Raw genomic sequence first — 55,743 nt, 5'->3', positions numbered from 1 at the left:
ACCCCGGGTAATAGCGCATCTTGCCGCTCGGGTTCATGTCCCTGACCAGCTTGACATAGTCGGCCACCGGCTCGGGCGTGTCATTGCGCTCCCAAAGACGGCTGATGCCGGTTTCATATTCGGTGCTCTTGGCTGCGTATCCCGTATCGAGCGCATAGGCGCCTGCGCCGGCATGCGTGTCGATGTACATGTAAGCGGTATCCTTCTGGCCGAAATAACGCAGCAGTTGGATGAGAACGATGTGCTTGAGCACATCGGCATGGTTGCCCGCATGAAAGGCGTGGCGATAGCTCAGCATGGTGTTTCCCGGAAGTCAGATTTGAAGGGTGCACATTTTAGCAGCAGGCACTCATGTCACCGCGCCCGCATGCGCGAACGATGGCACAAGGTTCAGCCCGCCTCGCCGTGCGCATGGTGGCAGATGCAGTCGCTTCCCGCAGCCGCGTTCTCGAGATTCTGCAGAATGCCGCATTGCCGGGCGCTCATGTGGGTGCGGCAGGTATTGCGCAGGGCTTGCAATTGCTTCTGCAGTCTCTGCAGGGACTGTATCTGCAGCTCGGTTTCCTGCACATGCCGGTCCAGCAGCGCATCGATTTCATCGCAGGCCAGGTCGGGGCGGCCCTGAAAATGCTGAAGCTTGCGGATATCGTCCAGCGACATGCCGAGGGAACGGCAATGCCGGATGAACAACAGGCGCTCGGCATCGCCGTCGCCATACTGCCGATAGTTGCCCTCGCTGCGCGGCGGCATGGGCAGCAGGCCCTCCTTTTCGTAATAACGAATGGTCTCGACTTCCGAGCCGGTCCGTTTCGCCAGTTCACCGATTTTCATGAGCCTCTCCAGTTCTCGCTTGACTCTATAGTAGCTACAGGGTCTGTAATAGGCAAACCGTACCGGATCGTATTATTGGAGGTTTACCATGTCTGCTCATTGCTGCGCCCATAATCCTGCTCCACCGCCCGGACGCGATCCGCGCTACCGCCGTGTGCTCTGGATCGCGTTGCTGGTCAATGCCGCCATGTTCGGCGTCGAATTCCTGGGCGGCATGCGGACCGGCTCGACTTCGTTGCTGGCGGACGCGCTCGATTTCTTCGGCGATGCCGCCAATTACGGCGTATCGCTGCTGGTGCTGTCCATGGCACTGGCCTGGCGCAGCCGTGCTGCGTTGCTGAAGGGTTTGTCCATGGGAGCGTTCGGCTGCTTCGTCCTGGCGCGAACCGCATGGAGCATCGCCGAAGGGACGCCGCCCGAACCGGCGACAATGGGCGCGATCGGCTTCCTCGCCCTGCTGGCGAACCTGGGGGTCGCCGCCCTGCTCTACGCATATCGAAGCGGCGACGCCAACATGCGGTCCGTCTGGCTATGCACGCGCAACGATGCCATCGGCAATGCGGCGGTGATGCTGGCAGCCGCCGGCGTCTTCGGCACGGGCAGCGGCTGGCCGGACTGGTCGGTGGCGATACTGATGAGCCTGCTGGCCCTGAGCGCGGCATTCACCGTCGGTCGCAGCGCCCTTGCGGAACTCGGGTTCCGCCATGACAATAAGCCCAAGCATGCCGACTCGGCATCCCATGAACATTCGGCACCGCATTCGCATGCCGGTCACCGCCATTGATGTTTCCTGTCCAATGACAAGGCTGCTCCGCCAAGATGAACCTCGAATTGTTCGACGACTTTGATACCGCTCCCGTCACGTCCGAGTTGCTGTGTGACGGGGCGATGGTGCTGCGCCGCTTTGCGCTTCAGGATGGCAAGGATCTGCTCGCGGCAGTGGACGCCATCGCGCAACACGCCGCCTTTCGGCGCATGGAGACGCCCGGCGGCTTGCGCATGTCGGTTGCGATGACCGGATGCGGTGCTTACGGCTGGATCAGCGACCGCAGCGGATACCGCTATGACAGCGTCGACCCCTTGACCGGCCTGGCCTGGCCGCGCATGCCGCACCTGTTTCTTGAACTCGCGCGCCGTGCCGCCGCGCAGGCGGGATTCGACGGATTCGAACCGGATGCCTGCCTGATCAATCGCTACGAAGCCGGCGCCAGGCTGTCGCTGCATCAGGACAAGGATGAGCGCAGCTTCGATCATCCCATCGTTTCGTTATCGCTCGGCATGCCTGCCGTTTTCCTGTTCGGCGGATTGCAGCGGGCTGACCGCGCCATGCGCATACCGCTGATGCATGGCGATGCGGTCGTCTGGGGCGGTCCTGCTCGATTGCGTTATCACGGCGTGCTGCCCGTGAAGGCAAGTCCGCATCCGCTGGCCGGTGACTGCCGCATCAATCTCACGTTCCGCAAAGTGACATAAACCGCATTCTTGCGTTGGAATGCAAAAACAATCGCCACAATAAAAAACTGGCCGCGCATGGAAACCATGCACAGCCAGCAAAAACAACAACGCTATTGGTCGATCCGGTGTTACCCGAAACTGCGGGACCGTTCAAGTCGAAGGCCCCGCGCATTCATCAATGGAACTGCTCTTCTTCGGTCGATCCGGTCAGTGCCTTGACGGAGGATGTGCCGCCCTGGATCACGGTAGTGACTTCGTCGAAGTAGCCCGCGCCCACTTCCTGCTGGTGAGACACGAAGGTGTAACCCTTGTCGCGTGCTGCGAATTCCGGCTCCTGCACCATGTTCACATAGTGCTTCATGCCTTCGCCGCGTGCATAGGCATGGGCGAACTGGAAGGTGTTGAACCAGTTGATGTGGATGCCGGCCAGCGTGATGAACTGATATTTGTAGCCCAGTTCGGACAGCTTTTCCTGGAAGTCGGCGATCGTCTTGTCGTCGAGGTTCTTCTTCCAGTTGAAGGACGGCGAGCAGTTGTAGGACAGCAGCTTGCCCGGGCACTTGGCATGGACAGCCTGCGCGAATTCGCGGGCAAAGCCGAGGTCGGGCGTACCGGTTTCGCACCAGACCAGGTCCGCCACCGGCGCATATGCCACGCCGCGGCTGATAGCCTGCTCCAGGCCGTTCTTGACGCGATAGAAGCCTTCGCTAGTGCGCTCGCCTGTCAGGAAAGGCTTGTCGTTGGCGTCGTGATCGGAAGTGATCAGGTTGGCCGCTTCGGCATCGGTACGTGCCAGCACGATGGTCGGCACGCCCATGACGTCAGCCGCGAAACGCGCTGCGGTCAGCTTCTCGACAGCTTCGGTTGTCGGCACCAGCACCTTGCCACCCATGTGGCCGCACTTCTTCACCGCTGCCAGCTGATCTTCGAAGTGCACGCCTGCCGCGCCGGCGGAGATCATGTTCTTCATCAGTTCGAAAGCGTTCAGCACGCCGCCGAAACCGGCTTCCGCATCCGCAACGATGGGCAGGAAGAAGTCGACATAGTTTTCATCGCCCGGGTTGATGCCGCGTGCCCACTGGATCTCGTCGGCGCGCTTGAATGTGTTGTTGATGCGACGGACCATGGTCGGAACCGAGTCATAGGCATACAGCGACTGGTCGGGGTACATGGTTTCGGAGGTATTGCCGTCGGCGGCGACCTGCCAGCCGGACAGATAGACGGCTTCCAGGCCTGCCTTGGCCTGCTGCATAGCCTGGCCGGCGGAGATGGCGCCGAAGGCATTCACGTAGCCTTTCTTCGCGCCGCCGTTGACCTTTGCCCACAGCTTTTCAGCACCTTCTTTTGCCAGCGTGTATTCGATCTGCTTGGAACCGCGCAGACGCACGACATCTTCCGCAGTATAGTTGCGTGTGACGCCTTTCCAGCGCGGGTTCTCTGCCCAATCTTTTTCCAGTGCCTGAATTTGCTGTTCGCGAGATGCCATGGTGATTCTCCTGTGGTGAAGCGGGTCAAAAGAAAAGTGAAGCTCGATGGACAAATAATAGGCCTTATTTTGCGAGGCAACAAGGTCTTATATAAGACATATAAGTAATTTTTTATCCTTTATTTTCAATTACTTAAATTTCGTATTTCGCGATGCGCAATCATTTTTCTTAAAATGAAACCTGGGATGGTGCTTCGCACAGACAGTATTTCATAATGCGGAATACGATTTTTGGTATATGAAAAAAGGCGATGAAAAGGACACTTTGGTCGGCTTCAACCATGACATTTGTTATCAATGGATGTCCGGCGGGCAGGACGGCCCCATTCGCTGGCATGACCAGCGACAACAAGAGAAAAAGAGAAAAAGCGTACCCCTCGCATGTAGCGGGAACGCTATTGATACTGAAGAATAAGCAAGGAAGGATAAATGGCAGGCGGGTTCGCTCCGCGCCTGCCGGAAAGCGGGCATCTTAGAGCGGTTTTACCCTGACCTGCCTGCCGATCCCGGACAGATTGCCCGTGGCACTGCGTTGCGACTCCTTGCCATGGCCTGGCCATGCATTGTTCCAGCGACAATCTGCCTCGGCCTCGACCAGCCGGTCAGGGCGAAAACGCACTAGTCGATCTTCACGGCCGATACCAGGACCCCGTCGGCGTCGGCATAGATCCAGTCACCAGGGTGGATGGCGACACCGCCGATGCTCACACGCAGATCGCGATCGCCTGCACCCTTGCGCACGCTGCGCTGGGGATGTGTCCCAAGGGCCCTGACCCCGATATTGCAGGTATTGATTTCTTCCGAATCGCGGATGCAGCCATTGACGATGATGCCCGCCCACCCGTTCTTTTCGGCCAGCACGCCGAGATTGCCGCCCACCAGTGCGCAGCGCAGGCTGCCGCCTCCGTCAACCACCAGCACATGGCCGTTGCCCGGCGTCTCCAGCGCTGCACGGACCAGCACGTTGTCCTCGAACACTTTCAAAGTTGTCGCCGGTCCGGAAAATACCAGCTGCGCACCGTACTTCTGAAAGATCGGCGGCAGCACGGCCAATGTGCCGGCAGCAATCTTGTCTTCGTTGGCATCGCAGATATCACATGTCGCAAATGTCATAGTCTCTCCTGTCTTGAACGATTCAATGCAGGATTGTATGCGACGACCGCATGCGGCATGCCTGGAAAGCCTTGCTCCTGATCAGACCTTGCGACGGCGTCAAGATCAATCAGGCAACGGCGCCGGCCTTGACCGTCTTGCTTGCGGTATTGGTGCCCACGCCGATCGCCGTCAGCAATGCCATGCACTGGAACACGCCGATACCGATGAACACCCACGCCGGATGCGATCCATCCATCAAGGCGCCAAACAGCAGGGGCGACACCGCCAGGCCGATATCGATGCCGGAATACACGACACCATAAACGCGGCCGGTGGCGTTCTTGGGCGCCGCGGCGCGGATCAGCAAGTCGCGCGATGGCCCCGCGATGCCGGAACCAAAACCCACCGCCGCCATCAGCACCACTGAAGCCAGCGGCGATACGATGCCGCTGGCAATCAGGAACGCGAACAACCCTGATGCCGCAAAACCCATGGCAATCGTCCTTTCATGCCGGGTGGTTTTCGTCGCAAGGAAGCCGCCCCATATCATGCCGGCCGCCGAAGCCAGCATGTAGGCGGTATAGGCAGCGGTCGCCATCGCCAGCGATACGCCATAGAGTTCACGCAGGCTGGAAGCGGAGAAGCTTTGCACGCCGCCGATCGCCAGGGCAGTGATCAGAAAGAAGGCAAAGCACATCCATATCGCGGGAATGCGCATGAAGGCCAAGGCATGAGAATGATTCGATGCCGACGCCCCGGCGCTTGCGGCACGCTTGCCGGAGCTGCGCGCATCCTGTTTGTTCAGCATGTTCTGCGTGTCCTGTTCAGTTGCAAGCGTTTCCCGGAAGATGAACAGCAGCGCGAGAACCGCAAAGGCAATGCCCGCGGCAGCAAGTAGCGCCATGCGCCAGCCGAACAGGCCGGCCAGCGGCACGAGAATAACCGGCGCCGCCGCCCAGCCGAGATTTCCCGTTACGCCATGGACGGAAAAGGCGTGTCCAAGCCGGGCCGGAGAAACACGCTGATTCAACAAGGTGAAGCAGGCGGGATGGAAGACGCTGTTGCCAAGCCCGGCGAGCATCGAACCGAGCATCAGCACGGCGTAATTCGGTGAACTGGCCAGCACCAGCGCCGAAACGCCGAGGCAGGCCACGCCGAAGAACAGCACCGAGCGGGCTCCGACGCGATCGACCACGAAACCCGATGCCGCCTGGCCGGCGCCGGAAACCACGAAGAAAGCGGTCATCAGCAAGCCGAGCTCAGCGTACGACAGTCCGAATGCATCCTTAATCCATGGAAACAGCGGCGCAAGGATCAGATGAAAGAAATGCGAGACTCCGTGGGCAAGGCCTTCGAGGCCAATGACCTGCGCATCTTGGCGCAAATCCGGATGTGTGCTTGCTTGCGGCATGGGTTTCTCTTCATGGGGAATGGGAATAGACCCAAGTGTAGGCAAAAGCGCCGCGTCTGCTTTAAGATAGCCAGACAAGTTTTATCGATTTCCTGCCAACCGCGTTTCGCGCCCTCCCGGAGAAGACAATGCCCGTCCAGCCCATCACCCATACGCGCGTCGATCTTCCCGGCAGGGCGCCAAGTCCGGAGCGCCCGGTGCGCATGATGGCACGCGACCTCGATGTCGCGGAAATCCTCGCGGTGCATTGCCATGTCTGGGGCCAGGTGACCTACGCGATCGAAGGAGTGCTTCGGGTGACTGCCGAGAACAATACCTGGATCGTCCCGCCGCAGCGCGCCATCTGGATTCCGCCCCTGCTGCGCCACGAGGTCACCACTCTCGAAAAGACCCGCCTGCGTGCGCTTTACGTACATGCGGACTCCGCGCCGTTCCGCGGCACGCAGTGCGAAGTGCTTGAAGTGTCGCCGCTGCTGCGCGAACTGGTCGTCGCGCTGGGCCAGGCGGAAGAAGCCAGCGTGCGCGAGCAACTGCTGTCGGCCTTGCTGCTCGATGAGCTTTCGGGACTCGCAACCTTGCCGATCCGTGTCGCCCTGCCGTCGGACAAGCGGCTCAAGGCGCTCTGCGAAAACGTGATTGCCGACCCCGCTTCTCCGCTGACGCTGGAGGAATGGGCGGAACAGGTCGGCGCTTCGGCACGCACGCTTGCGCGACTGTTCGAACGGGAACTGGATACCAGCTTCCGGGAATGGCGCCAGCAGGTGCGCCTGGCTCATGCGGCGCCGCTGATTGCGCGCGGCATGCCGCTGTCCCAGGTCGCGGCGGAGCTCGGCTATGCCAGCCAGTCGGCATTCACGGCGATGTTCAGGAAGACCTTCGGACAACCACCAAGCGTATTCTTTGCCCGCAAGGATTCCTGAGCGAAACCACGACTCCAGCAGCAATAAAAAACCCGGAAGCCGTCGCCGGCACCCGGGTTATTGTTCAGGCGCTGAACCGTGGATCAGACGACGCCGGCTTTCTCGAAAGCCAGTTCGCTGCCCTTGACGCCAACCGAGATCACGTCCTTCGGACCGAATCTGCCTTCGAGGATGAGCTTGGACAACGGGTTCTCGAGTTCCTGCTGGATAGCCCGCTTCAGTGGACGCGCGCCATACACCGGATCGAAACCGGCCTCGGCAATCTTTTGCAAGGCGGCCTCCGCCACCTGCAAGCCGATATCCAGCTTCGCCAGACGCTTCTCCAGCACTTGCAGCTGGATGCGCGCGATCGAACCGATGTTCTTCTCGTCGAGCGCATGGAACACCACCAGCTCGTCGATGCGGTTGACGAACTCGGGCCGGAAATGGGTTTTCACTTCGGCCATCACCGCCAGCTTCACCAGCGCCGGATCGCTGTCTTCCATCGACTGGATCTTGTGCGAGCCCAGGTTCGAGGTCATCACGATCACCGTATTCTTGAAGTCCACGGTACGGCCCTGGCCATCGGTCATGCGGCCGTCGTCGAGCACCTGCAGCAGCACGTTGAAGACGTCGGCATGGGCCTTCTCGATCTCGTCGAGCAGGATCACGCTGTACGGCTTGCGGCGCACCGCTTCGGTCAGGTAGCCGCCCTCTTCATAGCCGACATATCCCGGCGGCGCGCCGATCAGGCGTGCAACCGAATGCTTTTCCATGAACTCGCTCATGTCGATGCGGATCAGCGCTTCCTCGGTATCGAACAGGAAGGAAGCCAGCGCCTTGCACAGCTCGGTCTTGCCAACGCCCGTCGGACCAAGGAACATGAAGGAGCCGTAAGGCCGGTTCGGATCGGACAGGCCGGCGCGCGAACGGCGGATCGCATCGGATACCGCGACGATGGCTTCATGCTGGCCGACCACGCGCTTGTGCAGTTCCTCCTCCATCTGCAGCAGCTTGTCGCGTTCGCCCTGCATCATCTTGGAGACCGGAATACCGGTGGCACGCGAGACCACTTCGGCGATTTCCTCGGCGCCGACCTGGGTGCGCAGCAGCTTGCGTTCCGGTTTCTTCTCTTCGCCGTTGTCGGCCTGCTTGAGCTGGGCTTCCAGCTGCGGCAGGCGGCCGTACTGCAATTCGGACATCTTCTGCCAGTCGCCCTTGCGCTTGGCTTCTTCCATCTGCAGACGCACCTTCTCGATTTCTTCCTTGATCTGCTGGCTGCCGTGCACCGCCGACTTTTCCGCCTTCCAGACTTCTTCCAGGTCCGCATACTCGCGTTCGAGCTTGAGGATCTCTTCTTCGATCAGGCCGAGTCGCTTCTGCGAAGCCTCGTCGCTTTCCTTGCGCACCGCTTCGCGCTCGATCTTCAGCTGGATCAGGCGGCGGTCGAGCTTGTCCATCACCTCGGGCTTGGAATCGATCTCGATCTTGATCTTGGAAGCGGCTTCGTCGATCAGGTCGATTGCCTTGTCGGGCAGGAAGCGATCGGTGATGTAGCGATGCGACAGCTCCGCCGCGGCGACGATCGCCGGGTCGGTGATGTCGACGCCATGGTGCACCTCGTACTTTTCCTGCAGGCCGCGCAGGATAGCGATGGTCGCTTCCACGCTCGGCTCGTCGACCAGGATCTTCTGGAAGCGGCGCTCGAGCGCGGCATCCTTCTCGATGTACTTGCGGTATTCGTCGAGCGTGGTGGCGCCGACGCAATGCAGCTCGCCGCGCGCCAGCGCAGGCTTGAGCATGTTGCCCGCATCGATCGCGCCTTCGGCCTTGCCGGCGCCGACCATGGTGTGGAGTTCGTCGATGAAGACGATGGTCTGGCCTTCATCCTGCGCGATTTCCTTGAGCACGGCCTTCAGGCGCTCTTCGAATTCGCCACGGTATTTCGCGCCGGCGAGCAAGGCAGCCATGTCGAGCGACAACACCCGCTTGGACTTCAGGCTGTCGGGCACTTCGCCGTTGACGATGCGCTGGGCCAGTCCTTCGACGATGGCGGTCTTGCCGACGCCGGGCTCGCCGATCAGCACCGGATTGTTCTTCGAGCGGCGCTGCAGCACCTGGATCGCGCGACGGATTTCATCGTCGCGGCCGATCACCGGATCGAGCTTGCCGGCGCGGGCGCGCTCGGTCAGGTCAAGCGTATATTTTTTCAGGGCTTCGCGCTGCCCTTCGGCATCGGCCGAATTGACATTGCCGCCGCCGCGCACCGCGGTGATGGCGGCTTCCAGCGCCTTGCGGGTCAGACCGTTGTCGCGCGCAATGCGACCGGCATCGGACTTGTCTTCCGTCAGTGCCAGCAGCAGCATTTCGCTGGCGATGAACTGGTCGCCGCGTTTCTGCGCTTCCTTGTCGGCAAGGTTGAGCAATGCCACCGATTCGCGGCCGATCTGGACTTCGCCGCCATTGCCGGATACCTTGGGCAGGCGCTCCAGCGCGGTTTTCAGGCCGGAAGTCACGCCGTTGACATTGACGCCGGCGCGCTGCAGCAGCGAGCGGGCGCCGCCGTCGTCCTGGTTGATCAGGGCGTTCAGGATGTGCACTGGCTCAATGTATTGGTTATCATTGCCGACCGCCTGGCTTTGGGCGTCGGACAGCGCTTCTTGCAATTTTGTTGTCAGTTTGTCGAGACGCATGGGAGTGTTCTCCGTGAAAATTCAATCTGCCAACAAAGTAGGGACGACAAACCACATTTCAAGAAAGGATGTTTGAGCTCGCTTGCATCGAGCTCCCGGCATCATGGAACTGCATCAACTTCAAGTCAGTTATCAGGCCGAGGAAGACCGGCTGCTTTTCCGCGCCTCGTTCAAGGCAGAAGACGGCATGCTGCAGGAATTGCGCGCCTGGATCACTCGCCGCCTGCTCAAGGCCTTGTGGCCGGCCATCCGGCAGGTGCTGGAAACGCAGGTCAGGCTGGACAAGCCGCAGGCCGCGCATGCCAGCGCCGACATCGTCGGCATGGAGCATCATGCATCCGTCAAGCACATCCACGACACCGGCAATTTCGCTGCGCGCTACGAAAACGAGATCAGCCACTTTCCGCTGGGCGAAGCCCCCCTCCTGATTACCTCGGTCAATTTCACCCAGGATGCCGATCAGCCGGTCCGGATCAAGCTTGCACCGGATGGCGACGACGGCTTCGAACTGTCGTTCATTCCAGTGGCGCTGCATGGATTCTGCTCCCTGCTCATGGAAGCGGCGAAGACGGCGGAATGGGATATTGCACTGGAAATGCCCGGCACCCTCGGCGCAATGGACGCATCCGGAGGTTCGCGGCTGCTTAACTAGAGCGGTTTTACCCTGACCTGCCTGCCGATCCCGGACAGATAGCCGCCGGCACTGCGTTGTGACTCCTTGCCATGGCTTGGCTATGTCGCGTCGTCACGCCTTGTTCCAGCGGCAATCTGACTCGGCCTCGACTAGACCGGTCAGGGCGAAAACGCTCTAGCCGGCAAGGGCGCGATAAGTGCCGAAACCGGCGATGCAGCAGGCAACCGATCCGATCAAATGCAGCGCCGAATGCCCTAATGCCCAGGCATAGTCGCCGCGCTGCAGCAAGGCCATCGATTCGGCGGAAAACGTGGAAAACGTGGTCAGTCCGCCGAGAAAGCCGGTGACCGCGAACAAGCGCCATTCGGGTGAAAGAGCGGGATGGTTTGCAAAAAAGCCGACGGCGAGTCCGATCAGGTAGCCGCCGCCAAGGTTGGCGACCAGCGTTCCCAGGGGCAAGGCGGCCACCGCGCCGTTCAGCCGGAGCGCCAGCCCCCAGCGCAGCCACGCGCCGATCGCGGCACCCAAACCGACGGCGAGCCAGCTCATGCCGCGGGGCCTGCGTTATCGGAAGCAACGCCCCATTTTGCGAGAGCCTTGTCGTCGGTGACCCGGGCATCCACCCAGCGTGCGCCATTCGGCGTCTGTTCCTTTTTCCAGAACGGCGCCTGGGTCTTGAGGAAATCCATGATGAATTCACAGGCGGCGAATGATTCGCCGCGATGCCTGGAAGTCACCGCCACCAGTACGATCTGGTCCAGCGGCTTGAGCGGGCCGACACGGTGAATGACCAGCGCATCGATGATGTTCCAGCGGCTCCTGGCCTGGGCGACGATGTCTTCCAGCGCCTTTTCAGTCATGCCAGGATAATGCTCCAGTTCCATCTCGCTGACGCCGGCTCCGTCGTTGATGTCTCGTACGGTACCGATGAAAGTCGCCACCGCGCCGACCTGGGGCTGGCCGGCACGCAGCTTGGCGATTTCCGTGCTGAGGTCGAAATCCTCGGTCTGGACTCGGATCGGCATGATGCGCTAGCCGCCTGTGACAGGAGGAAAGAACGCCACTTCGCAGCCTTCGCTGATCGGCGTGGCGGCATCCGTCATCTGCTGGTCGCACGCCATGCGCAACGCCCTGCCTTCAGCGAGCGCTTCCGCCCAGGCGCCGCCGCGGCTGCGCAGGTAGGCGCGCACATCGCCGACAGTACGCACCTCGACCGGAAGCGATACCGATTCCTGGCCGGTTCCCACGGCTTCCCTGACGCTGGCGAAGAAACGAAGCTGGATCTGCATGGCTTGAGTTTAATGGAGCAATTCGTTGAAGGGAATGAAACGCACGGTATCGCCCGGCGCAATCGTCTGCCCGGGCGGATTGTCGATGATGCCGTCGCCCCAGACGGTCGACGTCAGCACCGCCGAACTCTGGTTCGGGAACAGGTCGAGGCCGCCGGTGGCATTGATGCGCGCGCGCAGGAACTCATTCCTGCGATCGGCCTTGGTCCAGGCGAAATCGGCGCGCATCGCATAGGACTTCGGGGTAACGGAAGCGACTCCCTGCAGCCGCAAGATGAACGGCCTGACGAACAGCATGAAGGTGATGAAGCTCGATACCGGATTGCCCGGCAGGCCGAGGAAATAGGCGGTGCCGCCGGGGCGGTTGACCTCTCCGAAGGCGAGCGGCTTGCCCGGCTTGATGGCGATCTGCCACATGTTCAGGCGCCCTTCCGCCTCGACCGCCGGCTTGATGTGATCTTCCTCGCCGACCGACACGCCGCCGGACGTGATGATCAGGTCATGCCCGCCCGCTGCCTGGCGCAGGGTATCGCGCGTGGCCTCGAGCGTATCGGGCACGATACCGAAGTCGGTGAATTCGCAGCCGAGGTTTTCCAGCAGGCCGCGCAGGGTGAAACGGTTGGAGTTGTAGATGGCGCCCGGTTTCAGCGGCTCGCCCGGCATCGCCAGTTCATCGCCGGTGAAGAAGACGGCGACGCGCGGCTTGCGCAACACCGGCAGCGTCGCCAGTCCGACCGAAGCGGCGAGGCCCAGCTCCTGCGCGCGCAGGCGGGTACCCGCTTCAAGGATGACACTGCCGGCACGGATATCTTCGCCGGTGCGGCGTATCCATTCCCCCGGCTGCGGCGCATGCCTGACGGTCACCCTGCCGGAAGCCGGATCGACTTCGCATTGCTCCTGCATGACGACCGCATCGGCACCTGCGGGAATCATCGCGCCGGTGAAGATGCGCGCGATCGTTCCCGCCTGCAGCGCCTCGCCGACCACGCCGGCCGGAATGCGCTGCGACACGCTAAAGCTTGCCGCCCCGCCTGCGCACTCGGCGGAACGCACCGCGTAGCCATCCATCTGGGTATTGTCCATCGGCGGCACGTTGATCGTCGAACTCTGCGCCGTCGCGAGTATGCGGCCGTTCGCTTCCAGCGTGGAAACGGTCTCCGACTCCGCGATAGTCCGCGCGGCGGAGAGCAGGAAATCGAGCGCCTCGGCGGCGCTCAACATGGCTTTCTTTTCAGTCATGTGCGGTCAAGGTTGACGTTACGCAGTTACGCAGTTGCACGGCAGGCATTGGCCGGGGATCACAGGCCGGTATGCCTGGCGATGAATGCCTTCATCTTCTCCACATCCGAACCCATTACCTCATAACGCTGGGGCAATGCCTCGATGTTTTCGAAACCGGCCGGACGCTCGGCATCCCGGCCCAGCGCTTCGCGGATTGTCTCATTGAACTTGGCCGGCAACGCTGTCTCCAGCACGATCATGGGTATGCCCGGCTTCAGATACTCGCGCGCCACCTTGATGCCGTCGGCGGTATGGGTATCGACAGTCACGCCGTACTTCGCCTGCACGTCGCGGATGGTCGCCACGCGATCGGCATGCACCGATTTGCCGGAAACGAAACCGTAGGCACCGGCCTTCGCGAACTCGTCGCCATCGCTGCCCGGCTTGCCCGACAAATCGAAGCCGCCATGGGAATCGACCCGCTTGAACAATGCACGCACCCGTTCGGCGTCGCGGCCCAGCAGGTCGAAGATGAAGCGCTCGAAGTTGGACGCCTTGCTGATGTCCATGCTTGGGCTGGTCGTATGATAGGTTTCGGACGCCTTGCGCACCCGGTAGACGCCGGTGCGGAAGAATTCGTCGAGCACGTCGTTCTCGTTGGTGGCCGCGACCAGGGTATCGATCGGCACGCCCATCATGCGCGCAATATGTCCGGCGCAGATATTGCCGAAATTGCCGGAAGGGACGGTAAACGAAACTTTCTGGTCGTTGCTGGTCGTCGCGCTCAGGTAGCCGCGGATGTAGTAGACCACCTGCGCCACGACGCGCGCCCAGTTGATGGAGTTGACCGTGCCGATCTTCTGGCGGGCCTTGAATTCGAGGTCGTTGGAGACGGCCTTGACCATGTCCTGGCAGTCGTCGAACACGCCTTCGACGGCAATGTTGAAGATGTTGGGGTCCTGCAGGCTGAACATCTGCGCGGTCTGGAACGCGCTCATCTTCTTGTGCGGCGACAGCATGAATACGCGGATGCCCTTCTTGCCGCGCATTGCGTATTCTGCCGCGCTGCCGGTGTCGCCGGATGTCGCGCCGAAAATGTTGAGCTCGGCATTCTGCTTCGCCAGCGCATATTCGAACAGGTTGCCCAGCAACTGCATCGCCATGTCCTTGAAGGCCAGCGTCGGGCCGTTGGACAGCGCCTGCAATACCAGCTTGCGGCCGTCCTTGTCTTCCAGCGTGCGCAGCGGCGTGATCTGCGCGGCGTCCTCGCCTTCGCGGACATTGCGGTAGACGTCGGCGGTATAGGTCTTGTGGGCCAGCGCCTTGAGGTCGGCTTCCGGAATGTCGGTCGCGAACTTTTTCAGCACTTCGAATGCGAGGTCGGCATAGGACAGTTTGCGCCAGGCATCGAGTTCGGCGCCGCTGACCCTGGGATATTCGACGGGCAGGTAGAGGCCGCCGTCAGGGGCAAGGCCGCCGAGGAGGATCTGGGAGAAAGACTGGGCCGGCGATTGGCCGCGAGTGGAGACGTATTGCATAAGCTATTGAAAGATTGGTAATCGGGACGTGCTGCACTGAATTGCCGTTCGTCCGCCATTATAACTGCCGTCCCCTCCCCAGTCGCCCGCGTTTCGCACCGCGGGCAGCGCACTCATGCCGCGTGGTGCAATTCCCTTGCCGGAGGCACATGCAAAAGCATGTCCGTGACCAGTTCGCGCAGGCCGATCCGGGCTTTCCAGCCCCAGTCGGCCCGCGCATAGGTATCGTCCAGGCTGTGCGGCCACGTGTCGGCAATGGCCTGGCGGTGGTCGGGCTGATAACGGAGTTCGAATTCCGGCAACTGGCGGCGGATTTCCTCCGCCAGCTCGCGGGGCGAAAAGCTCAGTCCGGCAACATTGTAGGCGGAGCGCACCCGGATCTGTTCCGCGGGCGCATCCATCAATTCGATGGTAGCCCGGATGGCATCCGGCATGTAGATCATCGGCAGCGTGGTTTCCGGGCCGAGATAGCAGGAATAGCACTCCCCGCGCTTGGCGGCATGAAAGATGGCGATCGCGTAATCGGTGGTGCCGCCGCCGGGCGGCGACTTGTGGCTGATGATGCCCGGGTAACGGATGCTGCGCACATCGACGCCGAACTTGCTGAAATAATATTCGCAAAGGCGCTCGCCGGCCTGCTTGCTGATGCCGTAGATCGTGGTCGGATCCATGACCGCGAGCTGCGGCGTGTCGACCGCCGGCGTGTGCGGACCGAAGGCGGCGATCGACGACGGCCAGAAAACCTTCAGCGGCTTGCCGGCAGCGGTGCGCTCGCGCGCCAGTTCAAGGATGTTCAGCAGGCCGTTCATGTTCAGCGTCCAGGCCTTGAGCGGCGCCTGTTCGCCGGTCACGGAAAGCAGCGCCGCCAGCTGGTACACCTGGGTGATCCGGTGGGTTTCCACTGCCTGCGCAAGCCGCGCGGCATCGAGCACATCCAGCGTCTCGTAACGTGTGGCGCCGAACAGGCTGGCGGGACCGATATCGGCCGCAATCACATTGTCTTCCCCATGCTGCGAGACAAGCGCCTCCACCAGTTCACTGCCGATTTGCCCGTTGGCGCCGATGACCAGAATTCTTTCCATTGCCCTGCTCCTCGATTCCTTAATTGTTCAACAGTCCAAGTTCCTGCCCGGCCTGGCGGAAGGCGGCCAGCGCCTTGTCGAGCTGTTCGCGGGTATGCGCCGCCGACAGCTGGACCCGCACCCTTGCCTGCCCCATCGGCACCACCGGGTAGAAGAAGCCAGTGACGAGCACGCCAAGCTCATACAGCCGCTGGGCGAATTTCTGCGCCAGCGGCGCATCGAACAGCATCACCGGCACCACCGGATGCGTGCCCGGCTTGATGGTGAAGCCGCTTTCGCTGATGGCGGCGCGGAAATAGGCGGTATTGGCATGCAGGCGATCACGCAGTTCGGTGGACGCGGACAGGCGCCCGAGCACCTCGAGCGACGCGCCGGCGATGGCCGGAGCCAGCGAATTCGAAAACAGATAAGGCCGGGATTTCTGGCGCAAGGTCTGGATCACTTCCCTGCGTCCCGAGGTAAAGCCGCCCATGGCGCCGCCGAGCGCCTTGCCCAGCGTCCCGGTGATGATGTCGATGCGCCCCATCACGCCGTGATGTTCATGCGTCCCGCGCCCGGTCTTGCCCATGAAGCCCGAAGCATGGCACTCGTCGATCATGACCAGCGCGCCGTAGCGGTCGGCAAGGTCGCAAATCCTGTCGAGCTGGGCGATGGTGCCGTCCATGGAGAAAACGCCGTCGGTGACGATGACCTTGTGGCGCTTTCCGGCAGCCGCCTGCAGTTGGGCTTCGAGGTCGGCCATGTCGTTATGCTGGTAACGGTAGCGGGCCGCCTTGCACAGGCGTATGCCGTCGATGATGGAGGCGTGGTTGAGCGCGTCGGAAATGATGGCATCCTGCTCATCGAACAGGGGTTCGAACACGCCGCCGTTGGCATCGAAAGCCGCCGCGTACAGGATCGTGTCCTCGGTGCCGAGAAAATCCGACAAGGCATGCTCCAGTTCCTTGTGCACTGTCTGCGTGCCGCAGATGAAGCGGACCGAAGACAGGCCGTAGCCGTATTTCTCGGTGGCCTCGACGGCGGCGCGTACCATGGCTTCGTCGCCCGACAGGCCAAGGTAGTTGTTTGCACAGAGATTGATCAGCTTGCGGCCGTCGTCGCAGACCACTTCGGCGCCCTGCCTTGAAGCAATGACGCGCTCCGGCTTGTAGAGCCCCTGTTCGCGCAAGCCGTCGAGCCCGTTCGCAAGCTGCTCGTAGAATGCTTTCCGTTGCATATCCGAAGCCATCACTCCTCCATCCAGTGTTAATAGCGAGCATGCAAATTCATTGCCTCGGCTTGCCGGCTATCTGTTAGGATCATGTTCAATAAACCGAATCATATTCGATATAAAGAACTCATGTTCAATATATTGAATATTATCTACCTCCTTCACACTTTGCAATACATCCAATGAAAAATGTCGGTACTCCCGGTACGCCGCCTGAAGTTGGCGCCATGCTGCAAAAACTGCGGCTGAAAAGAGGTTTGACCCTGGACGACTTGTCTCGTGCCGCCGGCGTTTCGAAATCAATGCTGTCGCAGATTGAGCGTGAAAAAGCCAACCCGACCATTGCCGTTGCATGGCGCCTGGCGAATGCTTTGAATGTCGGCATCGGTGAATTGCTGTCAACCGATTCCGACGCACCGGAAGCCGTGCACGTGCTGGAACCGCATGAAATGCCTACTCTTCCCGGCCACCATTCCGGTTATGTGCTGCGCATCCTGGGGCCGATGGATCTGGCGGGGAAATTTGAATGGTATGAACTGACCTTGGCCCCGCAGGGCATGCTCAAGTCGAACCCGCATGATCCCGGCACCATGGAGCATCTGACGTTGATCACCGGCAGCGTGGAAGTGGAAGTGGATGGAACCTCGAGGATGCTCAAGACGGGGGGAACCGCCCGTTATGCCGCCGACCGGCCGCATGCCATCCGCAATTGCGGAGAAGAGGAAGCCAAGGCGATGCTCGTGGTGATACACCGCTGAATTGCAAAAGTCCGTCCATGACGCGGACGCAAGAAAGCCGGCCAATACAAAGAAAAAGCGCCCGAAAACGGGCGCTTTCTTTCATCACTGCCGCGCAGGAAGCGGAACTGATTAGCTTAGCTGCTCAAGGCGAATCTTCGTGACCTGGCCAACTACCGTGGACAAGGCTTCGATCTTCGCGATCGCTGCTTCCACGTTCTTTTCCTGCGTCTGGTGAGTCAGCATGATGATATCGGCGCGGGTATCGCCCTCTTCCGGCTCCTTCTGCAGCATTGCATCGATGGAGATGGTCGAATCGGCGAGAATGCGGGTGATATCGGCCAGCACGCCGGGCTGATCGTCGACCTGCATGCGCAGGTAATAGCTGGTTGTGACTTCCGACATGGGCAGAATCGGCGTGTCGTTCATCGCATTCGGCTGGAAGGCCAGGTGCGGCACGCGATGCTCCGGATCCGCAGTAGCAAGGCGCGTGATGTCGACCAGGTCGGCGATCACCGCAGATGCCGTGGGTTCCGAGCCCGCGCCCTTGCCGTAATAGAGCGTTGCACCGACCGCATCGCCGTGCACCAGTACTGCGTTCATCGCGCCTTCCACATTGGCGATCAGGCGCTTGGCGGGAATCAGGGTCGGATGCACGCGCAGTTCGATACCTTGTGGTGTGCGCTTGGCGATGCCGAGCAGCTTGATGCGGTAGCCGAGCTGCTCGGCATAGCGGATGTCGGTGGCCTGCAGCTTGGTGATGCCTTCTACGTGCGCCTTGTCGAACTGCACCGGGATGCCGAAAGCGATGGCCGACATGATGGTGGCCTTGTGGGCGGCGTCGACGCCTTCGATATCGAAGGTCGGATCCGCTTCCGCATAGCCGAGGCGCTGCGCTTCCTTGAGCACGACATCGAAGTCCAGGCCCTTGTCTCGCATCTCGGACAGGATGAAGTTGGTCGTGCCATTGATGATGCCGGCCAGCCACTGGATGCGGTTGGCCGTCAGGCCTTCGCGCAGCGCCTTGATGATGGGGATGCCGCCGGCGACCGCCGCTTCGAACGCGACCATCACTCCCTTCTCCTGCGCCGCCCTGAAGATTTCATTGCCGTGCGTGGCCAGCAGCGCCTTGTTGGCGGTGACCACATGCTTGCCGTTGGCAATCGCTTTCATGACGAGATCGCGTGCAATGCCGTAGCCGCCGATGAGTTCGATGACGATATCGATATCGGGATTGTTGACCACCAGGTTGGCATCATTGACGACTTCGCATTCGCCATTGGTCAGTTCCTTCGCCCGCTCGGTATTGAGATCCGCCACCATCGTAATCTGAATGCTGCGGCCGGCACGGCGGGTAATTTCCTCCTGATTGCGCTTGAGGACATTGAATGTGCCGGAACCAACGGTACCGATGCCTAACAGACCAACTTTGATGGGTTTCATAGCGTTTGATATTTGATGAATTGCGGGACCGGGAGCCGGCTTGCAACAGCTCCCTGATTACCAGGTTTGAGGCGGCGCAGCGCGTCCGCCTCATTCGATGCCGGCCATGCTGCGAGGATTATCAGGCGCTGGCCGGCGAACATATCCGCTTCAGGCGGTACCGTGGCGGCGGCGATAGCCTTCAAGGAAGCGGGAAATGCGGCCGATCGCTTCCGTCAGGTCGTCGGAGTTCGGCAGGAACACGACACGGAAGTGATCGGGGCTGATCCAGTTGAAGCCGGTGCCCTGGACGATCAGCACCTTCTCCTCCGCCAGCAATTCATAGGCGAATTTCTGATCGTCGTCGATCGGATAGATCTTCGGATCGAGCTTCGGGAACATGTAGAGCGCCGACTTGGGCTTGACGCAGGTAACGCCAGGAATCTCGGTCAGCAGCTTGTGCGCAAGGTCGCGCTGCTTCAGCAGCCGCCCGCCCGGACCGACGAGGTCATTGATGCTCTGGTAGCCGCCGAGCGCCGTCTGGATCGCATACTGGCCGGGCGCGTTGGCGCACAGGCGCATCGACGCCAGCATGTTCAGGCCCTCGATATAGTCCCTGGCCGGTTTCTTTTCGCCCGAGACCACCATCCAGCCGGCACGATAGCCGCAGGAACGGTAATTCTTGGACAGGCCGTTAAGGGTGATGAACAGCACGTCGTCGGCGAGCGAGGCGATCGATGTATGGGTTTCGCCGTCGTAAAGCGTCTTGTCGTAGATTTCATCGGCGAACACGATCAGCTGGTGCTGGCGGGCGACATCGACAATCTGCTGCAGCACTTCCACCGGATACAGGGCACCGGTCGGATTATTGGGATTGATGACGACAATCGCCTTGGTATTGGGCGTGATCTTTTTCTTGATGTCCTCGATGTCGGGCAGCCAGCCGGACTGCTCGTCGCAGACATAGTGCACGGGCTTGCCGCCGGACAGGCTGACCGCCGCGGTCCACAAAGGATAGTCCGGCGCAGGCACCAGCACTTCGTCGCCGCTGTTGAGCAGGGCGTTCATGCCCATGACGATCAGCTCCGATGCACCATTGCCGATGTAGATGTCCTCGATCGTTACGCCGGAAATCTTCTTTTCCTGCGTGTAGTGCATGATGGCCTTGCGCGGCGCGAACATGCCCTTGGAATCGGTATAGCCTGCGGCATTGCCCATGTTGATGATCATGTCATGGACAATCTCGTCCGGCGCGTCGAAGCCGAACACGGCCAGATTGCCGATATTGAGCTTGATGATCTTGTGGCCCTCTTCTTCCATCTGCTTGGCTTTTTCCAAGACAGGGCCACGGATGTCGTAACAGACGTCTGCCAGTTTCCTGGACTTCTGAATCGGTCGCACTCGAGCAATCCCTTGTAGTTAATGCAAGACTTGGGATGCAATGCTGCACCGCCAAAAACGTCCATTTTGCCCAAAGCAACCCGTTTTATCAATGCATACGCACGCCCGACAGCGGCGAAAGGCTACAATGCCCGAAGTTTTTTCACCGCATTGCCGGAAATTTAAGCCGTTTCGCTTGTCTATTGCGCCATGAAACTTCACACCACTCCTACCCAGCATTATCAAACCGTCACACGCTACGACGATGACGCCGTAGAAATCAATGCGGTACGTTTCGATTACAACCTGATCGTTCTGCCCGAAGTGCCTCCGGCGAAATGGGCCGCAGCCTCGTTCGATGCCCTGACCCAGGAAGATTTTGCCCAGATCGATGCCGTGCATCCCGATGTCGTCATTCTCGGCACGGGCAAACGGCAACGCTTCATTCATCCCCGGCTGGTAGCCGCACTGACTTCAAGGCGGATCGGGGTCGAGTGCATGGATAATGCGGCTGCCTGCCGCACATACAATATCCTGATGGGCGAAGGACGCAAGGTAGCACTGGCGCTCATCTTCGAGTAGGAGAAAGTAACGGCGCGAGTTTGGAATGTGCTGTACAAATGATTAGCAGGATCACACCGATATCGGGTTGACAATGCGCGCAAGGCCTCGGCCTTGCTGTGCCTTCCTTTTCTCGGCATGATTTCACCAAGTTTGCCTCCGCTATATTTCGAACGCATGTTGCTAACGTTCACTTTTCCGTTCCCGCGCAAGGCGACTTTGGATCGACTCCATCAGCCGTCGGAAATCGCCTTGAAAATCGTTGTCAATAGGACTTGAAATCTGGAAATACGCCGCCATTTCCGCACTGCACCCCGGGCAGTCATAAGCAGTCATAGGCAGTTATCCCAACAACAGCGATGTGAAACACTTGGCCTGTTCAAACGACCGAGCAATTCCGCCGTGCGTTAGCGTAGCCGCCATTGCAGCGTGTGCAAACCTTTTCAAACCGAATAAAAATTCGCTAACATCCGGGATTGCGTTCCTGCTACCGGCGGCAACGCTGAAGCTCAATCGTCGCCACCAGCGACCACCTACCTGGATCAGGAGACCAACGTGGCTGAAAGCCCATTTGCTTTGAATTCGAACGTACCCGATTTTTCCGCGCCCATGACCGGCGACAAGATCTTTACCTTGTCCGAACACCAGGGAAAGACTGTTGTCGTGTATTTCTATCCCAAAGACAATACGCCGGGCTGCACGACCGAAAGCCTGCATTTCCGTGACCTGTATCCGCAGTTTCAGGCAGCCAATGCCGAAATCTTTGGCATCAGCAGGGACAGCATCCGGTCGCATGAGGGATTCAAGGCCAAGCTCGACCTGCCCTTCGAACTCATCTCCGACCCGGACGAAAAGGTCTGCAACTTGTTCGATGTCATGAAGATGAAAAACATGTACGGTAAACAGGTACGCGGAGTTGAACGTACGACATTTATCATTGACGGCAGCGGGAAGTTGGTGAAAGAATGGCGTGGAGTAAAGGTGCCCGGGCACGTGGACGAAGTCCTCGAGTTTGTGACGGCACTTCCGTAGAGAATACAAAATACATTGAATCTAAAAGCTTTTTTTCTCAGAAGGCCGTTTGTGGAAGAGGCATCCAGCCTCCCCCTCAAACGGCCTTTTCGCTCCGCGGTTTCCTTACCCTTCTCTTCCCACCCCGCAGTACAAGCTTGCAGCAGCTGTTTAACCTCCGACAAGCCGTCAATTCAACATTTTCTAGACTGAGGTCCTGATGCCACTGCCCAAATTACCGACCAAACCAGGAACATTGCTCTCCCCGCAGGAATACCCGAAGGCAGAGAAAGGCAAATCGGTAAAACCTGTGATGACGCTGGTTGAATCGACACCCCAACCGATCGAAGAAATTCCTCAGGCACGTGCCCGGACTACCGAGAAAGCCCCTGCGGCAAAGACCCGCGCCACCAAGCCCAAGGCCGTAGAGGCGCTGATCAAGTCCGGCGCCGGCAAGACGGCGGACAAGCAGGGCGTGACCAAGCTCTTCGTCCTCGATACCAACGTGCTGATGCATGATCCGACTTCGCTGTTCCGCTTCGAGGAACACGATGTCTACCTGCCGATGATGACGCTGGAGGAACTGGACAATCACAAGAAAGGCATGTCGGAGGTCGCGCGCAATGCGCGCCAGGTCTCCCGTTCGCTGGATGCTCTGGTTGCGGGAGTCGCGGAACACGAGATAGAACTGGGCATCCCCCTGTCCAAGCTGGGCAACAAGGATGCCAAGGGCCGCCTGTTCTTCCAGACCACATTGCAGAATGTCGAACTGCCGGAAGGCCTGCCCCAGGGCAAGGCGGACAATCAGATTCTGGGCGTGGTGCGCGCGCTTGAGGCGCAGCATCCCGGACGTCCGGTGGTGCTGGTGTCGAAAGACATCAACATGCGCATCAAGGCGCGCGCGATGGGCCTGCCGGCGGAAGAGTATCTGAACGATCACGTTCTGGAAGATACCGATCTTCTCTATTCGGGCGTGGTGCAGTTGCCGGACGATTTCTGGAACAAGCATGCCAAGGGAATGGAATCATGGCAAGAGAACAAGCATGGCACCGGCTATACCTTCTATCGTGTCACCGGCCCGGTCGTGCCTTCGCTGCTGGTCAACCAGTTCGTCTTCCTGGAACCGAACAATGGCGAGGCGTCGTTCTACGGACAGGTCAGGCAGATCAACGGCAAGACTGCCGTCCTGCAGACCCTGCGTGATTACAGCCATGGCAAGAACAGCGTCTGGGGCGTTACCGCCCGCAACCGCGAGCAAAACTTTGCGCTGAACCTGCTGATGAATCCGGAATGCGATTTCGTGACCTTGCTCGGTCAGGCGGGCACGGGCAAGACCCTGCTCGCGCTGGCGGCGGGCCTCGCCCAAGTCCTGGAGACCAAGCTGTACAACGAGATCATCGTGACCCGCGTTACGGTGCCGGTCGGCGAAGACATCGGCTTCCTGCCGGGAACCGAGGAAGAGAAGATGTCGCCCTGGATGGGCGCGTTCGACGACAACCTCGAAGTGCTGAACAAGTCCGACAATGATGCCGGTGAATGGGGCCGGGCGGCGACGCAGGACCTGATCCGCTCGCGCATCAAGATCAAGTCGCTCAACTTCATGCGCGGCCGGACTTTCGTCAACAAGTTCCTGATCATCGACGAAGCGCAGAATCTGACGCCCAAGCAGATGAAGACGCTCGTCACGCGTGCCGGTCCGGGCACCAAGATCATCTGCCTCGGCAATATCGCGCAGATCGACACGCCTTATCTGACCGAGGGGTCCAGCGGCCTCACCTACGTGGTCGATCGCTTCAAGGGATGGTCGCACAGCGGTCATGTCACGCTGGCGCGCGGCGAACGCTCACGGCTGGCCGATCATGCGAGCGATGTGCTCTAATACCAATCCCAAGCCATTCCGGCATTAACAAAAAAGCCTGCGTCTCGCAGGCTTTTTTGTTTTCACGGAAACGGAAATTACAGAATCTTGGTTCCGATCCACCAGGCGATCGCCGCGACAAAGGCGGATGCCGGAATGGTAAAGACCCAGGCCCATACGATATTGCCCGCGACACCCCAGCGAACCGCCGACATTTTGCGCGAGGAGCCTACGCCGACGATTGCACCGGTGATGGTGTGGGTCGTCGAAACAGGAATGCCAAGCGCGGTAGCGAGGAAAAGCGTGATCGCCCCCCCGGTTTCGGCGCAAAAGCCGCCGACCGGCTTGAGCTTGGTGATTTTCTGGCCCATGGTTTTCACGATGCGCCATCCACCAAACAGGGTGCCAAGGCCAATGGCGCCGTAGCAGCTGAGGACCACCCACATCGGCAGCGCATCACTTGTGGTCGAGTAGCCGGCGGCGATGAGCAGCATCCAGATGATGCCCATGGTTTTCTGGGCATCGTTGCCGCCATGGCCGAGACTGTACATCGAGGCCGATACCAGCTGCATGCGACGGAACCATTTGTCCACGCGCTGCGGAGTTGACCGCACAAAGAGCCATGAGACGAGCACCATCATGATGGAACCGAATACAAACCCGAGCAGCGGCGACAGGACGATGAAGGAAATCGTCTTGATCAGGCCCGAGGAGATCAGGGAGCTTGTGCCCGCCTTGGCGACCGCGGCGCCGACCAGTCCACCGATCAGCGCGTGGGAGGAAGACGAGGGAATACCGTAATACCAGGTCAGCACATTCCAGAAAATCGCTCCGACCAGCGCGCCAAATACGACGTAATGGTCAACCACGGATGGTTCGATCGTGCCCTTGCCGACGGTGGTAGCCACCTTGAGTTGGAAGAAGAAGATGGCAACGACGTTGAAAAAGGCTGCCATTGCGACTGCATGCTGGGGCTTCAGCACACCGGTCGAAACCACGGTGGCAATCGCATTGGCGGCGTCATGGAAGCCATTCATGAAGTCGAACAGCAATGCCAGCGCAATCAGGAAGGCAAGCGTGTAGATACTGATTTGAAGGGTATTCATTGAATTCTTTTATTATTCGGTGACAAGACCTCGCGCCCGCCGGGAGCGCGCAGCGAAGATGCCTTTCGGCGGTGCCGCAGGCACCGCGCCTATGCTGCCATGCGACTTAGGCGTTCTCGACAATGATGCCTTCGATAATATTGGCCACGTCTTCACAGCGGTCGGTCACGGTTTCCAGAATCTCGTAGATTGCCTTCAGCTTGATGAGGTTGCGCACATCCGGCTCGTCGCGGAAAAGCTTGGACATGGCGGCTCGCATCACATGATCGGCGTCGGATTCAAGACGATCGATTTCTTCGCAAATACCGAGTATCTGCGTGGAGTTATCCATGTTGTGCAGCAAGCCGACCGCAGCCTTGACCTTTTCCGTGCAGGCCAGGCACAGCTCGGCGAGGCGCTTGGCTTCCGGTGTGATTGCCTTGATGTCGTACAAGGAAATGGTCTGTCCGGCATCTTCCAGCAGGTCGAGAATATCGTCCATGCGGGTAATCAGCTTGTGGATATCGTCACGGTCCAGCGGCGTGATGAAGGTCTTGTGGAGCAGATCCAGTGTTTGATGCGTCACCTTGTCGGCCTGTTTTTCCACGCTCTCGATCGCATGCACGCGGTTTTCCAGATCATCGAAATTGGTCATCAGCGCCACCATTTCCTTGGCCCCCTTGACGCACAGTTCGCCGTGCTGGATGAAAAGATCAAAGAATTTGCCCTCGTTGGGCATCAAACGTCCAAACATAATCGCACTCTCAAAAGTCGTATCGTTGAATTGGTGTTGGCGATCTTCCCGAGAACACCGCCAGGAATCGTTTATTCGTTGTCGAACACCGCGTTGCCGCCGGTGTAATTGTCAAATTTCGTGTACTCGCCGAGGAAGGTCAGTCGCACGCTGCCGATAGGACCGTTACGCTGCTTGCCGATAATGATTTCGGCTGTGCCCTTGTCCGGGGAATCGGGGTTGTAGACCTGGTCGCGGTAGATGAAAAGAATGACGTCGGCATCCTGTTCAATAGCGCCTGATTCGCGCAGGTCGGACATCACGGGACGCTTGTTCGGACGCTGCTCGAGCGAGCGGTTCAACTGGGACAGCGCAATGACGGGGCAATTGAGTTCCTTGGCCAATCCCTTGAGATTTCGGGAAATCTCGGAAATCTCGGTCGCACGGTTTTCGCCGGGAGAGCTGGCCGACATCAGTTGCAGGTAGTCGATGATGATCAAGCCGAGCCTGCCGCACTGGCGTGCGAGCCGGCGCGAACGCGCACGCAGCTCGATGGAACTCAGCGCGGGCGTTTCATCAATGTAGATCTGCACTTCATTCATTTTCTGGATGGCATGCGTCAGGCGCGGCCAGTCCTCGTCGTTCAGCCGTCCGGTACGCAGACGGTGCTGATCCAGACGCCCTACCGAACCCAGCATACGCATGGCCAGCTGGGCGCCGCCCATTTCCATGGAAAACACCGCCACCGGCAAGCCGCTGTCGATTGCGACATTTTCACCGATATTGATGGAAAAGGCGGTTTTACCCATCGATGGACGTCCGGCGACAATGATCAGGTCGCCCGGCTGCAATCCCGATGTCATGCGGTCGAGATCGACAAATCCAGTCGGCACGCCGGTGATGTCGTTCTGGTTGTCGCGGTTGTACAGTTCGTCAATCCGCTCGACGACCTGGGTCAGCAGCGGCTGAATTTCAAGAAAACCCTGGGCGCCGCGCGCGCCCTCTTCCGCGATGGCGAAGATCTTGGATTCGGCTTCATCAAGCAACTGCTTGACCTCCTTGCCCTGCGGATTGAAGGCTTGGCCGGAAATTTCATCCGACACCGTGATCAGCTTGCGCAGCACGCCGCGATCACGAACGATTTCGGCATATCGGCGGATGTTGGCCGCCGACGGGGTGTTCTGCGCCAGCGCGTTGAGGTAGGTCAGCCCGCCGACCTCTTCCGCCTTGCCGCTGTTGCTCAGCGCTTCATACACGGTAATCACGTCCGCCGGACGCGAGCCGTTGATCAGTTTGACGATATGCTGAAAGATGACGCGGTGATCATACCGATAGAAATCGTCTTCACTGACAAAGTCCGCGATACGATCCCAGGCAGCATTGTCGAGCAAGAGGCCGCCGAGGACGGACTGTTCTGCTTCGATGGAATGAGGGGGAATGCGGAGCGCATCCAGCTGTGGGTCAGTGCGGGTATTCATGGCGCGCATTATACCTTCTCGTCCATTACGGAAATGCGGGTGACCCTGGAATTTCAGTTCTGTGACACAAAATTGTTGCTTGCTGCAAATCCGTCATTACCTGAAACTGTCTTGATGTCACGTGCGCAGCAATTATGCGTTATATCGGTGGCAAGGCCCATTGAAGGATGGCGATGGCATGGCCTAGCCATGTCGCGTCGTTACGCCTTGTTCCAGTGGCAATCCGCCTCAGCCTAGGCCAATCAGGGCGAAATCGCCTGGCAAAGCGGAGTTACTGAAGATATTTGACGGCACCAATAAAAAAGCCAGCTTGCGCTGGCTTTTTAGACACGGGATAGCGGTAAAGCTTAGACCTGCTGTTCGCCCACAACCGAAACAGAGATCTCTACAACCACGTCAGTGTGCAGTGCAACCGAAATCGGATGCTCGCCCACGACTTTCAGCGGACCCTGCGGCATGCGGATCTGCGCCTTTTCAACCGGGAAGCCCTGCTTGGTGACCGCAGCTGCGATATCGGCATTTGTCACCGAACCGAACAGACGGCCATCAACGCCGGCTTTCTGGGAGATTTGAACCGTTGCGCCATTGAGCTTTTCGCCCTGCGCCTGAGCAGCGGCGAGTTTCTCGGCTGCGGCCTTCTCGAGATCGGCACGCTTGGCTTCGAACTCGGCAATCGCTGTCGATGTGGCACGGCGCGCCTTGCGCTGCGGGATCAGGAAGTTACGTGCGTAACCGTCCTTGACCTTTACAACTTCACCGAGGTCGCCAAGATTAACGACTTTTTCCAACAGAATAATTTGCATTTCTTTCTCCTATACCAAGTCGTTAATTAAGCGTTATGCAGATCGGTGTACGGCAGCAATGCCAGATAACGTGCACGCTTGATTGCAGTGTCGACCTGACGCTGATAATGCGCCTTGGTACCAGTCAGACGCGCCGGCATGATCTTGCCGTTTTCCTGAACGAAATCCTTCAGGGTGTCGACGTCCTTGTAATCCACTTGCTCAACGCCAGCGGCGGTGAAGCGGCAGAATTTCTTGCGCTTGAACAGCGGGTTCTGCTGCTGGCGCTTTTGCTTGAGTTTGCTCTTGTCGAATTTTTTACCGAATGCCATTTTTGGCTCCTGTACTGTATCTAGTGATCTGGTGAATAGGTCTCGAAGTCCGTCACATGGAAAACAAGACTCTTGCTGTTGCGGTTCTTGCGCGCGAGGAATCCGGTGAACGCAAGCATGACGCCCAATTCAGCCCGATTGAACCGGCCCGAAATTTCTCCGGCCGCGACAGCGAAAATCTCGAATTCAATCTGGCGAGGGATACCTGCCTCAATCTGCTCCGACACGTGCATCAGCTTGGCTGAAACGATCGGCAGGCCTGCCGGGGTATAACGCAGCACATCGCGTTCGGCGATCGAGGCAATCAGACGAAACTGGTTCACACTCCTCTGCTAACGCAATTACGCAGCAGCTGCCTCGGAACGCTGGCTCTTGGCAGCATCTTCCTTCTGCACGGCCTTCATCATCGGCGACGGGGACGTCTCGGCCTTCTTCATCTTGACGGTCAGATGGCGCAGAACGGCGTCGTTGAACTTGAAGCTGGTTTCGATTTCGGCCAGTGTCTCGCCATCGCACTCGATGTTCATGCAGACGTAATGTGCCTTGGCCAGTTTCTCGATCATGTAAGCCATCTGGCGGCGGCCCCAGTCTTCAACGCGGTGCACCTTGCCGTTGCGGGCAGTCACGATACCTTTGTAGCGCTCGATCATTGCGGGCACTTGCTCGCTCTGATCCGGATGGACGATAAAAACGATTTCATAATGACGCATGTAATCTCCTTGTGGACGGATTAAACAATCGCCCACCCCGGCGTCAAGACGGGTGTGGGAAGAGGAAAAGCCCGCTATGATAACCTATTACAGACCAAAGCTCAATACTTTCAGACACTTATCGCAAACAAGCTGATTTCCAGCCACCAAACCATAAAAGCCGCTTGCAAACGGACAAAAGCTGTATAAAAATACAGGCTGTCTATATCAACAGCGCTCTTCTCTCGCGAGATGCGTCCATTTCCCTGGACCATAACCATGCTCAAACTCACAGCACGTCAGGAGCAAATCCTGAACCTTATCAGGGAAGCAATCGAAAATACCGGCTTCCCTCCTACCCGCGCGGAAATCGCCAGTGAACTCGGCTTCAAGTCGGCCAACGCCGCAGAAGAGCATTTGCAGGCGCTCGCCCGCAAAGGCGCCATCGAAATTTCACCAGGCACATCCCGCGGCATCCGTCTGCTCGACATGAACGGCAAGGGGAGCGTCCGCTTTGGCGGCCACCAATTGTCCTTGCTCCACCCATCCCTGATGCAACTGAACCTGCCGCTGATTGGGCGCGTCGCCGCCGGCTCGCCGATTCTTGCCAATGAGCATGTCGAAGCCAACTACCGTGTCGATCCCTCTCTGTTTTCAGCAAAACCCGACTATCTGCTCAAGGTCAGGGGGCTGTCCATGCGTGACATAGGCATTCTCGATGGCGACTTGCTTGCGGTAAAGAGATCGGATACAGCGAAAAACGGCCAGATCGTCGTGGCACGCCTGGGTGATGAGGTAACTGTCAAACGTTACAAGAAAACCGGTGCATTGATCGAGCTTCTGCCCGAAAATCCGGACTTTGAACCGATACGTGTTGACTCAGGCGACGAGAGCTTCGCCCTTGAAGGCTTGGCGGTTGGCTTGCTGCGTTCCTGGCACTGACTGGGCAAGCGACAAGGCGTCAAGACGAAGGGAAACGCATTCGGCGTTTCCCTTCGTCTTGACGCCTTGTCTTTTCACCGCCTTGTCTTTGCCAGTATTTGCCGGGCAATTCCTCGCAGGATGTTAACTTCTTCGGTTTCAAGCTGAGTCCGTGAGAACAATCGCCGCAGCCTCGGCATGAGCTTCTTCGGATTACCCGGATCCAGGAAATCCACTGCCACCAAGGCTTCTTCAAGATGGGCATACATGCCATCTATCTGAGCGACACTCGCCGCCTCCCCTTGAAATCCGATGACAGAGGCGCCAATTCCGTCGCCATCCTGTGCCAATCTTGCCTCATAAGCCAATATCTGCACGGCTTGCGCAAGGTTCAGTGAAGAATAAACAGGATTGGCCGGGATATTAATCAGTACGTTGCATCGCTCGATAATGTCATTCGGCAGACCATAACGTTCACTGCCGAAGATCAGCGCCGCATTCAACAGAGGATCGGCAGCTAGGCTTGCCGCAAGCGATCTCGGTGTCGCAACCGGCGGAGAAAACTCCCGCAGGCGCGCGGTCAGTGCAGCGGCGAAGTTGCATCCGTTCATGGCTTCCTCGAAGGAGCCGACAACGCGCGCCTTCTCCAGTACATCCTGTGCCCCGCTGGCAAAGGCAAGTGCTTCTTCCTGGGTAGTCGCATCGGAGAACCTCGGATTCACAAGCACCAATTCGGAGAATCCCATTGTTTTCATCGCACGCGCGACGGCGCCGATATTGCCGGGATGGCTAGTTTCGACAAGCACGAAACGAAGGCGAGAAAAAAGAGAAGTATTGGTTTGTGGCTGGTTCATTTAAAATAGCGGGATTGCGCGGCACAAAGCCATAGTCATGTCTCCGATGCCGCATTGCTCATTAATCTTATTGATGCGGGTCCGAACGCGGTAGCGACGGAGCCGCAATTTTAACGGAACCCCTATGCATCCCATGCTCAATACGGCGGTCAAGGCCGCCCGTCGCGCCGCCTCGATTATCAATCGCGCAACTTTCGATCTCGATCGGATCAAGGTCACGGAGAAGAGACACAACGACTTCGTAACCGAAGTGGACCAGGCTGCCGAGCAGGCGATCATTGAAGTTCTGAAAACAGCATATCCCGATCACGCGATTCTTGCCGAAGAATCCGGTGCATCAACCAATCTCCACGACGAAAACGAGAATGTCTGGATCATCGATCCTCTCGACGGCACGACCAATTTCATTCACGGCTTCCCGCAGTACTGCGTCTCCATCGCCCTGCAGCAACGCGGACAGATTACCCAAGCCGTCATCTACGATCCGACCAGGAACGATTTGTTTACCGCGACCAAGGGTGCCGGCGCCTACCTGAACGAGAAACGCATTCGCGTCGCCCGCCGCGACAAGATGGCCGACGCCCTGATCGGCACCGGCTTCCCTTTCCGAGACATGGCAGGCCTGGATGAGTATCTGCAGATGTTCAAGGTCATGACTGAAAAATGCGCGGGACTGCGCCGCCCCGGCGCCGCAGCGCTGGACTTGGCCTATGTCGCGGCGGGACGCCTTGACGGCTTCTTCGAAAAGGGCCTCCAGACCTGGGACATGGCCGCCGGTTCGCTGCTGGTCACTGAAGCCGGCGGCATCGTCGGCAATTTCTCGGGCGATTCCGACTATCTGTACAAGGGCAATGTCATCGCAGGCAGCCCGAAGGTGTTTGCACAAATGGTGAATCTGCTGTCGCCATTCGCGAAATAAATAAGTCTTCCTCCCAAATGTGAACGGGCCGGGCATGCCGTATCCGGCGCTGAAGGCGGACTGGAACAATCCAGTCTATCCGCCTGCAAGGCTCGACACATTTCCATCGATTGCCTGTCATCGGGCTCCTTCCCGATGAGACGCATTATTTTGTGAGCTTCAATGTCTTTTTCCGAACTTGGCCTAGCCAATGAAATCGTCCGCGCCGTTACCGAACAAGGCTATAGCGCTCCGACACCGATTCAGGCCCAGGCCATCCCCGCCGTGCTGTGCGGCGGCGATCTGCTGGCTGGCGCACAGACCGGCACCGGCAAGACGGCCGGCTTTACGCTGCCGCTGCTGCAACGTCTGTCCTCGACTCCTCCGCGCATCAAGGGCGCAAGGCCGGTACGCGCCCTTGTCCTCACACCGACGCGGGAACTCGCCGCCCAGGTCGAAGACAGCGTGCGTACGTATGGCAAATACCTCAAGCTGAAATCGGCGGTGATCTTCGGCGGCGTCAATATCAATCCGCAGATCAAGCTGCTGTCCGACGGCGTCGACATTCTGGTCGCCACGCCGGGACGCTTGCTGGATCACTTGCAGCAAGGCACGATCAATCTTTCGCACGTCGAAATTCTGGTCCTTGACGAAGCGGACCGGATGCTCGACATGGGCTTCATTCGCGACATCCGCCGCATCCTGGCAATCCTGCCGAAGCAGCGCCAGAACCTGCTGTTCTCGGCGACCTTTTCGGACGAGATCAAGGCATTGGCTGACAGCCTTTTGAATTCTCCGGCCATGATCGAAGTGGCCCGGCGCAATTCAACGGTGGAAGTCATCAACCAGAAAATCCATCCGGTGGACCGCAACCGCAAGCATCCGATGCTGGCGCATTTGATCAAGTCCCAGAGCTGGACGCAGGTGCTGGTGTTTACGCGCACCAAGCATGGCGCGAACAAGCTTGTCGAACAACTCGGCAAGGACGGTATAACAGCGATGGCGATCCATGGCAACAAGAGCCAGTCGGCCCGTACGCGCGCGCTGAGCGAATTCAAGGAGGGAAGCCTGCAAGTGCTGGTCGCCACCGATATCGCGGCCCGCGGCATCGATATCGATCAGTTGCCGCATGTCGTCAACTATGACCTGCCGAATGTGCCGGAAGACTATGTGCATCGAATCGGCCGCACCGGCCGGGCCGGCGCAACCGGCGAGGCGGTGTCGCTGGTGTGCGTGGATGAGCATGACATGCTCAAGGGCATCGAAAAGCTGATCAAGCGCACACTGCCGCAAGAAGTCATCCCCGGTTTCGAACCTGACCCGACCGCGCGCCCGCAACCGATTCAGCTGCGCAGCAATACGCCACCGAGCCGCAACGGCAGGCGCCAGGGCAGTCCCGCGGGCAAGCAGGAACGCCAGCATTCATCACCGCAACCTGCCGCACCGAAAGTGCAACACAAGAGCCAGGCCAAGGCTGGACCATTGCCGGTAACAACCTCGTCAGCGAAACGTCCCGCCGGAAAACCGCCGGCAGCAAAAACGCCGGCGCCGCATCGCAACGCCGGCAGGGGACGCTGAGCCGCGGCGGGTCGTGCCTTCCTCGCAAACGGGAATGCCTGACCGCAATCCATGTTTGCTTCTGACTCCTGACAGAATGCCTGGATTGCAGGTCCTTTGATTCAAGCCCGCTCCCGGCATTAAAATGGCGGACTATTGTTAGCCTGAAAAGAAAGACTGGAATGGCTTTTGTTTCTGCTTCCGCCGCAGACACCGGATCACCCGCCCGTACCAACGACATGCTTGAAAAGCACACGCCGATGATGCAGCAGTACCTGCGCATCAAGTCTGAATATCCGGACACGCTCGTGTTCTACCGCATGGGCGATTTCTACGAGCTGTTTTTCGACGATGCGGAAAGATCCGCACGCATGCTGGGCATCACTCTCACCCAGCGCGGATCGTCCAACGGCAACCCCGTCAAGATGGCCGGCGTACCATTCCATTCAATGGAACAGTACCTCGCCAAGCTGATCAAGCTCGGCGAGTCGGTTGCGATCTGCGAGCAGATCGGAGATCCAGCAACCAGCAAGGGCCCGGTGGAGCGGAAGGTCGTGCGCGTCATCACCCCGGGCACGCTGACCGATTCGGATCTTCTGCCGGAAAAATCCGAGCGGCCGCTGTTGGCGTTTTGCATGCAGACCCAGCGCAAGACGGTCACCGTCGGCCTGGCATGGCTGTCGATGGCCAGCGGCGCACTGAAGCTGATGGAGTTTGCAGGGGATGCGCGGTCTTTCGAAGCAAGACTCAAGCAGGAACTGGAGCGCATTGCGCCCGCCGAAATCCTGGTTGGCGATGACACGGGTTCGATGCATCTTCCGTCGGGCGCGGGCAAGTCCACTACCGTCCCGCAATGGCATTTCGATGCGGAGAGCGGGAAGAAAGCCTTGCTGGAACAGTTGGGCGTCACCACGCTCACCGGCTTCGGCGCCGAGAATCTGGGGGCAGCCATTGGTGCGGCGGGCGCGCTCCTGCGCTATGCGCAGTCCACGCAGGGCAAGGGCCTGCAGCATGTTCGCACGCTTGCGGTCGAAGCCGAGAACGAGTACATCGGGCTCGATGCCGCTACCCGCAGGAATCTGGAACTCACGGAAACCCTTCGCGGCCAGGATGACACCTCCTCGCCTACCCTCTTCTCCTTGCTGGATCACTGCCGCACCGCAATGGGCTCGCGGATGCTGCGCCACTGGCTGCATCACGCCCGGCGAGACCAGGACACCGCACGATCGCGGCATGCCGCCATCAATGCATTGATGCGTGCCGATGCTTCGTCCGGCCTTTCTGCGACACTGGCAGCGGTGCCGGATATCGAGCGCATCACGACACGGGTTGCCCTCTTCACTGCCCGCCCGCGCGATCTGGCGGGCTTGCGCAGCGGCCTGCAGCAGCTGCCTTCGCTTCGCGCCTATGTGGCCATGTGCAATCGGGATTCGGATGCGCCCCTGCTGAAAGAGATTCATGAAGCGCTCGCCACGCCGGCGGAATGTCTTGAATCGCTGGAGCGCGGCATTGCCCTCGAACCCGCTGCCCTGGTACGCGATGGCGGCGTCATTGCGCGCGGCTACGACAGCGAGCTGGATGAACTACGCGCACTTTCCGAAAACGCCGGTCAGTTCCTGGTGGATCTGGAGACGCGCGAGCGGGCACGCACAGGCATTGCCAACCTGCGTGTCGAATACAACAAGGTGCATGGCTTCTACATTGAAGTCACTCACGGCCAAACCGATAAAGTCCCGGACGATTACCGCCGCCGACAGACGTTGAAAAACGCGGAACGCTACATCACGCCGGAATTGAAGGCATTCGAGGACAAAGCCTTATCCGCCCAGGAACGCGCGCTGGGGCGCGAGAAATTTCTTTACGAGCAGCTGCTTGCCGGCCTGACGCCGTTCATCGGGACGCTGCAATCGATTGCCCGCGCACTTGCCCAACTCGACACGCTGGTGGCGCTGGCCGATCACGCCATGCGCAATAACTGGTGCGCACCGCAGCTTGTTTCCGAGCCGCGCATTTTCATCGAGCAGGGAAGGCACCCCGTCGTCGAAAACCAGATCGAGCGCTTCATCGCCAACGACTGCGAACTCGGCAGCGATCGCAAGCTGCTCCTGATCACCGGTCCCAACATGGGCGGCAAATCCACCTACATGCGGCAGGTCGCGCTGATCACCCTGCTCGCCTATGTCGGCAGTTTCGTCCCCGCGACGCAGGCAGTCATCGGCCCCATCGACCGTATCTTCACGCGCATCGGGGCCGCCGATGATCTCGCAGGCGGCCGGTCAACCTTCATGGTGGAGATGACGGAATCGGCGGCGATCCTGAACAATGCGACAGAACACTCGCTGGTACTGATGGATGAAGTGGGCCGGGGCACATCGACATTCGACGGCCTTGCGCTGGCCTGGGCCATCGCGCGCCACCTGATTGAGGCCAGTCGCAGCTTCACCCTGTTTGCCACGCACTACTTCGAGCTGACCCAACTGCCTGACAGCTATCCGAGCGCCGCCAATGTGCACCTGTCGGCGGTGGAGCACAAGGACAGCATCGTTTTCCTTCATGCGGTACAGGCAGGTCCGGCGTCGCAGAGCTATGGCCTACAGGTGGCGCAGCTTGCCGGCGTCCCGCAATCGGTCATCAAGGCTGCGCGCAAACACCTGGCGGCATTGGAGGCGCACTCCATTCAGCCAACGCCGCAGTTCGATCTTTTTGCCCAGGGCATGACAACGCCGGAGGAGCCTGAAGAAGAGCCCCGGCAATCGGCAGCGGCCGATGCGCTGATGGCTGAGCTTGCCGCCACCGATCCCGATGCCATGTCGCCGCGTGAAGCGCTTGACGCCCTCTACCGATTGAAGAATCTGGCCGAAGGCAAATGAGCGGGCGGACAATGCATTACCTTCTGCTTTGTCTGCTGCTCGGCAGCGGCGCATCGGCGACGGCACAGGATCAGGATCAGGACTTCAGCTTCGGCGTTATCTCGAATGTCGTCAGGAGTGCCGGTGACGAGTCCGCATTGCGTGATGTCATCGAAATGACCGATGCCGACAGCCTGGCGTTTGTGGTTGCCAGCGGCATCAAGGCGCCGAGTGAACCATGCACGGATGCGGTGTACAAGCGCAGGAAGGCCCTGCTTGAAGAATCGAAGAACGGCTTGATTGTGTCCCTGGCGGCGAGCGACTGGGCCGAATGCCGCAATGGCAGCGGGAAGTCGACGGCCATCAGCAAGCTGAACTTCCTGCGCGAACTGTTCTTTACGGATGAATTTTCCGCAGGCGATACGAAGATTCCACTTGTACGGCAATCGACGATTGCCAAGTTTCGGGATTTTTCCGAGAACACCCGGTGGGAAGTCCGCAATACCATGTTCGCCACCCTGAACCTGCCTCGCAACAACAATCATTATGTGCTTGATGCCGGACGCAACAGCGAATTCGAGGACCGGCTTGTAGCGAACCGGGATTGGCTTAACCGGATATTCAACTATGCGACACGCCGCCGTCTTGAAAATATCGTATTGTTCAGTGACGGCAATCCGCTGCCGCCTCCCGCATCACAAACCATCAAGCGTGATGGTTATGCAGAAACCCGCAAACTCATTCAAAGCCTGTCGGGAAAGTTTGCAGGCAGGGTACTGCTGATCCATAGTCAGTCATCCGGCCCGGCAGCGGGTTCGATTCGCTGGCAGAACAATCTTGGCGAGCTGAGCGCAAGTCCGGGCTGGATAAAGCTTACCGTGAGTCAGTCCAACAGCAACGTTTTCACCGTACACGAGGCGTCGCCAAAGCCGCTAGGCGTCTCATCCGCAGAAACGCGCTGAGGCGACGCATTCGACGAGTGCATGGTGCTGCGGGCGTTGATCGTCCGGCAAATTCCATTCGATGAATCGCCGGACCGGACAAAAGGAAATATCGGGATGAATACGGGCCGCTTCAGTGAAGCGGATGACTGCGGAAATGATCCCCTTCGTCGCCCTCGAAGTCGTCATTGTCGTGTCCTTGCCCGTGACCATGCGGCCCGTGAACATGACCATGCGAGACTTCCTCTGCGGTCGCGGCACGCACCTCCGTAACACGCAAGGCAAAACGGAGCGCAATGCCGGCCAATGGATGATTTCCATCCAACACCACCTTGTCCTCGGCGATATCGGTAACGGTGAAGATCAGCGAATCCTCGCCACCGCCAGCACTGTCGGGGGAGCCTTCGAATTGCATGCCGACCTCAACCGGTTCCGGCAAGCGGTTGCGCGGTTCGATCTTGATCAGATTGGGATCGTAATCGCCGAAGGCATCTTCCGGCTCGACCTGTATGGTTGTTTCATAACCGGGATCCTTGCCATCGAGAGCCTCTTCAATCTTGGGAAGCGTATTTTCGTAGCCGCCGTGCAGATACACCATCGGCTCCTGGCTCTCTTCAATCAGATTGCCTTGCGCATCTGAAAGTGTGTAGTGCACTGTCACTACCGTATCCTTGGCAATCTTCATGACGCTTCCTTTCATTGAAATAATGTGGCGGATTATAACCGCCGGTTAGCAATTGCCATGCCTATATAATACAAACATGAAAACCCATAGCATCCTCGGTGGCATGACACCGCAAAAATTCCTGCGTGATTACTGGCACAAGAAGCCGCTCCTGATACGCCAGGCGATTCCCGGATTTCAACCGATTCTTTCACGCGATGATCTTTGCGCGCTTGCCGCCAAAGATGATGTGGAATCACGCCTGATCACCCACTTCAAGGGAAAATGGCAAATGCAAAGCGGTCCTGCGCAAGCGCTTCCCTCATTTGACCAGAAGGGATGGACCATGCTGGTACAGGGCGTTAATCTGCATGACGATGCCGCGGACGCCCTGCTGCAGCAATTCCGTTTCATTCCAGATGCCAGACTCGACGATCTGATGATCAGCTATGCGACCGATGGCGGCGGCGTCGGTCCTCACTTCGATTCATATGATGTCTTTTTGTTGCAGGCTCATGGCCGGCGGCGCTGGAGCATCAGTGCGCAACAGGATTTGAGCCTGCAGGAAGGCATGCCGCTCAAGATCCTGAAGAATTTTCAGACGGAAGAAGAGTATGTGCTTGAGCCTGGCGACATGCTGTATCTGCCGCCGCATTACGCACATGATGGCATTGCCGAGGGCGAATGCATGACGTATTCGATCGGCTTCCGCGCACCGTCATACCAGGAGCTTGGCGAAGCATTCCTGCAATTCATGGCCGACACGATTGACTTGCCCGGCCGCTATGCCGACCCTGAACTTGCGGTATCGCGGCGTCCGGCGGAAATTGGCAATGCCATGCTTGAACAGGTTGCCTTTGAACTCGACAAAGTCCGTTTTACAAGTGAAGACGTCGCGGTATTTCTTGGCGAATACCTTTCAGAGCCAAAACCGAATGTGTTCTTCGACAGGTCGGCCAGGCCCTTGAACCTGACGCGTTTTATCGCGAGCGCACAGAAGAGAGGCATCAAGCTCTCACGCAAAACAAGAATGCTCTACAAGGGCAAGCATATCTTTATCAATGGTGAATCCTTCACCGCAAATGCGTCTGACCGCAAGCTGCTTGCCGCTCTGGCGGATGACCGTGGACTCGAAGGCGCCCAACTGACAACCGCCTCCGAAGACATGAAAGAGGCGCTGCATCTCTGGTACACCGATGGCTGGCTCGTACTGGGAAGATGATCCGACTTGGCCTTACATTTACTTACAATAGACTTACTAAAAGGTAACTCGGCTCTGCTGTGGTGCGCAAAAAACGTTATAATTGCGAGTTAGGAAGTTTTCAAACGGTGCAATGCAACAAAAGTGCGGCACGGTGGAAAACACCTACCGAGCGATAATTACCGGTAATTATTCATCGCCACGATGTTTGATAATAAATTTATTTTTTAAGGGAAAATTTCATGAAAAAGACTCTGCTGATCGCCTCCCTGCTGGCTGTTGCTCTGGCTGCTTGCGGCAAGAAAGAAGAAGCTGCTGCTCCGGCAGCACCTGCTGCTGAAGCTCCTGCTGCCGCTCCGGCCGCTGCTGCTCCGGCTGCTTCCGATTCCGCTGCTCCGGCTGCCGCTGCTCCGGCCGCTTCCGACTCCGCCGCTCCTGCAGCTGCTGCTCCGGCCGCTTCCGACTCCGCTGCTGCTCCTGCAGCTGCTGCTCCGGCTGCTTCCGGCGACTCCGCTGCTGCTGGCGCCGCTGCATCCAAGTAATCACTGATTGCTTAAAAAAAGCCGACCTCTGGTCGGCTTTTTTATTTGTCTTGTAGAGATACAGGAAGTTTGCTTGCTCGGCAGTTCTGGTGCGGCAGCGCCCACCGGTGTTTTATAAAGCTCCTGCACTATCCATCCAATTGCGGTCATTCACGGAATGGCTCGGATCAATACAATCCTCCGCGCTGACAATGCGAAAACAAAACAGCGCATTGGAGTGACGCGGTCCAATTCTCATGGCCCCGCCATGGCGAGGAGTCACAACGCAGTGCCGGCAGAAATCTGTCCTGGATCGACAGGCAGGTCAAGGCGAAACCGCTCTAGCCTTCAATGTTAATCCAGCCAAACCCTTCAGCCTGGCAGGCGATAACTACGCGTGCTGTCTCATGCTCAACTACACTGCACAAGGCAGCCCTCGCCAGTTCAGGAGTATTGTTTTGCTGGCTCAGATGAGCGCCGATCACGATCTTGAGTCTGGACCGATCCAGTGAAGCCAGTATTTCCGCCGTCGTATCGTTGGAGAGATGACCGTATGCGCCGCCGATCCGATTTCGCAGCGACGCAGGGTAAGCCGAGTTGGCCAGCATCTCACGGTCATGATTGCACTCCAATACCAGAGCATCACAGCCGCTGAGGCTACGCGTCAAGTGCGGGGTTGACTGTCCGGCGTCGGTGAGCACTCCGAGCTTGAAGCGGTCGTCGCTGATCACGTACTGCACCGGCTCGCGGGCGTCATGGGGAACCGTAAAGGGTATCAATTCAAGATGCCCAATATTCAGCGCTTCACCATCCCGGCAAAAATGGAAAGCAACGCCGTCGCAATCCTTTCGAACTGCCTGATAGGTTCCGTAAGACATCCAGACTGGAAGGCGGTGGCGACGCGCAAATTTAAGAGCGCCGCCGACATGGTCCTGGTGTTCGTGGGTCACCACGATGCCATCAAGGTCACCTGGAGCCATTCCAAGACGCAGAAGGCGTCGCTCGGTTTCCTTGATATTGAACCCGCAGTCCAGCATGACAGTGGTGTCTGTCATGCTGGATGTGGTTGAGATTAGCAGTGCATTACCTTCACTGCCACTTCCTAGACTTGCAAACTTCAAATGAAAAACTTGGTTGATTACTTCAGTTGCTCATTCAGCAGCGACAAGATGCGGTCGGCGGTCTGAGATGTTTCCGGCCTTCCCTCATTATTCAGGATGGCCACCTGGCTGCTTGTACCCGCACCCTTGACGGATACCTGGTAGCGCGGTGCTGTCTTGGCTTTATCGCTGCTAGATCCAAAGGTAAACAGCTTGGAGAAGAAGCCCTTGTCGTTCTGCTTCTGGTCGGCATCAGGATCGACATAGCGCACGAAATACAGACCCTGCGTACGGTCCCGATCTTCGACAGTGAATCCAACGCGATCAAGTGCCAGGCCGACACGGCGCCATGCACGGTCAAAGCCCTCTTCCACTTCGACATAACCACCGTTGGTGCCCTTGACCAGTTTGGCGCGCGAAGGCTGCGATATCGCATTGGCGACTGTTGCCTTTGCCTTCACCTCTTCGGAGCCGATACGCGCCATCAGGCGAGACAGGAATTCGGCTTCGAGTTCCGGGTCGGCGGGACGCGGCGTCCAGGTTGTGGATTCCTTCTGGGTGCCAACGAGCACTTCCTGCATGCCGCGGTGGCTGATATAGATCTCGGTAGATCCATCCGCGGCGCGCTCCAGGCGGGTGCGGAACTTGTCGCGCTCACCCGTGGAATACAGCGAATCCAGCGCCTTGCCCAAGGCATTGCGAATGAAGTCCTGTGGAATCTTCGCACGATTTTCGGCCCAATCGGTTTCCATGATGCCGGCCTGCGGTGTTTCCTGCACCAGGAGGAAACCGGAGTCCTGCCAGAAGTCCTTGATCTGTGGCCACAAGACTTCCGGTGCCTGCTTCACTACCAGCCAACGCTGGTTGCCGGCGCGCTCGATGCGAATGTCGGCCGAAGTCACCGGCGCGACGGTGGTAGTGGCTGTCGGACGGGCGCTTTGCTGCAGCGTATAGCCGGATGCCGTTGCCGTGCCTCGGTTCGCTTCCGGGATCGCGTAACGATTCTCGCGCTGCAACTGCGTCAGGTCAGGAGGAATCTCAAGGGATGGCGCCTTGCCCGCGCTTTTATACTCCACGCGGTCGGGCTCAAGGAGATTACCTATCGAACTGCAGCCCACCATGCCGGCCAACGCCAATGCATAAAGGAATCCACGTTGGGCCATCTGAGAGTGCTTGCGAATAGTCATGTCGATGCTGGAAAGGTGAAGTATTTATCTGCTGGCAACAAACGGCGCTTATTGTAATACACCCGACTCGCGCAGCGCAGCCCGCACGACTTCATGATATTCCTCAGCGAGCGGAGCCAGGGGCAAGCGGATGCCGTCCGGCATCATGCCCATCTGCGCCAGCGCCCATTTCACCGGAACCGGATTGGGTTCGACAAAAAGCTTGTTGTGCAGCGGGAGCACGCGGTTATTGATGGCGACCGCTTCAGCGACGCGTCCGCTCATTGCAGCAACGCAGAGTTCATGCATTGCCCTTGGGGCGACGTTTGCCGTCACCGAAATATTGCCCTTGCCGCCGCAGAACATGAGTGCCATTGCCGTCGGGTCATCGCCGGAAAAGACTGCGAAGGATTTGGGTGCGAGACGGATCAGATCGCTGCCGCGCCCGATATTGCCGGTTGCGTCCTTGACGCCGATGATGCCGGGGACTTGTGCGAGGCGCAGGATGGTGTCATTGGACATGTCGGCCACAGTACGGCCCGGAACATTGTAGAGAATCGCCGGCAGATCGACCGACTCTGCAATTTTCCTGAAATGCCGGTACATGCCTTCCTGCGTCGGACGGTTGTAATAAGGAACCACAAGCAGAGAAGCATCGGCGCCGACACTCTTTGCATAGCGGGTCAGTTCTATCGCTTCGGTCGTCGAGTTGCCGCCGGTGCCGGCAATGATGGGAATGCGCTTTGCGGTATGCTCGACTGCGACCTTGATCAGTTCGCAGTGCTCTTCCACCGACACGGTCGGAGATTCGCCGGTGGTTCCTACAATGACGATGCCATCGGTACCTTCAGCAATATGCCAGTCGATCAATTTCCGCAAGCCGGGCAAATCAATACTGCCATCTGCGTGCATGGGGGTGACGATTGCGACTATGCTGCCCTGGATCATGATGTTATTCGGTAAGAATAGAAAGGGTTGATTGTAGCGGATAGCCTGCTCGTGTGGTCAATCTCCCGGAGCAGCCAATTCAAAAGAGCCGTAGTCCTTTCGGCCCGCAGGCGGCATTGCCCTTTATCAGGCACAGCCGCTGGACCATGGCGGGCTTCGGGGTTTCCGCATATCCGTCCTCGTAGGCTACGACGCGCGCGCCCTGGTCGGCGAAGCGCATTGCGAACCGGAGCAATTCGCCGGGCTGAAGCAGGAAGGCGGGATTGGAAGGCTTGCCAAAATGTTCATTTCCAGATGCAAAGGTCTCGTACAGCAGCAGCCCTGAAGGCGCAAGACTGGCAAACAGGAAAGGCAGCAGCGGGCGATGCAGGTAATTGGTGACCACGATGCCGGCAAAGCGGTCTGCTTCGAACGGCCATTGCGGTTGCTCGTCTGCCGCGTGCGCCTCCAGATCCATCTGCAAAGTGGTGATGCATGCCCCCGCCGCGCCGGACAGCGCGTCTGGATCCTTGTCCACTGCCAGAACCGGATGTCCTTCCTTCGCCAGGAAACGCGCATGCCGGCCGCTTCCGCAGGCAAGGTCGAGTATCTCGCCCTCGGGGATCAGCGGCGCGAATCGCCTGATCCATGCGGAAGCTTCTGCCAGCGGTAGATGCGATGTCATCATGGCGCGTTGATAGACGGTCAGCACGCATTCAAAGCGTGTTGTATCCCAATCCCATTGCCTCGCGCACATCGCGCATGGTTTCCTGCGCAAGCTTGCGGGCCTTGTCGCAGCCATCCGCCACGATGGCGCGGACCAGAGAAGGATCATCAAGGTACTTCTGCGCGCGCTCGCGCATGGGTTCCTGCTCCTTGAGTACGCCGTCGACCACAGGTTGCTTGCACTCGAGGCAGCCGATGCCGGCGGAACGGCAGCCCTTGAGCACCCAGTCCTTGGTCTCCTCATCCGAGTAGACCTTGTGCAGCTGCCATACTGGGCATTTCTCCGGCTCGCCGGGATCGGTCCGGCGTACGCGCGCGGGATCGGTCGGCATGGTGCGAATCTTCTTGGTGACCGACTCCTTGTCCTCGCGCAGGGTGATCGAATTGCCGTAGCTCTTGGACATTTTCTGACCATCCAGTCCGGGAAGACGGGAATCTTCGGTCAGGCGAGCCTGCGGCTCGACCAGGATCAGCTTGCGGCTGCCCTCTAGATAGCCGAACAGCCGCTCGCGATCGATCATCGACAGGTTCTGCGCTTCCTCGAGCATGGCCTTGGCCTGTTCCAGCGCGTCGGCGTTGCCCTGCTGCTGGTAGTCGGTGCGCAATTCGGTGTAGATGCGCGCCCGCTTGCTGCCGAGCTTCTTGATGGCGTCCTGGGCCTTTTCCTCGAAACCCTTTTCCTTGCCGTAGAGATGATTGAAGCGGCGGGCCAGCTCGCGCATCATTTCAATGTGGGGCACCTGGTCCTCGCCTACCGGTACCAGGCTGGCACGGTAGATCAGCACGTCCGCCGCCTGCAGCAGCGGGTAGCCGAGGAATCCGTAAGTCGCCAGATCGCGGTCCGCCAGCTTTTCCTGCTGATCCTTGTAGGTCGGGACGCGTTCGAGCCAGCCCAGCGGCGTTGCCATCGACAGCAGCAGATGCAGTTCGGCGTGTTCAGGAACCTTCGACTGGATGAACAGGGTGGCCTGCGCCGGGTCGACTCCCGCTGCCAGCCAGTCGATGACCATGTCCCAGGTACTGGTTTCAATAATGCTCGGATCGTCGTAATGGGTTGTCAGCGCATGCCAGTCGGCGACAAAGAACAGGCAAGGCAATTCGGATTGCATCTTGACCCAGTTCTTGAGGGCACCGTGATAATGGCCAAGGTGCATCGCCCCAGTCGGACGCATGCCGGAAACAACGCGGTCGGGATACATAGTGTTCAGCTTAGAGAAAGAATTTAAGGGGAGTAATGATCAGCTGCAGCAGCGAATGGGCCGCGGTCATCACCGGCACCATCCAGAAATGCAGGATCTTGAGCAGGACAAGGCCCATCACGATGAAGAAGCCGTACGGCTCGATCTGCGCGAACCTGTAAGCATACCTGTTCGGCAAAAGACTGGTAAGCACCCTGCCGCCGTCAAGCGGAGGAATGGGAAACAGGTTGAATGCAAACATGACCAGATTGGTCAGGATGCCGGCACGCGCCATGCGCATGAAGAACTCCTCGCTGACGCCCGCCACCGTGAGGACGATGGCAAAGACCATCCACAGGAAGGCCATGAGGAAATTGGCGGATGGGCCAGCAAGCGCCACCCATGCCATGTCGCGCTTGGGCTTGCGCAGGTTGCCGTATTCCACCGGTACCGGCTTGGCATAGCCGAACAGAAAACTGCCGGAGGTGCCTACGTACAGTAGGATGGGAATGACGATGGTGCCGAAGGGATCGATGTGCCGCACCGGGTTCAGGCTCATCCGTCCCTGCATGTAGGCAGTCGAATCACCCAAATATCGGGCGGCGTAGGCATGCGCGGCTTCATGCAGCGTGATGGCGAACAGCACCGGCAATGCATATACGGCAATTGTCTGAATGAGATCTTCCATGGGGGGATTTTAACAGAGGGGTCGATGAAGCCCGGAAAGAACGGCCCTCCGCCGCCGCCATCGGGATGCGGCAAAGGCGGGATTACAAGCCGAAGACGGCCGCATCTCCCCTGCCCTGGCGAATCAAAGCCGGCTCGTCGTCGGTCAGATCGATCACCGTGGTGGGTTCGAGACTGCAGGCGCCGCCATCGATCACCAGCTCGATCTGGCGCTCGAGGCGATCGCGCACCTCTTCCGGATCGGTCAACGGGTCGTCGTCATCGGGCAGGATCAGCGTTGTGCCGAGCAGCGGCTGGCCCAATTCCTCCAGAACTGCATGAGCGATCACGTTCTCCGGCACACGCAATCCGATGGTCTTGCGGGAGGGATGGCTGAGGCGCCGGGGCACTTCCTTGGTTGCCTCGAGAATGACGGTAAAGGGTCCGGGCGTTGCCGACTTGAGCATCCGGTACTGGCGGTTGTCGACCCGGGCATAGAGCGCAATTTCACTCAGGTCGCGGCACAGCAGGGTCAGGTGATGCTTGTCATCAACGCCGCGAATTCTGCGCAAACGGTCGACGGCCCCCTTGTTGTCGAGCTGACAGACCAGCGCGTAGCAGGAATCGGTGGGCAGCGCCACGATGCCGCCGCTGTTGATGATCTGTACCGCCTGCTTAATCAGGCGGAGCTGAGGATTCTCGGGATGAATTTGAAAAAATTGGCTCATGAAAAACAACGGCGGCCTAGGGACCGCCGTAACTGAAATTAAGAGGATTACTGTACGTTGCGTAACGCGGCGATGCGCTGCTCAATGGGCGGATGGCTGGAAAACAGCGCCGCAAAACCGGAGCCGCCGCCATTGATGCCGAACGAGCGGAAATTCTGCGGCAGGCTGTCCGCGCTCTCGAGACCGCCGAGGCGGGCAAGGGCCTTGACCATGGGCTGCGGCGTGCCGAGCAGCTTTGCCGAACCGGCATCGGCACGAAATTCCCGATAGCGCGAGAACCAGGCGACGATGATCGAGGCGAGAATGCCGAACAGGATTTCGCAGACAAATACCGTGACCATGTAGCCGATGCCTGGGCCGCGGTCGTCATTGTTGCGGAATACGGCCTTGTCGATCAGATAGCCGACCACCCGCGCCAGGAATACGACAAAAGTATTCACGACACCCTGAATCAGCGTCAGGGTCACCATGTCGCCATTGGCAACGTGTGCGATTTCGTGTCCGAGAACGGCTTCGACTTCATCCTTGGTCATGCTTTCCAGCAAACCGGTCGACACGGCCACCAGCGCGGAATTCTTGAAGGCGCCGGTCGCGAATGCATTGGGCTCACCCTCGTAGATCGCCACTTCCGGCATGGCGATGCCGGCACGGTCGGAAAGACGCTTGACGGTATCGACCAGCCACAGCTCCGTCGAGGAGGAAGGAGCGTCGATCACATGCGCGCCGGTAGACCATTTCGCCATGGGCTTGCTCATCAGCAGCGAGATGATGGCGCCGGTGAAGCCGACCACCAGGGAATACGCCATCAGGCTGCCCAGGTTCAGGCCATTGCTGGTCAGGTAGCGGTTCACGCCGAGCAGGGACAACACGACCGACATCACGAGCATAACGGCCAGGTTGGTTGCGATGAACAGGAATATTCTTTTCATTAGGGTGCCTCCAGAAGACGGGAACTAGATAGGTACCTGCCGTCCAAAATCAAGAGGCGACATGATGCCACAAGTTATTACAGCATCATGCCCGAAGAAAGGAATCGCGCCGGAGACACTGGAACGTTGAGGCCCGGATCACCCCAGACGCCAGTCATGCCATACCGGAGTCAGGGAGGAAGGCAGGTGGGGTAGCCCCCCCAGTTCGGTATGGGACTCGCCGGGAGCATGGAAATCCGAACCGCGCGATGCCAGCAAGCCGTACTGGCGGGCCACGGTTGCATACTGGCCGAATTCTTCGGGCGTATGGCTGCCCGTCACGACCTCCATGCCCGCGCCGCCGTAGCGCTTGAATTCGCCGAGGAAGGCATCGAGCCCGACGTCGCCCAGGTCGTACCGCCCGGGGTGAGCGACAACGGCAATGCCGCCGGCGCCGCGGATCCAGCTGACGGCATCCTTGAGCGTCGCCCATCGATGCGGCACATAGCCCGGCTTGCCTTCGATCAGGTAGTTGCTGAACACTTCGCTGACATCCTTGCAGATGCCGAGCTCGATGATGTAGCGGGCGAAGTGCGTACGTGAAATCAGATCGGGATTGCCGACATGCTTGAGCGCACCTTCGAAGGCGTTGGGTATGCCGACCTGCGCCAGCTGTTCGGCCATTTCGCGCGCGCGGTTCTCACGGCCGGAACGGGTACGGATCAGACCTTGCTTGAGATCCTCGTTGTTTTCGTCGAACTGCAGCCCGACGATGTGAATCGTCTGCGACGCCCAGGTGACCGAAATTTCCACGCCGGTGACGTAACGCATGCCGAGGGCATGGGCCGCCTCCCTTGCTTCCGGAATGCCGTCGATTTCGTCATGATCCGTCAAGGCCCAGACATCGACGCCATTCGCGTGCGCCCGCGCGGCCACCTCCGCCGGACGCAGGGCACCGTCAGAAACGTTGGAATGGCAATGCAGATCGACGTTAAGCATGGGAATCATTAAAAAGGCAGTGAAAGACAGGATGAAAAAGGCAATGAACTGATTTCATTGTACGCCGAAGCGCCCTGTCGCTGCGCCGACAAAACGCAGAAGACATGCGGATTGGGCTGTTACGCTTGCAAGAAGCCTTCGATCAGGCCGGCGAGCTCCTCGGGCTGGTCGTGATGCAGCATATGGCCGGCGTCCTCGATCATGGCTGTCGTTACCCGGGGAATGAATCCGATGCGGCGGTCGATTTCCAGGCGCGCGGTCTCCTTTGGCCCCATCCACCGCCATGCTTCGGTATCGGCCGCTTCCACCCACAGCACCGGCGCGGAAATGGCCTGCCAGCAGGCAAGGACTTCCTCGACACGGTACAGAATCGGGCTGACCAGTTTGTGGGCCGGGTCGCCAAGGATTTCCCATTGGCCGCCTTCGTTCTGCTCCGCCCAGTGCTTCGACAGAAATTCGGCGCGTTCGTCGCTCAGCCGGGCATTGGTTTTCTGGAGGCGGGCGGCCACTTCGGCGCGCGACGAGTAGGCGCGCATGCGCGGCGGATTGCGCAATTCGTCGAGCCATGCCGCATAGCGGCCGGGCGCCTGTTCCGGTTTGGTGGACGGCAAACCGAAGCCTTCGAGATTGATCAGCTTGCGTATGCGTGCCGGCCTCACGCCCGCATACAGCATCACGACATTGCCGCCCATGCTGTGGCCGAGCAGGTCGACCGGCTGATCGGGCGAATAATGGGCAAGGATGGCATCGAGGTCGGCCATGTAATCCGGAAACCAGTAGCAGTCCGCGCCCGGCGCCCTGGTCGGCCCGAATCCGCGCCAGTCCGGCGCGATGACATGCCAGCGTTGCTTCAGGCAGTCGACGACGAACTGGAACGAGGCCGATACGTCCATCCAGCCATGCACCATGAAGAGCTTGGGCGCATCTTCGTCACCCCAATGTCTGACATGGTATTGAAGACCGCGGACGGGAATGAATTCGGAACGGGAAGTTTTCATGGTGGATGCACCGGCGTCAATTTGAAATACGGCTGTTGGAGGCATAATAGCGTGTCAGTATGGCACTAATAGCACGATCGTTCGATATTTGAATAATTATACTGGAGACCCCATGGCTCAATCACAACACCAGGCGCGGATTGATCTTTATAACGAGCTTTACACGCAATTCCGCTGGCATGTGCCAGAGCAGCTGAACATTGCGGAGCTGTGCTGCACGCGCTGGGCCGATGATGAGGCGCGCATTGCCATTCATTACGAGGATGAGTCCGGAAACACCGCCACCCTGACGTATCGGCAGCTGCATCTTCAGGCCAACCGGCTGGCGAACCGGTTGCGCACGCTTGGCATTGGCAAGGGTGACTGCGTTGCCATCGTTCTGCCCCAGCGACCGGAAACCGCGGTGGTCCACATGGCCTGTTACCGCCTTGGCGCCATCGCCATGCCGCTTTCCATCCTGTTCGGCCCGGAAGCGCTGGAATATCGTCTGCAGCACAGCGACGCGGCAGTCGCGATCGTTGACCATGCGGGGTTGCAGAACCTTGCCGAAGCACGGGTGAATTGTCCGGCGCTCAGGCATGTCATCGGCGTCGACTGCGCGGCGACGGACATCCTGGAATGGAGTGCCGAACTGGCGGAAGCCAGCGACGCCTTCGAACCCGTGGTCACGGCGGCGAGCGATCCCGCGGTGCTGATCTACACCAGCGGCACCACCGGCGCGCCCAAGGGCGCTCTGATTCCTCACTCCGCCATCATCGGCAACCTGACCGGTTTCGTCGCTTCGCAAAACTGGTTTCCCCAGCCAGGCGACGTCTTCTGGTCGCCCGCCGACTGGGCGTGGACGGGCGGCCTGATGGACGCCCTGCTGCCGACGCTGTACTTCGGCATGCCCATTGTCGGTTACCGCGGCAGGTTTTCCGCCGAAACGGCATTCATGCTGCTGCAGAAATACGGTGTCACCAACACCTTCCTTTTCCCTACCGCGCTGAAGATGATGATGAAGGCGTTTCCGGAGCCGCGCCGGCAATTCTCGCTCAAGCTGCGGGCGATCATGAGCGCCGGAGAAGCGGTGGGGGATGCGGTCTTCAACTGGTGCGAATCCGCGCTGGGAGTGACGCCGAACGAGATGTTCGGACAGACGGAAATGAACTACATCGTCGGCAACAGCGCCCAGCGCTGGCCGGCCAAGCCGGGCAGCATGGGACGGCCGTATCCCGGACATCGCGTTGCCGTGATCGATGACGACGGCAATCCGGTGAAAGCCGGAGACACCGGCGAGGTCGCCCTCAACCGCACAGATATCCACGGCGATCCCGACCCGATTTTCTTCCTCGGCTACTGGAAGAATCCCGAAGCGACCCGCAACAAGTACAGCGGCGACTGGTGCCGCACCGGCGATCTTGCCTCCATCGACGAGGACGGTTATCTCTGGTACCAGGGCCGTGCCGATGACATGTTCAAGGCGGCCGGCTACCGCATCGGTCCTTCGGAAATCGAAAACTGCCTGGTCAAGCACCCGGCGGTAGCCAATGTCGCGGTCGTGCCCAAGCCCGACAAGGAAAGGGGCAATATCGTCAAGGCCTTCGTCGTGCTGACGCCGGACACGCCGCGCGCGCCGGAAAGCGACACGCAGCTGATTGCGGAACTGCAGAAGCATGTGCGCGGCAAGCTTGCTCCCTATGAATATCCGAAGGAAATCGAATTCATCGACGCCTTGCCTATGACAACCACGGGCAAGGTGCAGCGCCGCGTGCTGCGTCAGCTTGAGCAGGAAAGAACCGCGGCGGATTGAAGCGGACGCGGACCGTGTACCGGCGGCGGACCATCCTCAGCTCGGTCTATGCAAACAGCTTTGACAGGCGGAACGAGGAACGCGTGCCGAGCGCCTGGGCATTCGATGCGAGCCAGCGGGAAGCGCGCGCCCGTCCCTCTTCATACAGCCCGAGCAGGAAGGCCGGTTTCACATTCATCTTGCTGTGCTTGCCGAGCTGCCCCATCAGCTGCTGCGATTCGATCACATGCAGGTTGAGCTGGCGCAGCCGGCGCTCGATCCTGCCGAAGGCGAGCCACCCGCGCCGCGCTTCTCGCTGCGCCAGCGTCAATGCCTGCAGTTCGGTGAAGAAGCTGGAACTGAAACCCATCTCGGTCAGCCGATGCAAGATTTCTCCGGCTGTCTTGGGCACCTTGAGCGTCGGCTCGGGATTGAGAAGAACGACCATCATGTCTCGCGCGGCACATTTGCTTATCAGGGGAAAAAGCGGCGGATTGGAGGTGAGCCCGCCGTCCCAGTAGACCTCGCCATGAATTTCGATGGCATGGTGAAGAAGCGGCAGGCAGGCGGAGGCCAGCAGCACATCGACGGTCAGCTGCTTGTTGCGGAACAGCTTCAGCGTGCCTGTGCTGACCTGGGTGGTGGCGATGAAAAGGCGCAGCGGGCAGTCGGCACGCAAGCGCTCGAAGTCAACCTGGCGCAGCAGCACCTCGCGCAGCGGATTGATATCGAAAGGATTGAGCTGGTAGGGCGAGAAATAACGCGGCAGTGCCAGCAACGGCCGCAGGCTGGCCGGCAGTTCCGAATGGGCGGCCAGGTCGCTTGCATGCACAGGATGATCCGGCATGATGCTGAACGGCAAGCGCAGACTGATACTATCCCAGAAATCCTTCAGCGCCTGCCGGGCGCCCTCTCGTCCGCCGACTGTCAGCCCATGGGCCATGACCACGGCGTTCATGGCACCGGCGCTGGCTCCGCTGATGCCTTCAATGTCGATTGCTTCCTCTTCCAGCAGGCGGTCGAGCACTCCCCAGGTAAACGCGCCATGGGCGCCGCCGCCCTGCAAGCCGAGGGTAATGGTTTTCTTGTGCATGAGTACAGCCGTTATGGTTTTGAGCGCGGATGCGACAGCTTGCGCGGATGGTGCAGATTCGGGCGGCCGTTCACCGGCATTGGCGAAGGCGGGTCCGAGGGAGAACGAACGACGCTTCGGCGATAAAGCGCCGTGCTTTGCCGGCATGGCGGCATCGCAAACGAAACTTAGTCAACGCATGAAACGCAAGGAAGGCACTATTCCTTTTTCTGAGCTTCCTGCGCCTTGTCTTCCAGCTTGGCGCCCGCTTCCTGCAAGCCCTTGCCAGCTTTTTCGGCGACCTTGTTCAACTCTTCGCCGGCACGCTTCGCGGCCTGGTCGATGTGTTGACCGGCTCTCTCCGCAGGCCCTTTTCCTTCGGCAGCGGTTTCCTGTTTCTCGCAAGCGGATAATCCCGTGAGCAACAAGACGGCGACAAGCGCGGCGCGCATGGGGTTGGATCGAAACAACATGACAGACTCCCTAGTGGAAAGTGAACGGGATAACTCGATACGCACGGTCTGGCATGGATGGGTTCTTCTGATGCCTTTCAGCAAGGCTTTCTTCTTGTGTCCACCAGCGACCTTTCATGCCTAGAGACTGTCTGGCAAGGGCTTAGTTTCCCATGTTGATATGACGCACTGAAGCTGTTCAACAGCTAATTGAGATGCTGAAGCAGGGAAAGAGCCAGTCAGGATCGCAACGCGGCAAGTTCCGCCTCGGTGAAGCCGGCTGCCTTGCGGGCTTCAAGGTTGAACGGTCCGCGCAGTGGCGGCGCCTTGTACTGGAGCGCGAGATCGGCATAGGCGGCAATGGGATCGAGGCCTCGCTGCCTGCATAGCCAGGCATACCAGCTGTTGCCGATGGCGACATGGCCGATTTCGTCGCGCAGAATGATGTCCAGTATGGAAGCCGCCGCTTCGTCGCCGGCCTGGGCAAGCTTCGCACGCACTGCAGGCGACGCGTCGAGGCCGCGCGCCTCCAGTGTTCTCGGCACGAGCGCCATGCGCGCAAGCACGTCGCCGCCGGTTTTTTCCGCCATATCCCACAGGCTGTTGTGGGCGGAAAAGTCTCCGTAGGCATAGCCGAGCGTGGCAAGGTGCGCGGCCAGCAGCGCAAAGTGCAAGGCCTCTTCGGCGGCCACCTTCAGCCAGTCGGCATAGTAATTCGCGGGCATGCCGGGAAAACGCCAGATGGCATCGAGCGCGAGATTGATGGCATTGAATTCGATGTGGGCAAGCGCATGGACGAGGGCCGAACGCCCCTCTGACGTGCGCATCGAGCGGTGCTTCACCGCCAATGGAGCGACAAGCTCGGGAAGCGCCGGCCGTCCTGGGATGCTGCCGGCCGGCTGGAGCTGACTCTGTACGTCGAGCACCATTTGTCCTTCCGCCCATGCCTGCGCAAGTTGCTTGACACCTTCAGCTTTCCGGTGCGCATCCGTTTCCTGCAGCCAATACAGCGCGGCGCGCCGCAAATCGCTCGGGACGACAGGATTCGGGGTGGATGATGAGTTCATGCAAGCAGCGTTAAAATGTCGACTCGACCAAACCCCACATTCTACGAAAATTCCATGGCCATCTACCAACTGGGCGAACACGTCCCGCAGATTGATCCATCGTCCTATATCGCCGAGACAGCGAACGTAATCGGCAAAGTGAAGATCGAAGCGAATGCGAGCGTCTGGTTCGACGTCACGATACGCGGCGACAATGAACTGATCACGGTCGGAGAGAACAGTAACGTGCAGGAAGGCTGCATACTCCACACTGATCCGGGCTATCTGCTTACCGTGGGAAAAAACGTCACTGTCGGCCACCAGGCAATGCTCCATGGCTGCACGATCGGCGAGGGCTCGCTGATTGGCATCCAGGCGGTCGTACTCAATGGCGCGAAGATCGGCAAGAATTGCCTCGTGGGCGCCGGCGCGCTCGTTACGGAAGGGAAGGAATTCCCGGACAATTCCCTGATCATCGGCTCCCCTGCCAAGGTGGCTCGTACCTTGACCGAGGAAGACATTGCCCGTTTGCAGAAAAACACCGGCAATTACGTCAAGCGCGGTCAGCTTTTCAAGAAAGAATTAAAGAGAATCGGTTAATGATGGATAACTTGCAGCGATTTATTTTTGAGAACGCCTCGGTGCGCGGAGAGCTGGTTGAAATTTCCGATGCATGGCGCCAGGTACTTGCGCGCAAGGCGTATCCGCCTGCGGTCAGCACCCTGCTCGGGGAGCTGATGGCCGCCGCCGCGCTGCTGTCGGCGAATCTGAAATTCAACGGCATGCTCGTGATGCAGATGCATGGCGACGGGCCGGTGCGCCTGCTGGTCGTCGAATGCGACTCCGACCTCCAGATCCGCGCCACCGCCAAGCTTGCCGACGATGTCAGCATCGCGGACGATGCCGGCCTGAAGGAACTGGTCAACGCGCATGATCAGGGGCGATTCGTCATTACCCTCGACCCGAAGGACAAGCTTCCAGGCCAGCAGCCCTACCAGGGCATCGTGCCCCTCGATGGCGATTCGGTGGCGGTTGTCATCGAAAACTACATGCTGCGCTCCGAGCAGCTTGATACGAAGCTATGGCTTGCCGCCGACCAGCAGGTCTCGCGCGGACTGCTGCTGCAGAAACTGCCGGGAGAAGGCGGCACCGGAACCGGAATGGACGCCACCGAAGCCTGGAACCACACCGTGATTTTGGCTTCGACGCTGAAACGCGAGGAAATGCTGACGACCGATATCGCCACGCTGATGCGGCGATTGTTCTGGGAGGAGACGATCCGGGTATTCGAACCGCGGCATCCCAGCTTTCATTGCAGCTGCAATCGTGAAAAGGTGGGCAACATGCTGAAAATGCTGGGCAAGCAGGAAATCGACTCAGCCCTCGCCGACCTGGGCAAGCTGGCCATCAATTGCGATTTCTGCGGCCAGCATTACGAGTTCGACAAGGTCGATTGCGCGCAGCTGTTTGCAACCGAGCATACCAGCGATGCCATCCAGCCTGCCGGCAGCGTACGGCATTGATCCATGTTGACGGGATACCGCACCATTGCAGCATGATGGTGCCATGCCCGATATCCGCCAGGGGCTGCAGGCGGAAATACGGAATCGCGCATGATCCGGTGCAAGCGCCCCGGATTGCGGACGGGTACTGCGGATCAAGGGAAATTAATCGGACTTCTGCAGTTTGGGATCGGGGGCCGTGAGGGGCGCTTGTCCGTTCGGCTCAAGGATCTGAACGAAGATTTCACCGTCGCGGATCATGCCCAGTTCGTAACGTGCGCGCTCTTCGACCGCACCGGTACCGTCACGCAGGTCCTGAACCTCGGAATTGAGCTTGGCATTGCGCGCTTTGAGCTCGTCGTTCTTCTTCTGCGCGGCGACTACCTGCTTGTCGAGGTCCCAGACGCGCAGCCAGCCCCCCTTCCCCAGCCATAAAGGCAACTGGATCAGGAATAACAAGGCAACAAGGCTGAGGGTAATTAGACGCATGCCGACATTCTAGTGGCGTACTTGAAAAATTGGGGGCCCGAGCCCCCAATTTTTTGCTGCGACGCCGGGCAGATGCTGCTTGGCCGCTACGTTGCTGGTTGATTTATCAACGCAGGTTATAGAAAGCGCCACGACCCGGATAGCTGGCGATGTCGCCGAGGTCTTCCTCGATGCGCAGCAGCTGGTTGTACTTGGCCATGCGGTCGGAACGCGACATCGAACCGGTCTTGATCTGCAGCGCATTGGTGCCCACCGCGATGTCGGCGATCGTTGCATCCTCAGTCTCGCCCGAACGGTGCGAGATCACGGCGGTGTAGCCTGCGCGCTTGGCCATCTCGATGGCGGCGAACGTCTCGGTCAGCGTGCCGATCTGGTTGATCTTGATCAGGATCGAGTTGGCGATGTTCTTCTGGATGCCTTCGCGCAGGATGCGGGTGTTGGTGACGAACAGGTCGTCGCCCACCAGCTGCACCTTCTTGCCCAGCGCGTTGGTCAGCGTCGCCCAGCCTTCCCAGTCGTTTTCGGCCATGCCGTCTTCGATCGAGATGATCGGGTACTTGTCGCACCAGGTCGCCAGCAGGTTGGTGAAGTCGGCCGATGACAGCGACAGGCCTTCGCCGTGCAGCTGGTACTTGCCATCCTTGTAGAACTCGGAGGCGGCGCAGTCCAGGCCCAGCGCGATCTGCGTGCCCGGCTC

57 protein-coding genes and 1 pseudogene (1 of these 58 only partly in view) are annotated in these 55,743 nt (G+C 59.2%); 19 read left to right on the top strand and 39 right to left on the bottom strand.

Going from position 1 to position 55,743, the window contains the following annotated elements:
- Positions 1–298, bottom strand: the start of a protein-coding gene (locus FH061_RS23995; RefSeq protein ID WP_151638364.1) for a 23S rRNA (adenine(2030)-N(6))-methyltransferase RlmJ. The gene continues 635 nt to the left of window position 1, outside the view; 298 of the gene's 933 nt are visible here — the first part of the coding sequence; its start codon is at positions 296–298; its stop codon lies beyond the left edge, outside the window.
- 92 nt (positions 299–390) lie between these two features.
- On the bottom strand, positions 391–831 hold the full coding sequence (gene cadR / locus FH061_RS23990) for a Cd(II)/Pb(II)-responsive transcriptional regulator (RefSeq protein ID WP_151638363.1): 441 nt from the start codon (positions 829–831) through the stop codon (positions 391–393).
- An 88-nt stretch (positions 832–919) separates the two neighbouring features.
- On the opposite strand from cadR, the gene FH061_RS23985 reads away from it, so the two are divergent.
- Positions 920–1,615 (top strand): cation transporter, encoded by a 696-nt coding sequence (locus FH061_RS23985; protein WP_151638362.1) that lies wholly within the window; start codon positions 920–922, stop codon positions 1,613–1,615.
- A gap of 35 nt (positions 1,616–1,650) precedes the next feature.
- Complete coding sequence (gene alkB / locus FH061_RS23980; protein WP_151638361.1) at positions 1,651–2,304, top strand: DNA oxidative demethylase AlkB; 654 nt, start codon at positions 1,651–1,653, stop codon at positions 2,302–2,304.
- A 157-nt stretch (positions 2,305–2,461) separates the two neighbouring features.
- On the opposite strand, the gene aceA is transcribed toward alkB, so the two are convergent.
- Complete coding sequence (aceA, locus tag FH061_RS23975; RefSeq protein ID WP_151638360.1) at positions 2,462–3,772, bottom strand: isocitrate lyase; 1,311 nt, start codon at positions 3,770–3,772, stop codon at positions 2,462–2,464.
- A 238-nt stretch (positions 3,773–4,010) separates the two neighbouring features.
- Between aceA and FH061_RS30670 the strand changes: the two genes are divergently transcribed.
- Complete coding sequence (locus FH061_RS30670) at positions 4,011–4,187, top strand: hypothetical protein (RefSeq protein ID WP_192805226.1); 177 nt, start codon at positions 4,011–4,013, stop codon at positions 4,185–4,187.
- Positions 4,188–4,390: 203 nt separating this feature from the next.
- On the opposite strand, the gene rraA is transcribed toward FH061_RS30670, so the two are convergent.
- Positions 4,391–4,885, bottom strand: a complete 495-nt coding sequence (gene rraA, locus FH061_RS23970) for a ribonuclease E activity regulator RraA (RefSeq protein WP_151638359.1) — start codon at positions 4,883–4,885, stop codon at positions 4,391–4,393.
- A gap of 109 nt (positions 4,886–4,994) precedes the next feature.
- Positions 4,995–6,278 (bottom strand): MFS transporter, encoded by a 1,284-nt coding sequence (locus tag FH061_RS23965; RefSeq protein WP_151638358.1) that lies wholly within the window; start codon positions 6,276–6,278, stop codon positions 4,995–4,997.
- Positions 6,279–6,406: 128 nt separating this feature from the next.
- On the opposite strand from FH061_RS23965, the gene FH061_RS23960 reads away from it, so the two are divergent.
- Positions 6,407–7,198 (top strand): AraC family transcriptional regulator, encoded by a 792-nt coding sequence (locus tag FH061_RS23960; RefSeq protein WP_151638357.1) that lies wholly within the window; start codon positions 6,407–6,409, stop codon positions 7,196–7,198.
- A gap of 83 nt (positions 7,199–7,281) precedes the next feature.
- Here the strand turns inward: FH061_RS23960 and clpB are convergent, their stop codons facing one another.
- Entirely contained in the window at positions 7,282–9,870 is a 2,589-nt protein-coding gene (gene clpB, locus FH061_RS23955) for an ATP-dependent chaperone ClpB (protein ID WP_151638356.1), read from the bottom strand.
- A 103-nt stretch (positions 9,871–9,973) separates the two neighbouring features.
- Here clpB and FH061_RS23950 point away from each other — a divergent pair, with 103 nt between their 5' ends.
- A complete protein-coding gene (locus FH061_RS23950) occupies positions 9,974–10,522 on the top strand; it encodes a hypothetical protein (RefSeq protein ID WP_151638355.1) in 549 nt (182 codons plus the stop codon).
- 156 nt (positions 10,523–10,678) lie between these two features.
- On the opposite strand, the gene crcB is transcribed toward FH061_RS23950, so the two are convergent.
- The 7 genes from crcB to kbl all read right to left on the bottom strand — a co-directional run bounded on the left by crcB (position 10,679) and on the right by kbl (position 16,850).
- Positions 10,679–11,053, bottom strand: a complete 375-nt coding sequence (gene crcB, locus FH061_RS23945) for a fluoride efflux transporter CrcB (protein ID WP_151638354.1) — start codon at positions 11,051–11,053, stop codon at positions 10,679–10,681.
- Complete coding sequence (moaE, locus tag FH061_RS23940) at positions 11,050–11,529, bottom strand: molybdopterin synthase catalytic subunit MoaE (RefSeq protein ID WP_151638353.1); 480 nt, start codon at positions 11,527–11,529, stop codon at positions 11,050–11,052. The genes crcB and moaE overlap by 4 nt, the downstream gene beginning before the upstream one ends.
- A gap of 6 nt (positions 11,530–11,535) precedes the next feature.
- On the bottom strand, positions 11,536–11,793 hold the full coding sequence (gene moaD / locus FH061_RS23935; protein ID WP_151638352.1) for a molybdopterin converting factor subunit 1: 258 nt from the start codon (positions 11,791–11,793) through the stop codon (positions 11,536–11,538).
- 9 nt (positions 11,794–11,802) lie between these two features.
- Positions 11,803–13,032 carry a molybdopterin molybdotransferase MoeA gene (locus tag FH061_RS23930; protein ID WP_151638351.1) on the bottom strand — a complete coding sequence of 410 codons (1,230 nt, stop codon included), beginning with the start codon at positions 13,030–13,032 and terminating at the stop codon, positions 11,803–11,805.
- A 59-nt stretch (positions 13,033–13,091) separates the two neighbouring features.
- Positions 13,092–14,552, bottom strand: coding sequence for a threonine synthase (gene thrC / locus FH061_RS23925; RefSeq protein ID WP_151638350.1), 1,461 nt, complete (start codon positions 14,550–14,552; stop codon positions 13,092–13,094).
- A 113-nt stretch (positions 14,553–14,665) separates the two neighbouring features.
- A complete protein-coding gene (locus FH061_RS23920; protein WP_151638349.1) occupies positions 14,666–15,634 on the bottom strand; it encodes an NAD-dependent epimerase/dehydratase family protein in 969 nt (322 codons plus the stop codon).
- Between the two features lie 19 nt (positions 15,635–15,653).
- A complete protein-coding gene (kbl, locus tag FH061_RS23915) occupies positions 15,654–16,850 on the bottom strand; it encodes a glycine C-acetyltransferase (protein ID WP_151638348.1) in 1,197 nt (398 codons plus the stop codon).
- 176 nt (positions 16,851–17,026) lie between these two features.
- On the opposite strand from kbl, the gene FH061_RS23910 reads away from it, so the two are divergent.
- A complete protein-coding gene (locus FH061_RS23910; protein WP_151638347.1) occupies positions 17,027–17,602 on the top strand; it encodes a helix-turn-helix domain-containing protein in 576 nt (191 codons plus the stop codon).
- Positions 17,603–17,713: 111 nt separating this feature from the next.
- Here FH061_RS23910 and FH061_RS23905 read toward each other — a convergent pair whose 3' ends face one another.
- Both FH061_RS23905 and FH061_RS23900 read right to left on the bottom strand, forming a co-directional pair.
- A complete protein-coding gene (locus FH061_RS23905) occupies positions 17,714–19,024 on the bottom strand; it encodes a homoserine dehydrogenase (RefSeq protein WP_151638346.1) in 1,311 nt (436 codons plus the stop codon).
- Between the two features lie 150 nt (positions 19,025–19,174).
- Positions 19,175–20,404, bottom strand: a complete 1,230-nt coding sequence (locus FH061_RS23900; protein WP_151638345.1) for a pyridoxal phosphate-dependent aminotransferase — start codon at positions 20,402–20,404, stop codon at positions 19,175–19,177.
- 189 nt (positions 20,405–20,593) lie between these two features.
- Between FH061_RS23900 and FH061_RS23895 the strand changes: the two genes are divergently transcribed.
- The 3 genes from FH061_RS23895 (at position 20,594) to FH061_RS23885 (ending at position 23,834) form a co-directional block, all read left to right on the top strand.
- Complete coding sequence (locus tag FH061_RS23895) at positions 20,594–20,965, top strand: Mth938-like domain-containing protein (RefSeq protein ID WP_151638344.1); 372 nt, start codon at positions 20,594–20,596, stop codon at positions 20,963–20,965.
- A 534-nt stretch (positions 20,966–21,499) separates the two neighbouring features.
- Positions 21,500–21,976 carry a peroxiredoxin gene (locus FH061_RS23890; protein ID WP_264158751.1) on the top strand — a complete coding sequence of 159 codons (477 nt, stop codon included), beginning with the start codon at positions 21,500–21,502 and terminating at the stop codon, positions 21,974–21,976.
- Positions 21,977–22,175: 199 nt separating this feature from the next.
- The gene (locus FH061_RS23885; protein WP_192805225.1) at positions 22,176–23,834 is read left to right on the top strand and encodes a PhoH family protein; all 1,659 of its coding nucleotides are present in this window, start codon (positions 22,176–22,178) and stop codon (positions 23,832–23,834) included.
- Positions 23,835–23,911: 77 nt separating this feature from the next.
- Here FH061_RS23885 and FH061_RS23880 read toward each other — a convergent pair whose 3' ends face one another.
- The 7 genes from FH061_RS23880 to rpsF all read right to left on the bottom strand — a co-directional run bounded on the left by FH061_RS23880 (position 23,912) and on the right by rpsF (position 28,933).
- Entirely contained in the window at positions 23,912–24,919 is a 1,008-nt protein-coding gene (locus FH061_RS23880; RefSeq protein ID WP_151638343.1) for an inorganic phosphate transporter, read from the bottom strand.
- Between the two features lie 106 nt (positions 24,920–25,025).
- Complete coding sequence (locus FH061_RS23875; protein WP_151638342.1) at positions 25,026–25,652, bottom strand: DUF47 domain-containing protein; 627 nt, start codon at positions 25,650–25,652, stop codon at positions 25,026–25,028.
- Between the two features lie 71 nt (positions 25,653–25,723).
- Positions 25,724–27,109, bottom strand: a complete 1,386-nt coding sequence (locus FH061_RS23870; protein ID WP_151638341.1) for a replicative DNA helicase — start codon at positions 27,107–27,109, stop codon at positions 25,724–25,726.
- A 347-nt stretch (positions 27,110–27,456) separates the two neighbouring features.
- Positions 27,457–27,912 carry a 50S ribosomal protein L9 gene (rplI, locus tag FH061_RS23865; protein ID WP_151638340.1) on the bottom strand — a complete coding sequence of 152 codons (456 nt, stop codon included), beginning with the start codon at positions 27,910–27,912 and terminating at the stop codon, positions 27,457–27,459.
- A gap of 26 nt (positions 27,913–27,938) precedes the next feature.
- On the bottom strand, positions 27,939–28,223 hold the full coding sequence (gene rpsR / locus FH061_RS23860; protein ID WP_007882558.1) for a 30S ribosomal protein S18: 285 nt from the start codon (positions 28,221–28,223) through the stop codon (positions 27,939–27,941).
- A 20-nt stretch (positions 28,224–28,243) separates the two neighbouring features.
- The gene (gene priB / locus FH061_RS23855) at positions 28,244–28,546 is read right to left on the bottom strand and encodes a primosomal replication protein N (protein WP_151638339.1); all 303 of its coding nucleotides are present in this window, start codon (positions 28,544–28,546) and stop codon (positions 28,244–28,246) included.
- 18 nt (positions 28,547–28,564) lie between these two features.
- Entirely contained in the window at positions 28,565–28,933 is a 369-nt protein-coding gene (gene rpsF / locus FH061_RS23850; RefSeq protein WP_151638338.1) for a 30S ribosomal protein S6, read from the bottom strand.
- 258 nt (positions 28,934–29,191) lie between these two features.
- Between rpsF and lexA the strand changes: the two genes are divergently transcribed.
- Entirely contained in the window at positions 29,192–29,854 is a 663-nt protein-coding gene (gene lexA, locus FH061_RS23845; RefSeq protein ID WP_151638337.1) for a transcriptional repressor LexA, read from the top strand.
- A gap of 74 nt (positions 29,855–29,928) precedes the next feature.
- On the opposite strand, the gene FH061_RS23840 is transcribed toward lexA, so the two are convergent.
- Positions 29,929–30,687, bottom strand: a complete 759-nt coding sequence (locus FH061_RS23840; RefSeq protein WP_151638336.1) for an RNA methyltransferase — start codon at positions 30,685–30,687, stop codon at positions 29,929–29,931.
- 124 nt (positions 30,688–30,811) lie between these two features.
- Here FH061_RS23840 and FH061_RS23835 point away from each other — a divergent pair, with 124 nt between their 5' ends.
- The 4 genes from FH061_RS23835 to FH061_RS23820 all read left to right on the top strand — a co-directional run bounded on the left by FH061_RS23835 (position 30,812) and on the right by FH061_RS23820 (position 36,953).
- Positions 30,812–31,606, top strand: coding sequence for an inositol monophosphatase family protein (locus tag FH061_RS23835; RefSeq protein WP_151638335.1), 795 nt, complete (start codon positions 30,812–30,814; stop codon positions 31,604–31,606).
- Positions 31,607–31,768: 162 nt separating this feature from the next.
- Entirely contained in the window at positions 31,769–33,163 is a 1,395-nt protein-coding gene (locus FH061_RS23830) for a DEAD/DEAH box helicase (protein WP_151638334.1), read from the top strand.
- 161 nt (positions 33,164–33,324) lie between these two features.
- A complete protein-coding gene (gene mutS, locus FH061_RS23825; RefSeq protein ID WP_404822502.1) occupies positions 33,325–36,012 on the top strand; it encodes a DNA mismatch repair protein MutS in 2,688 nt (895 codons plus the stop codon).
- Between the two features lie 11 nt (positions 36,013–36,023).
- The gene (locus tag FH061_RS23820; RefSeq protein ID WP_151638333.1) at positions 36,024–36,953 is read left to right on the top strand and encodes a hypothetical protein; all 930 of its coding nucleotides are present in this window, start codon (positions 36,024–36,026) and stop codon (positions 36,951–36,953) included.
- Positions 36,954–37,065: 112 nt separating this feature from the next.
- Here the strand turns inward: FH061_RS23820 and FH061_RS23815 are convergent, their stop codons facing one another.
- Positions 37,066–37,617, bottom strand: coding sequence for an FKBP-type peptidyl-prolyl cis-trans isomerase (locus tag FH061_RS23815; RefSeq protein WP_151638332.1), 552 nt, complete (start codon positions 37,615–37,617; stop codon positions 37,066–37,068).
- 76 nt (positions 37,618–37,693) lie between these two features.
- Here FH061_RS23815 and FH061_RS23810 point away from each other — a divergent pair, with 76 nt between their 5' ends.
- Positions 37,694–38,818: a cupin domain-containing protein gene (locus tag FH061_RS23810; protein ID WP_151638331.1), complete on the top strand. Its 1,125-nt coding sequence runs from the start codon at positions 37,694–37,696 to the stop codon at positions 38,816–38,818.
- A gap of 221 nt (positions 38,819–39,039) precedes the next feature.
- Entirely contained in the window at positions 39,040–39,339 is a 300-nt protein-coding gene (locus tag FH061_RS23805) for a hypothetical protein (protein WP_151638330.1), read from the top strand.
- A gap of 320 nt (positions 39,340–39,659) precedes the next feature.
- Here the strand turns inward: FH061_RS23805 and FH061_RS23800 are convergent, their stop codons facing one another.
- The 10 genes from FH061_RS23800 to FH061_RS23755 form a co-directional block, all read right to left on the bottom strand.
- A complete protein-coding gene (locus tag FH061_RS23800; protein ID WP_151638329.1) occupies positions 39,660–40,439 on the bottom strand; it encodes an MBL fold metallo-hydrolase in 780 nt (259 codons plus the stop codon).
- A gap of 17 nt (positions 40,440–40,456) precedes the next feature.
- Positions 40,457–41,581, bottom strand: a complete 1,125-nt coding sequence (gene bamC, locus FH061_RS23795; protein ID WP_225984842.1) for an outer membrane protein assembly factor BamC — start codon at positions 41,579–41,581, stop codon at positions 40,457–40,459.
- 72 nt (positions 41,582–41,653) lie between these two features.
- Positions 41,654–42,532 (bottom strand): 4-hydroxy-tetrahydrodipicolinate synthase, encoded by an 879-nt coding sequence (gene dapA, locus FH061_RS23790; RefSeq protein ID WP_151638327.1) that lies wholly within the window; start codon positions 42,530–42,532, stop codon positions 41,654–41,656.
- Between the two features lie 79 nt (positions 42,533–42,611).
- Entirely contained in the window at positions 42,612–43,199 is a 588-nt protein-coding gene (locus FH061_RS23785) for a class I SAM-dependent methyltransferase (protein WP_225984841.1), read from the bottom strand.
- A 28-nt stretch (positions 43,200–43,227) separates the two neighbouring features.
- Positions 43,228–44,436 carry a tryptophan--tRNA ligase gene (locus FH061_RS23780; protein WP_151638326.1) on the bottom strand — a complete coding sequence of 403 codons (1,209 nt, stop codon included), beginning with the start codon at positions 44,434–44,436 and terminating at the stop codon, positions 43,228–43,230.
- Positions 44,437–44,446: 10 nt separating this feature from the next.
- Complete coding sequence (locus FH061_RS23775; RefSeq protein ID WP_151638325.1) at positions 44,447–45,103, bottom strand: site-2 protease family protein; 657 nt, start codon at positions 45,101–45,103, stop codon at positions 44,447–44,449.
- 82 nt (positions 45,104–45,185) lie between these two features.
- Positions 45,186–45,809, bottom strand: coding sequence for an L-threonylcarbamoyladenylate synthase (locus FH061_RS23770; RefSeq protein WP_151638324.1), 624 nt, complete (start codon positions 45,807–45,809; stop codon positions 45,186–45,188).
- Between the two features lie 47 nt (positions 45,810–45,856).
- Positions 45,857–46,738 carry a protease HtpX gene (gene htpX / locus FH061_RS23765; protein WP_151638323.1) on the bottom strand — a complete coding sequence of 294 codons (882 nt, stop codon included), beginning with the start codon at positions 46,736–46,738 and terminating at the stop codon, positions 45,857–45,859.
- A 138-nt stretch (positions 46,739–46,876) separates the two neighbouring features.
- Entirely contained in the window at positions 46,877–47,716 is an 840-nt protein-coding gene (locus FH061_RS23760; RefSeq protein ID WP_151638322.1) for a 3',5'-nucleoside bisphosphate phosphatase, read from the bottom strand.
- Positions 47,717–47,835: 119 nt separating this feature from the next.
- Complete coding sequence (locus tag FH061_RS23755; RefSeq protein ID WP_151638321.1) at positions 47,836–48,714, bottom strand: alpha/beta fold hydrolase; 879 nt, start codon at positions 48,712–48,714, stop codon at positions 47,836–47,838.
- Positions 48,715–48,826: 112 nt separating this feature from the next.
- Between FH061_RS23755 and FH061_RS23750 the strand changes: the two genes are divergently transcribed.
- The gene (locus FH061_RS23750; RefSeq protein ID WP_151638320.1) at positions 48,827–50,506 is read left to right on the top strand and encodes an acyl-CoA synthetase; all 1,680 of its coding nucleotides are present in this window, start codon (positions 48,827–48,829) and stop codon (positions 50,504–50,506) included.
- Positions 50,507–50,552: 46 nt separating this feature from the next.
- On the opposite strand, the gene FH061_RS23745 is transcribed toward FH061_RS23750, so the two are convergent.
- From FH061_RS23745 to FH061_RS23735, 3 genes are all read right to left on the bottom strand, one after another.
- The gene (locus tag FH061_RS23745) at positions 50,553–51,578 is read right to left on the bottom strand and encodes a patatin-like phospholipase family protein (protein WP_151638319.1); all 1,026 of its coding nucleotides are present in this window, start codon (positions 51,576–51,578) and stop codon (positions 50,553–50,555) included.
- Positions 51,579–51,775: 197 nt separating this feature from the next.
- A complete protein-coding gene (locus tag FH061_RS23740) occupies positions 51,776–52,114 on the bottom strand; it encodes a hypothetical protein (RefSeq protein ID WP_225984840.1) in 339 nt (112 codons plus the stop codon).
- Between the two features lie 134 nt (positions 52,115–52,248).
- Positions 52,249–53,076, bottom strand: coding sequence for a ferritin-like domain-containing protein (locus tag FH061_RS23735; protein ID WP_151638318.1), 828 nt, complete (start codon positions 53,074–53,076; stop codon positions 52,249–52,251).
- Positions 53,077–53,130: 54 nt separating this feature from the next.
- Here FH061_RS23735 and FH061_RS23730 point away from each other — a divergent pair, with 54 nt between their 5' ends.
- Positions 53,131–53,655, top strand: coding sequence for a gamma carbonic anhydrase family protein (locus FH061_RS23730; RefSeq protein WP_151638317.1), 525 nt, complete (start codon positions 53,131–53,133; stop codon positions 53,653–53,655).
- On the top strand, positions 53,655–54,578 hold the full coding sequence (gene hslO / locus FH061_RS23725) for an Hsp33 family molecular chaperone HslO (RefSeq protein ID WP_151638316.1): 924 nt from the start codon (positions 53,655–53,657) through the stop codon (positions 54,576–54,578). The genes FH061_RS23730 and hslO overlap by 1 nt, the downstream gene beginning before the upstream one ends.
- Before the next feature lie 144 nt (positions 54,579–54,722).
- Here the strand turns inward: hslO and ftsB are convergent, their stop codons facing one another.
- Both ftsB and eno read right to left on the bottom strand, forming a co-directional pair.
- Entirely contained in the window at positions 54,723–55,046 is a 324-nt protein-coding gene (ftsB, locus tag FH061_RS23720; RefSeq protein WP_151638315.1) for a cell division protein FtsB, read from the bottom strand.
- Between the two features lie 106 nt (positions 55,047–55,152).
- Positions 55,153–55,743: pseudogene (gene eno / locus FH061_RS23715) on the bottom strand (phosphopyruvate hydratase); the annotation flags it as partial.

This window comes from Noviherbaspirillum aerium, from assembly GCF_008929045.1.
Taxonomy (GTDB): Bacteria; Pseudomonadota; Gammaproteobacteria; order Burkholderiales; family Burkholderiaceae_D; genus Noviherbaspirillum; species Noviherbaspirillum aerium.
The sequence above is the reverse complement of the archived record's forward strand: the minus strand, read 5'-3'. Positions and strand labels throughout refer to the sequence as shown.

What these genes read in the sequence shown, in the direction of transcription:
- clpB (WP_151638356.1), bottom strand. Translation starts at nt 9,870, where the DNA reads ATGCGTCTCGACAAACTGACAACAAAATTGCAAGAAGCGCTGTCCGAC.
- ftsB (WP_151638315.1), bottom strand. Translation starts at nt 55,046, where the DNA reads ATGCGTCTAATTACCCTCAGCCTTGTTGCCTTGTTATTCCTGATCCAG.
- hslO (WP_151638316.1), top strand. Translation starts at nt 53,655, where the DNA reads ATGATGGATAACTTGCAGCGATTTATTTTTGAGAACGCCTCGGTGCGC.
- rpsF (WP_151638338.1), bottom strand. Translation starts at nt 28,933, where the DNA reads ATGCGTCATTATGAAATCGTTTTTATCGTCCATCCGGATCAGAGCGAG.
- rplI (WP_151638340.1), bottom strand. Translation starts at nt 27,912, where the DNA reads ATGCAAATTATTCTGTTGGAAAAAGTCGTTAATCTTGGCGACCTCGGT.
- dapA (WP_151638327.1), bottom strand. Translation starts at nt 42,532, where the DNA reads ATGATCCAGGGCAGCATAGTCGCAATCGTCACCCCCATGCACGCAGAT.
- lexA (WP_151638337.1), top strand. Translation starts at nt 29,192, where the DNA reads ATGCTCAAACTCACAGCACGTCAGGAGCAAATCCTGAACCTTATCAGG.
- FH061_RS23755 (WP_151638321.1), bottom strand. Translation starts at nt 48,714, where the DNA reads ATGAAAACTTCCCGTTCCGAATTCATTCCCGTCCGCGGTCTTCAATAC.
- FH061_RS23730 (WP_151638317.1), top strand. Translation starts at nt 53,131, where the DNA reads ATGGCCATCTACCAACTGGGCGAACACGTCCCGCAGATTGATCCATCG.
- FH061_RS23770 (WP_151638324.1), bottom strand. Translation starts at nt 45,809, where the DNA reads ATGAGCCAATTTTTTCAAATTCATCCCGAGAATCCTCAGCTCCGCCTG.
- moaD (WP_151638352.1), bottom strand. Translation starts at nt 11,793, where the DNA reads ATGCAGATCCAGCTTCGTTTCTTCGCCAGCGTCAGGGAAGCCGTGGGA.
- mutS (WP_404822502.1), top strand. Translation starts at nt 33,325, where the DNA reads ATGGCTTTTGTTTCTGCTTCCGCCGCAGACACCGGATCACCCGCCCGT.
- FH061_RS23775 (WP_151638325.1), bottom strand. Translation starts at nt 45,103, where the DNA reads ATGGAAGATCTCATTCAGACAATTGCCGTATATGCATTGCCGGTGCTG.
- FH061_RS23750 (WP_151638320.1), top strand. Translation starts at nt 48,827, where the DNA reads ATGGCTCAATCACAACACCAGGCGCGGATTGATCTTTATAACGAGCTT.
- FH061_RS23735 (WP_151638318.1), bottom strand. Translation starts at nt 53,076, where the DNA reads ATGAACTCATCATCCACCCCGAATCCTGTCGTCCCGAGCGATTTGCGG.
- FH061_RS23780 (WP_151638326.1), bottom strand. Translation starts at nt 44,436, where the DNA reads ATGTATCCCGACCGCGTTGTTTCCGGCATGCGTCCGACTGGGGCGATG.
- crcB (WP_151638354.1), bottom strand. Translation starts at nt 11,053, where the DNA reads ATGAGCTGGCTCGCCGTCGGTTTGGGTGCCGCGATCGGCGCGTGGCTG.
- alkB (WP_151638361.1), top strand. Translation starts at nt 1,651, where the DNA reads ATGAACCTCGAATTGTTCGACGACTTTGATACCGCTCCCGTCACGTCC.
- FH061_RS23840 (WP_151638336.1), bottom strand. Translation starts at nt 30,687, where the DNA reads ATGAACCAGCCACAAACCAATACTTCTCTTTTTTCTCGCCTTCGTTTC.
- FH061_RS23880 (WP_151638343.1), bottom strand. Translation starts at nt 24,919, where the DNA reads ATGAATACCCTTCAAATCAGTATCTACACGCTTGCCTTCCTGATTGCG.
- FH061_RS23905 (WP_151638346.1), bottom strand. Translation starts at nt 19,024, where the DNA reads ATGAAACCCATCAAAGTTGGTCTGTTAGGCATCGGTACCGTTGGTTCC.
- FH061_RS23985 (WP_151638362.1), top strand. Translation starts at nt 920, where the DNA reads ATGTCTGCTCATTGCTGCGCCCATAATCCTGCTCCACCGCCCGGACGC.
- rraA (WP_151638359.1), bottom strand. Translation starts at nt 4,885, where the DNA reads ATGACATTTGCGACATGTGATATCTGCGATGCCAACGAAGACAAGATT.
- FH061_RS23805 (WP_151638330.1), top strand. Translation starts at nt 39,040, where the DNA reads ATGAAAAAGACTCTGCTGATCGCCTCCCTGCTGGCTGTTGCTCTGGCT.
- FH061_RS23785 (WP_225984841.1), bottom strand. Translation starts at nt 43,199, where the DNA reads ATGATGACATCGCATCTACCGCTGGCAGAAGCTTCCGCATGGATCAGG.
- htpX (WP_151638323.1), bottom strand. Translation starts at nt 46,738, where the DNA reads ATGAAAAGAATATTCCTGTTCATCGCAACCAACCTGGCCGTTATGCTC.
- FH061_RS23875 (WP_151638342.1), bottom strand. Translation starts at nt 25,652, where the DNA reads ATGTTTGGACGTTTGATGCCCAACGAGGGCAAATTCTTTGATCTTTTC.
- FH061_RS23895 (WP_151638344.1), top strand. Translation starts at nt 20,594, where the DNA reads ATGAAACTTCACACCACTCCTACCCAGCATTATCAAACCGTCACACGC.
- FH061_RS23950 (WP_151638355.1), top strand. Translation starts at nt 9,974, where the DNA reads ATGGAACTGCATCAACTTCAAGTCAGTTATCAGGCCGAGGAAGACCGG.
- FH061_RS23910 (WP_151638347.1), top strand. Translation starts at nt 17,027, where the DNA reads ATGAAAAATGTCGGTACTCCCGGTACGCCGCCTGAAGTTGGCGCCATG.
- kbl (WP_151638348.1), bottom strand. Translation starts at nt 16,850, where the DNA reads ATGCAACGGAAAGCATTCTACGAGCAGCTTGCGAACGGGCTCGACGGC.
- FH061_RS23810 (WP_151638331.1), top strand. Translation starts at nt 37,694, where the DNA reads ATGAAAACCCATAGCATCCTCGGTGGCATGACACCGCAAAAATTCCTG.
- moaE (WP_151638353.1), bottom strand. Translation starts at nt 11,529, where the DNA reads ATGCCGATCCGAGTCCAGACCGAGGATTTCGACCTCAGCACGGAAATC.
- FH061_RS23820 (WP_151638333.1), top strand. Translation starts at nt 36,024, where the DNA reads ATGCATTACCTTCTGCTTTGTCTGCTGCTCGGCAGCGGCGCATCGGCG.
- bamC (WP_225984842.1), bottom strand. Translation starts at nt 41,581, where the DNA reads ATGGCCCAACGTGGATTCCTTTATGCATTGGCGTTGGCCGGCATGGTG.
- rpsR (WP_007882558.1), bottom strand. Translation starts at nt 28,223, where the DNA reads ATGGCATTCGGTAAAAAATTCGACAAGAGCAAACTCAAGCAAAAGCGC.
- FH061_RS30670 (WP_192805226.1), top strand. Translation starts at nt 4,011, where the DNA reads ATGAAAAAAGGCGATGAAAAGGACACTTTGGTCGGCTTCAACCATGAC.
- FH061_RS23815 (WP_151638332.1), bottom strand. Translation starts at nt 37,617, where the DNA reads ATGAAGATTGCCAAGGATACGGTAGTGACAGTGCACTACACACTTTCA.
- FH061_RS23930 (WP_151638351.1), bottom strand. Translation starts at nt 13,032, where the DNA reads ATGACTGAAAAGAAAGCCATGTTGAGCGCCGCCGAGGCGCTCGATTTC.
- thrC (WP_151638350.1), bottom strand. Translation starts at nt 14,552, where the DNA reads ATGCAATACGTCTCCACTCGCGGCCAATCGCCGGCCCAGTCTTTCTCC.
- FH061_RS23885 (WP_192805225.1), top strand. Translation starts at nt 22,176, where the DNA reads ATGCCACTGCCCAAATTACCGACCAAACCAGGAACATTGCTCTCCCCG.
- FH061_RS23960 (WP_151638357.1), top strand. Translation starts at nt 6,407, where the DNA reads ATGCCCGTCCAGCCCATCACCCATACGCGCGTCGATCTTCCCGGCAGG.
- FH061_RS23760 (WP_151638322.1), bottom strand. Translation starts at nt 47,716, where the DNA reads ATGCTTAACGTCGATCTGCATTGCCATTCCAACGTTTCTGACGGTGCC.
- FH061_RS23745 (WP_151638319.1), bottom strand. Translation starts at nt 51,578, where the DNA reads ATGCACAAGAAAACCATTACCCTCGGCTTGCAGGGCGGCGGCGCCCAT.
- aceA (WP_151638360.1), bottom strand. Translation starts at nt 3,772, where the DNA reads ATGGCATCTCGCGAACAGCAAATTCAGGCACTGGAAAAAGATTGGGCA.
- FH061_RS23870 (WP_151638341.1), bottom strand. Translation starts at nt 27,109, where the DNA reads ATGAATACCCGCACTGACCCACAGCTGGATGCGCTCCGCATTCCCCCT.
- FH061_RS23965 (WP_151638358.1), bottom strand. Translation starts at nt 6,278, where the DNA reads ATGCCGCAAGCAAGCACACATCCGGATTTGCGCCAAGATGCGCAGGTC.
- cadR (WP_151638363.1), bottom strand. Translation starts at nt 831, where the DNA reads ATGAAAATCGGTGAACTGGCGAAACGGACCGGCTCGGAAGTCGAGACC.
- FH061_RS23830 (WP_151638334.1), top strand. Translation starts at nt 31,769, where the DNA reads ATGTCTTTTTCCGAACTTGGCCTAGCCAATGAAATCGTCCGCGCCGTT.
- FH061_RS23920 (WP_151638349.1), bottom strand. Translation starts at nt 15,634, where the DNA reads ATGGAAAGAATTCTGGTCATCGGCGCCAACGGGCAAATCGGCAGTGAA.
- FH061_RS23835 (WP_151638335.1), top strand. Translation starts at nt 30,812, where the DNA reads ATGCATCCCATGCTCAATACGGCGGTCAAGGCCGCCCGTCGCGCCGCC.